The organism is Emticicia sp. SJ17W-69 (assembly GCF_051209875.1).
Taxonomy (GTDB): Bacteria; Bacteroidota; Bacteroidia; order Cytophagales; family Spirosomataceae; genus Emticicia.
The window spans coordinates 1,038,088-1,095,758 of sequence record NZ_JBNTQY010000001.1; the positions used below are offsets into that span (position 1 = coordinate 1,038,088).

Here is a 57,671-nt window from a genome sequence, read left to right on the forward strand (position 1 = left end):
TTACTTTCAGGTTCATTTTTTGTAAAAGCAAATGATTTACCCTTTGGTGACCATTCGTAATTTAGAATTCCCTCTTCTTCTTTTGTAATTGCCTGAGCTTCTCCACCAATCAATTTGATGACAAAAATCTGTGTTTTGTCGCCTCTATCTGCTAAAAATGACAGCCAATTTCCATCAGGAGACCATTTCGGGGCAGTGCTACTGCCTTTCAATGTACGAGTGAGTTGAAATGGTTCTTCACCTTTCAGTGACAGCCATATTTCGGTATCATAGCCATTTTCTTTCCAATCGGTTGAGGTTACTGTAAAAGCAACATTCTCGCCATTGGGCGAAATAACAGGACTACCACATTGCCGAAGCGATAAAAATTGTTCAAAACTGACAGACGCATTTTGTTGGGCAATGACCCAATAGAAACTGGTCAGCGATAGAAGAATAGTAGCAAATATTTTTTTCATAGAGGTTTGATGCGTAAGTGTAAATATTTGTACCAAATTAGGAAATATTTACATCAATCGCCAATCAAATCTAAAACTACTTTTCCTAATATTTCATGGGTTCCTTCAAAAATGGTTAGTGTAATATTTTTAGATTTTTTTTGATAAAGAATTACTCGATTATCAATGGTTTTTACTGGTTTTTTCGCAGGAAAAGTCTGAGTTTTGAGCATTGTTGTAGCATCTTCGGCCGAGACATAGCGAGCATTATCTTCTTCTTCATAATCAATCAAAAGTTTATTGTAAAATTTAATAGACTGAGAAATTGGTACTGAACCTGTATATCCGTCATGAATACCCGCATAAATTTGCAAAATGCTGTTTCTACGTTTTTTGATAGGGGTTTCCCAAAATAAAGGCGAACGGTCTCTTGCTTTTTGGTCATCAAATATGCCGTTTGCACTTGTACATTGAATGATTTCGACAGCATATTTATTTTTTCTTTCTACCGATTCTTCATACCAAGTTGCTAAATCTGAAATAGACGACCATGCCGAAAATGCCCGAATATTATGCCGAGATTTCATATACATGGCCATTGTTGCGTAGCCACCTCCACTATTGCCTACCACATAAATATTCTTTTTATCAACATTAAGGTTTTTCAAAGCCCAATCAATGGCTTCGTCAATATCACTAATGACAAATTCACTACAACAGGCTTTTAAATGATTGTTTACGCCTCTGAAATTTGGCAAAATATAATTCCAGTTTTTAGTATGGGCTTGTTCAGCAAGTATATCTTTCTGAGAATCAACCGTATTACTCCAAGAATGTAATTCAACCACCAAAGGCTTTGGTTTAGAAGCAGTAGATTTATCGTAATAAAAAACTTGTATATTCTTATCTAAAGATGAACGAATACTGTCTTTTTTTAGAAAATTTGGACGTTGGGCAAATGTCAAATTTCCAATAAATAGTAATAGCAAAACAATGTTCTTTTTCATGTATAATATATTGATTACCAATCAATTAATTAGCATTTTTGGGGCTTTTTATAATTTATTAAGGGTTTTTATAATCATCAAGGATTTACAATTCCTGCTTCTGAAACTAATGTTAGTAATGCAAACTGAATCGCTTTGTAGCTTTCTTTATCATCGTACCACCATTCACTGAGGGCATGAGCATTCCCCGACTTACCTCCTCGACCTATGGTAACAGCAGGAATTCCTCTTGAAATAGGAATATTTGAATTAGTAGAACCCCTTGAAACATTTGGAGAAACGCCAAAATAACTGGCGGTTGCCATTGTGCGTTGGATTAGAGGAAGATTTTCATCTAACTCACCTGATGGGCGGTCTCCAATTTTTACAATGTCAACGGTAAGGGCTGGCCCCATTCTTTTCATGGCATTGTGTTCTTGCAATGCCTGTTGAACAGAAGCTTTTAAGATAGAATCAACCTTGTTGAGGTTTCCTGGAAATTCTGAACGCATATCCACTTCCATCCAAGATTCAAAAGCAATAGAGTTGACCGAAGTACCGCCCCCAATTCTTCCTACATTATAGCTGGTGCGAGCTCCACTTCTGGTATATTTATCAGCCGATTTAGTAAAATAATGAATGGCTGAACCCAAAGCGTGTTGTGGGTTGGCTAAGCCAAATGCTCCCCAAGAATGTCCGCCCGGCCCTTTGAATGTAATGCGATAACGGTAAGAACCCAGTCCCATCGTACTTATTCTTCCTATATCGCCACCATCTATCGAAATCCATGAATCTAAGCGAGGACTTTGGTCGCTGAAAAGATGCTTTACTCCTCGTAAATCGCCCAGACCTTCCTCACCTACAGAGCCAATGAATAAAATATCTGATTGTGTTTCTATTTTTGCTTCTTCCATTGCTCGCAAAACAGAAGCTACCATTACTAAAGCCCGTGTATCATCGCCAACACCTGGAGCAAATAGTGTATCGCCTTTTATTTTTACTTTTACATTTGTTTCTAATGGAAACACGGTGTCTAAATGAGCATCAAATCCTACACGACCTTTGCCTTTTTTACCTTTTCTCAAAGCAATGACATTTCCTACTTTATCAATCCATACCGAATCAGCTCCAGCCTCTTTAAGCATTGTAGCGAAGCGAGCAGCTCGTTTTTCTTCCATAAAAGGAGGGGCTGGAATCTCAGTAAGCATAATTAGCTCATCACGATTTCGTTTGTTTTGTGCTAAAATTGATTGAAAAGCTACTTGTATTTGCTTATTTTTGGCTAATTGTTCAATATCTTTGATGTATTGAGGTTCAACTTTGCCACTTTTCCCTGCATCTTCTTCCTGTGCCATTACAAGCGTTGAAATGAAGAGATTGCCAATAAAAAATAAAAGTAAGCTACTGGTAATTGTATTTTTTTTCATACTCGGTTTTAAGGTTTGCTAATTTGATTTTTAATGTTGATTTATTTAATCATTTCCATATCACTGATGAGTCGATACTTGCAATGGATGCTTTGCCTGTTAAAGCCATTGCCAATTCAAATTCATATTTGAGTATTGACAATACTTTTGCTACACCTTCTGCTCCTCCACAAGCTAATCCAAAACAGATGGGTTTGCCTACTAAAACAGCGTTTGCTCCTAAAGCAATGGCTTTTAGAACATCCGTTCCTCTTCGGATGCCACCGTCCATTAATATTGGTACTCTTTTATTTACTTTGGCGGCAATGCGAGGAAGTGCTTCAATAGTAGCTGGCACAGTATCTAAGTTTCTTCCACTATGGTTGGAAACGATGATTCCTGACACACCTGACTGAATTGCTCTTTCGGCATCATCAGGATTTAAAACACCTTTCACTAAAACAGGTATTTTAGCAAATGATTTTAGCCATTCGATGTCTTTCCATGTAAGTGGTGTTTTCTGTGGGCCTAAACTTACCATATAGGGTGCATTGACATTCTCTGGCAATTTGAATTTTACCCTTTGTTGCCGATTACGAGCCCCTGAAACTGGCGTATCAACCGTCACACAAAGGGCACGACAGCCTTGTGATTCAGCTTTTTGAACAACATCTTTGGTAAAAGCTCTATCATCTCTCACATATAATTGAAACCAGAGTGGTTGTGTAGCCACTTTGGCAATTTCTTCAATAGGAGTGGTTGTAAACGAACTCACTACATAGATAGTCGAAGCGGCACTTGCACCACGAGCAGTGGCAAGTTCTCCTTCGGGGTGCATGATTTTATGAAAAGCAGTAGGAGCAATAAGAATCGGAGAAGGTGAGGTATGTCCAAAAAGTGAAACGCTCGTGTCGAGTTTGGTCACATCAGTAAGCACCGTTGGATTGAGTTTAATGGTATCTAAGGCTTGTCTGTTCCATCTGACCGTAAACTCATCGGCCGCTCCACTGGCTACATATTCGTAGGCCATTTTGGTCATTTTCCCCTCAGCCATTTTTTCAAAGTCAAACAGATTTACGATTTCTGATAAATCGATAGGGTCACCTTTCTTTGAATCAATTGGGTCGGTGGTTACTTGGCTTTGTCCTTCCAAGGGTAGCATCGTACCACCTGCCAAAGCAGTGATTGATTTAAGTAAATTTCGCCTTGTTTGTTCCATTTTTTGAATGCTTAAATACATTGTAAACTAAGTTGGTACACTTTTTCTAAGAGTTGGTTGTAGAACATTTTGTAAATTGTTCTGTGTGTCGAAGGGAACAAATAGAAAGTTGTTCTACAACCTGTGCTTAAAATAAATATAATTTTTATTCCCTCTCCCACAGGAGAAGAGATAAAAAACTTATAGAAACTATTCATTGATAGATAAGACACTTTCGGAACATTCAGCAAGCTTGCTGCAAAGTGCAGGAACCTTGCTGAATGCTCCGCAAGCTTGCTGCAAAGTGCAGGAGCCTTGCTGAATGCTCCGCAAGCTTGCTGCAATAGTGCAGGAGCCTTGCTGAATGCTCCGCAAGCTTGCTGCAAAGTGCAGGAGCCTTGCTGAACATTCCGAAACCTTGCTACAAATTGCGAGACCCTTGCGAAACCTCACCCTTCCTTTCCCTCTCCGATGGGAGAGACACGACCACAAAAAATTGTATCAATTTAATTGACAATGTATTAAAGATGTTTTGTAAATATAAGAACAAAATTATAATAACCAAGTGGCTGATAGTCAGCGTTTTAAATTCGTTATGCCAAATTTGTTATTCGTCAATCTAAATTCGTCATTCTACTTACTTCTTCATTTCTTTTTCTCAGGAATAGCTTCCATTAACAAAGAATAGGCTTTGTTTAAGGCAATATCACCTGCTTTTGAACCTTTATAATGTCCAAGGCGAACTACTACCAAATCATGTGAGGGAATAATCGTTACTGATTGCCCACCTGCACCCAGCATCATATAAGCATCTTTGGGAATGGGACGAGCTGCATCTCCATTTATCCAAAACAAACCTCCATAGATAGGACGTCCGTCGGCCACCCAAGGTTCGGCAAGTGTACTAACAAACTTAGTGAAGCCTTCAGGTAAAATTCGTTCACCATTCCAAACGCCATCTTGTAAATACAAATTACCCAACCGAGTCCAATCTCTTCCAGAAGCAAACTCGTAGCCTTGTGTCAAAAAGTTACCAGAAGGGTCTGTTTCCATAATCATTGTGCGAACACCAATTTTATCAAATAAGGCTTGTTGAGGAAAAGTATGATAATTTCTTTTCAACTTTTCTATTCCTAAGCGATTAAGGTAATTTGTCAGAACTGGGTCTGAGTTTCTGTAACGGCCAACAGTATTTGGTAGCCATTGTTGAGGTAAATTGGCTGCATACTCGAATGAATTTCCAGCATCCGTATATAAATATAAATGGTCAGGGTATCCCAAAGCAGGGTCAAAGTCAGGGTCTTGAGGAGCTCTACAATACAAGCCACTGGACATGTGCATAATATCCATGATTCTGATTTTTGCCCGTGCATCGCCTTTGCTTTGCCATTGAGGAATAGGTGCAGGTTGTTCTAAAGTATAAACACCTTGACGAATAAGAATACCTAAAATTGTAGCCGAAAGGCTTTTGCCCATTGACCAACTTTCTAAGGGCGTATCTTTAGTGATGCCCTCGCCGTAACGTTCACCAATGATTCTACCTTTGTAAGTAACCACAAAAGCTGCTGTTTGAGCTTCCGAAGTTTCAAAAGCGGCATTGACTGCTTGCTCAACCTTTACCTTATCAATTTCAGAAGGTATTGGAGTATTTGGCAATACATCGCCCATGGGCCACGGAGTTGTGGCAGCATTAGGTAAATTTCGAGGAACTTTTATGGGTTTATAATAAAGTGAAGTGCGACCTTCGGGTAAAGTTATACAACCTTGGTCGCCCGTATAAATAGCGGTACGAGTAACACCATTAGGAAGAGTAATCGAAACAGTTTTTTTGTCATAATCAATCACAGGTTTGCCTACTTTGGCACGTTCTGCATAAGGACTTGTAAAATAGCCTACATTTTCGGCGGCAAAATCTGGCTTCAGACCTGTGATAAAAACTGCTGAACACATAATTTTGGCAAAGCCCGATGTATGGTGTGAAAGTGCATCACCAGGAGGTGCTTTATAGATTGCTGTTTTTAACTCAAGTTCAGCACCTCGTGCAATCATTTTGCTTCGTGAATCTTGAGCGGTGGTATTCAGGAAATTTAAAAAGAAAACAAGGGCAATTAATCGCTTCATTTTAGTGAGTTTTAGGTCTAAAAATAGGAACAACTTGTTTAATACACTTTTGATAGAATTAATGCGTATGCTCTTTTTCCAGATGTTCTCTCAATAAATCTTTTCCATAATCATTACCATTGGGTGTTCGGACAACGGTGTGAATATGTGCTTTTACAGGGCCAGGGCGTGGTTTCGACCTATCCCAAACTGAAACAGGTATTTGATGGTCAAATTCAATTAAAATAACAGGACTATGGATACGGTAATAAAAAGGACTATCAGGGTTTTCACTTTGTACCCATGTAAAATTGGTTTCGTTCAAATGAGCTTTTACTTCTTCCATTTTTACTTTGGCATGACCATCCTCTATATTGCCTACATATTCAGCGATTAAATCGAGCAAAGCATTTTGTTGCTCATTTGTCAATTCTTTTGCTGAAATGCCTGTGGTAGCAACAATTTCATTGTCTCTAAAGGCTTCGGTACGATTGAAATCATATTCTTTTTTATGCCATAAAGTTGCTTTTTCCTTTTGGTGCAACTCAAGAGAAGCATAAAAACTTGCTCCTTTTTTCTCTTCGATTTCATAGGTACGAAGACCTTTGTTTGCACCTGATTTGATATAAGTTGGCTCAGAACCCATGAATGTGGGTGTCATTACCACTTGGTCGCCCAATACAAAATAGTTGATTATCAAATGATGTCCATCAATTTGCCAACCCCAAGGCTCCGTATCTGAAGGTTTCCCCATGAATGTAAACCAATATTTTTCACCTCCTAATTTTTTATTATCAGGAGCTAATATGGCTAAATAAGCTTCCATACTCATCACATCTTTCGATTTTTTTAAACCTTTGGCACTCAAACCAGCTTCCAGAATACCAAAAGCAAGGGCTTTTTGTGCTTTATTCAATTCTTCTAAACCTACGCCTGTTCTGTCGTATAATTCTATATTATGCCATTTTCTCCACTCATTAGAGGCAATAGGAAAGGTACATTTGTCTCTTTGCTCCTTACTGAGAGCATTAAGAAAGGCTGTTACCGCATTTTGGATGGGTTTGGTGCTTACACCTGTCTTTTTTAGTGGAAATAAATCTTTTACAACCTTTCCATCGGTGGTAATTCCTACATAAGGTTTTGCTAATTCTCTTGCTTCTTCTGGACTGTTGGTTTGAAATACTGGTATGGGCTGTGCTGGTTTTACCTTGCCTTCTATACCATCTAAATAACCCCATTGGTCAATTATTTGTGATTGATTTTTGTCGAGCGTAAATCTATGTAAGATGTCTCTATTATTGGCTGATTGATAACGATAAAGCAGTGTTTTACCGATAGCCGAGTCAGGAAGTGACATTGTTAATTGATAAAACCCCTCAGCCTCAGGTTTTTGCATATAAACAGGGTCTTTTAAAGCACTGTTATAAGTTTCGCCTTGCTTTAATGGTAAAATAGCCCAAAAAATAGCAATAGAATCAGGCTTAGCTATTTCTGGTATTTTTAGTTTGAAGTTAATTTTTATCTCATTATTGGCTCCATGTTTGTTCTCTAAATAATGTTGTTTTAAAATATCTTCGCCAAAATCATTGCCTTTTTCACGCAAAATGGCGTGAATATGGTTACCATCATTCTGAAAACCTACGTTGTCATATTCAATCAAAAAATCTGGGCCATTAATGATGTAGTAATGAGGTTTGTTATTTTCGAGGCTACCAACCCAAGCAAAATATACTTTCTCGATGCCCGATTGCATGATTTTATCAAATAATTGATGGGCTTTTTCGTGTTCAAAATTATGGGTATATTCTTGAATCAGCATTTTGAAAATCGCCTTTTGAGTTTCATCAAATTGCTGAGCTGAAATACCATAATAACTTGTAATCCGTTGATTGGCCTGTGGCGAAGTGATAATATCTTGAGGCACCGTTTGTTTAAGAACAGCTACAGATTTTTGAGCATCAGTAAAAGTATTGATGAGTAAAAAACCATAATCTTCTTCTTTGCTCAAAACCCTTAATCCTGCATATTTTCCAAACTTTACCTCCGAAGGGTCAGTACCAATAAAGTAGGGCGACATAGAAATATTTTTGCCATCAGAAGTAAGGCTTAATGCCATGTGGTGTCCACCAAAATTAAGTCCCCAAGGAGTTTTTGCATCAGGTTTTCCCCAAATAGAAATATAATAATTGCCATAAGCCCATTTGAGGTTTTGCATTTGGGTTAGCATTCTTTGGTCTATTTTTTTTTCGTCAAACATCGTTTGATAAAGTATATTCAAAATATCGTCCAAAGCCATGATACTGGTGGTTTTCAAATACCCTTGCGAGCTAAGCATAGCTGAAAGTACCCGATGAAATGCCAAACGACTTTGGTCAGTAAGTGAGCCATAAGCAATGCCTGGTCGAGGTACCAAGCCCACAGGCAAGTTAGTCCATTTGAAGCGAAGCGGGTCGTTGAAATCATACACTGTCTTCTTTACTTCCTCAGCATTGAGCGTATTGAGAAAGGAATTGGCAGATGCAATAAGTGTTTGATTGGCTTGTGAAAAGGCATTAACAGCCCCAAAAACGCACAGGAAGAGCGTTAGCAGCAGTTTTTTCATGTTTTGAGGGTTTAAGCGATTGAATTAGATGGATAATCGCTTTTCAAATGTAAGAGAGTTTTTTGTATTTTGACAAATTTTTACCAAAATGATTTTAGTAGCAATCAACAGCAGAAAAGGATGAATAAGTTATATGTTTCTATTTTTTGATTAAAAGCAAGTTGAGTTTTTCATTGAATGCTTTTGTGTCATTGCTCAAAACTTGAAAAAAATCATGGTCAAAAGTTTCGACAGTTTTTACGGCGAGTTTAGCCATTTCTACGCCAGCAGGAGTTAATTCAACGGTTTTTGCTCTTGTGTCAGTCGAATGTTCTTGTCTTTGTAATAAGCCTTTTTTCTGTAAAGTTCGAAGCACGGTTGAGGTAGTCATCGGGTCAATTTTTGTGTGGTTTGAAAGTACAATTTGTGTGATGCTTTCGTTGTGTTGCATCAACCACAAAGTACTGGCAAGCAATACAAATTGAGAATGTGTCAAATCATAAACTTCGAGAGCTTTTTTTATTTCTCTTTGCCAAAGATTGGTTACTTGCCAAAGCAAAAATCCCGAACTTTCTTCGGGGGTTTCTACACTAAATGTTTTCTCAGTTGCTTTCATCGGGTTTCATTTTTGAAACGATTAAATTAAAATCCTTCTCCTTTATTTCAAAGAAACCAAAGCGAAAAGGGAAGCCCCATTTTTTCTTATCTTGAATAAATTCGAGGTCATTAATCAATGGCAAGATAGAAGTTTCTTGGCATTTATAAAACTTTATGTCTTTTCGGAAAGGATTAAAGCTCGGAGTCATTTGAAATTGATAAATATCTTCATCTTTTGCTTGTCCAATGGCCGTAAATGCCTGACATTTTGTGTCACTCTCCATTGCCAATTTTGGCGAATAAACAATGAGCCAATCATTCGATTTTATGCGTTTCAGTGGAGCTTCTTTTCCATGACAAACTTGCATAAAACCGCCAGTAACGCCACGCATCGTATGCTCTTTTGAGACAACTGCTATCCAATATTTTTGATTTTCCATCTTATAATTTGCTTGCGTATTTTACTTGTTCAACCATTTCTTGCGGTAAGCCATTAACGATATCTTCGGCAACAATTTTTCTCCATAAAAAACCTAAAATACCTTCAACCGACATTTTTGTTGTGATTTTTAGCCCTTCGGGTGTTTCTTCAAAAGTATGTTCGCCATACATTTTTGCTAAGGGAAATTTGGTAAGGTCAATAAATTTTTGGTTTTCGATGGTTTCGTATAATTCGATTTTTACTTTGCCATTTCCCTTTGGTTTTAGTTCAAAAGCGTTTCCTTGCTCAAACTTTCCTTCCATTTTAGCATAATCAATGCCTTTGTCCCATTTATGCCAGTTGTTTACATCAGAAAATAACTTCCACATTTGTTCTTTAGTTGCCTCTTTTGTTACGATTGTATGCGATTTTGTCCACATGATTTTGGAATTTATTATAAGTAAATTTATTTTATGTACAAATAAAATAAGTGTACTTATAAAATAAAAATAATTTTTGAAAAAAATATTTAAACAAAGAAATTTGAGTGATGATTAATCAATGCCTAAGTCATGGCAGATTTTTTTCTCAGACGTAATTAAATTTAATTCAAGCCCAGCCGTATCAGCAATTAGATGATTCATAATGGATTCCATTTCAATTCTACTTATACCCGCATTTTGAGATAATGTCGAGTAGTTTAGGGATACTATTTTGGGTATAAAATCTCTAACCAACGAAGGGGTAATTGTCGTTCTTAATGGCTCAAGTATTTTTGAAATAGCAATTGTTAGGATGATTCCAAAAATAGGGATTACAAGACTCCATTTTGTGTAATCGAAGAACAGAATCAATATTATTGAAATCAGAAGTCCACCGAGGATTGTTGTAAAGCCAAAATATTCTAAAAATTTGTTCCAAGAGTTATTTAGACTAAGATTCGGAACATCTAATTTAAGGTTTTGAGAAAACTTTAGATAGAATTCCTTTCGATTATCTATTGGAAAAACATCGTTTAGATTAGTAGTAAGAGCAAAATCTTTCTTCTGAAATTTGAAATTGTCAATGACATATTGGCGAATTTTATAAAAAAGTGATTGAGAAATGCACTTTTCTCTATTTCTATGGTCAAGTTTCCCCCACACCGTATTATGAAAATCTCCTACCGTTTCTATTTCTTCAGCTTCAGGGTCTGAAATTGATATATCGAATGTTTTTTCAATTTTTACTAGCAAATCTACACTATCAAGTCCCATAATATTCTGTTAATTTTAGTGGATGTACTTAAAATTATTCCCGCAAATACACCAAAAAAAAGTATAAATGCGGGAATAATTATTTGATTGTTACCAAACAATCTCCATCTTCTGCCCAGCAGTCAGAGAAACAGTTTTTGTCTTATTGCCATAAATCAAAGTAGTTTTTCCACCTTTTTTTGAAGAAATTGTTAGTTTTTTGAGTGCTTTATTGCTCCAATCTAATGAAACTTCAAATCCTCCTCTGGCACAAATACCTTTGACTGAGCCACTTTCCCAAACATCGGGTAGAGCAGGAAGTAATCTTATCTCATTCACATCTGACTGCACCAACATTTCAGCAACGGCTGCTGCTCCACCAAAATTCCCATCAATTTGAAAAGGCGGGTGAGCATCAAAAAGATTTGGGTAAGTGCCACCACCACGAGCATAGTTTGTTTTTACACCATCTGGCTCAACGTAGTGTAACAATTCACGGTACATTTTATAGGCGTGATTGCCGTCCCAAAGTCTTGCCCAAAGGTTAATTCTCCAACCTTTGCTCCAGCCTGTTGTTTCATCGCCTTTTATTTCGAGTGTCTTTCTACAAGCATCGGCCAATGTAGGTGTTTTCAATGGCGTAATATGATTTCCAGGGAAAAGCCCAAACAAATGCGATTGGTGGCGGTGTTTTGGTTCGGCATCTTCCCAATCGTAGTACCATTCTTGTAAATTACCTTTTTTTCCAACTTGATAAGGATAAAGTTTTGCATAAGCAGCCTCTAATTTTGCTCTGAAATCGGCATCAATATTTAATATTTTTGAAGCCTTGATAGTTTTATCAAAACATTCACGAATCATGGCCAAATCGGCACTTCCACCATACATCGTTGCACCTTTGTAGCCATCGGAAGCGATATAAATATTTTCGGGAGAAGTTGATGGAGAGGTAATTAGCTTGCCATTTTTATCTTCTACCAACCATTCCAAGCAAAATTGTGCTGCTCCATGCATAATATCGTAGGCTTCATTTTTCAAGAAACTTTTATCTTGTGTAAACACATAATGCTCCCAAAGGTGCGTACTAAGCCATGCACCTGCCATGTTCCAGTTAGCCCACGAAGGGTCGCCTTCACCAAATGCTCCAACAGGATTACTCATTGCCCAAATATCTGAATTATGGGCAGCAGTCCAACCGTTTACACCGTAGAATGTTTTTGCTGTAATTTTACCAGTTGTGGCGATATTTTTAATGAAACGCATCATTGGAGCGTGCATTTCACTCAAATTGGTATTTTCAGCCAACCAATAATTTTCTTCGGCATTGATATTGGTCGTATAATTACTGCTCCACGGTGGACGCATGTATGGATTCCAAATTCCTTGTAAATTGGCAGGAACACCCAGTGTGCGAGAACTACTAATCAACAAATAACGACCATATTGAAAATACAAAACTTCTAAGTTTTTGTCTTCTTCACCTTTGGCATAGCGTCTTAATCGCTCATCGGTTGGCAAATTTGGTGCGGTAGTTTTTCCCAAATCCAAGCTCACACGTTTAAAAAATTTTTGGTAATCAAGCAAATGTGTTTGTTTGATTTGGGCAAATGTTTTGGCAAATGCCTTTGATAGATTTGTCGCTGCAATTGCTTTATTATCAAGCCCTTGTGTAGCAGGGTTTTTGTCAAAACCATTAAAACTTGTCGCAATCGAAACATAAATCAATGCTTCAGTAGCATTTTTTACGCCTAAAGTACTGTCGGTGCTTACAATAGTTCCGCCTGTATTTTTGATTTTTGCCAAAGTTGTAAATCTTGTTCCTTTGTTTTCATCAAAAATCACTGGATTATTGCTATTTCGATAACTTGGCTCGGCATGAGAAGGAGCATAGCCATTTACTTGAAGAATATTGGTAGCCGTATTGGTCTTATATTTAAGTAAACTATTGAATTTTACATCAAAACTCAAAGCTCCTTTTTGACTGCTGGTTAGTTTGATGACCATAATTTGGTCAGGTTGTGAAACAAAATACTCACGAGTATATTTCACACCATTGACTTCGTAAGTTACTTTCGATATTGCTTCTGAAATATTCAATTCACGGTAATAATTTGTATAATTATCAACGTTTGCTTGATTGATATACATTGTTCCGAGCGGAGCATAGGACTCAGAAAATTTACCTTGCAATTTTTTGTTAAGTTGGTCGGCTAATTTATAATTCTCATTTTTGAGAGCCTCACGAATTGCAGGAAGGTTTTTATAAGCCTGCGGATTCATATTGGCATTTACAGGTTCGCCTGTCCAAAGTGTAGCATCGTTGAGGTAGATTTTGTCAGAATTGACACCACCAAAAACTGTGGCTCCAAGTTTACCATTGCCCAAAACTAAAGTTTCTTCAAAGTATTGAGCAGGTTGTTTGTACCAAAGTGTGTTGGTTGATTGAGCCATTCCTTCATTTATCAAAAGAAACGATAATAGCACAAACAACATGGTTTTTAAGTTGTTTTTATTCATAGAAAGGGATTGAATTTAAGGTAAATATAAGAAAGGATAGTTTAATACTAATCCAACTTTTGACTTTGGGCGTATTTTAATAAATAGCAAACACTGTTTTCACTCAATTTCCTCATGGTCTCACAGGAGATGAAAAGATTAAAATGTTTTCTTTCAGCATTGAATCAGGTTTCAGAATAACAATGATTCAATTGCTTTTTCAATTCTCTTCTGTTTTGTTTCTGCTGTTTTTGCATCTTGAATAGAAATTACCATCGCTTTCTTTTTGCTTGGTGCGAGTTTTTCAAATGCGGCTTTTGCTGAGCTATTTTTATCTAATGCCTTTTCAAAATCTTCAGGCAATGCAACTGTTCGAGGTTCAGTGTCTAATTCAATTGTAATTTCAAGTTCGTCTCCGCCTTTTACGTTGGCATTTTTTCTGTTTTCAGAACTCAGACTAATCAGAAATTTATCTCCCATCTTGGCAACCGCACTTTGATAAGTATAGCCATTCAATGTTACTTTTACCAAAGGCTTTTTACCGCCGCCAAGTTGTTCAAGTATTTCTTCTGTAACTTCAATACCCGTATTATTGCCAAATTGTAAGATTTTAGTTTTGTACTTCATCGTTATGGTTGTTTAATTATTATTTTACGGAAATCAATCGGATAACCTTCATATTGCAATAATATTCTGCCTTCTGAAATCATGGGGTCAATTCCTTCATTGACTAATTTACCATTTAATTCTTGCTTAATTTTACCATTGAATGAGGTAATTACAGCAGTATTCCATTCGCCATAAGGCTTTTCGGCATCAGTGAAGCGTGCTGATGTAACACTTTTACCAGGCTCAGTTCTTTTGCCATTGATGCTCAACGTAACGTCTTGTAGGAAAACAAAATCTCCAGTTGCAGCTTCTTTTATCTGAAATTGTATTCCTTTTGGCCATAAAACATCAGGTGTTTCGGGTGGAATAAGATACATAATTCCACTGTTTTTTTTGTTGCTTTTTCTGCTAAAAGTCGAATCGGTATTCCATCTGAATTCAACAGTTAATTGAAAATTACCGAACGACTTTTCAGACATGAGGTAGGCAATTTTATCACCATATAGCCGTATCATTTTCTTATCAACATGAAAGATTTTGGAGGCATCTTTTTGCTTACCTAATGTTGGTTCGTAAACATACCAACCCCTAAAATCCTTTTGATTAAAAAGTTTAATTTTTGATTGAGCATTGGTGAAATATGGAAAGCTAAAAAAGAGTAATATTGATAGGGTTTTGAAATTCATGCCTATTGTTGTTATCCAAAATTGTGAAACTAATTATTGTTAAACTCTCCAAAATGCCAAAGTATCCCCGAAGGGTCATGCAAGAAACATTCGCTGCCCCAATCCAGCACACGAATTGGTGTGAGTCTTACGCTTTCATATTTTGAATTGAGATCTAAAGTTACTAATTCATTCCAAAATTTTTTCACATCAGCTACTTCCATAAAAATCATAGTATTATCTATCCAATCTTTCACATAAGCATCTTGCAAATAAAAGCCAAATTCACCTGTTTTGAAGTAGGACATATCAGTAGAGATAATGATTTCTTCGAAACCAAGATCACGATAAAAGTTGCGTGAGACCTCATAATTAGTAGCTCCAATAAATGGGCGTATTGATTTTGCCTGGTGTTGCATATTTTTATGTATAAAATGCCGAAAATTGAATAGATGAACAAATATAAGCAACAAGTCTCAAACAACATACAGGTGATTGTTTGCTTAATTTTAAATGAAAAAGTGCTTGATAGTTTAACTAAATAAAAAGTTAAACTATCAAGCACTTAATACTAATTTATTTTTATAAAATTATTAAAATTTCAAAGTAGCAGGCAAATATTTTGCCACTAAATCTTCATAATATGGACGAAGTGCTTTGGCATCGGGTGGCACAGGCACTTTAGAATACAAATCATAAGGATTGAATTTATCTACCCATTTGAACATTTCATAATCATGTTTTGACATCAAATGGCTGTATGCGTCGTCACGGTGTTGAGGGTAAAATGAGTGATAACGAATGGGATAAAGAGCTTCTTCTGGTAAATAATTTTTCATCATTTGGTAAAGATACTCATCGTGTCCCCATGACATTTTTACATTTTCAAGTCCACAATTTGGAGAATAAACGCCGTATTTTGTATTATAGCGTTCATCTTTTGAATCAGGATTTGCTTCAAAAAACTCAGGATAAACGATTTTATCAGAATGTTTGCAACCAACAGGGAAAGTATCACCTACAACCGCCCATTGTGGCTCGCCAAATAAGCAAAGAACTTTGCCTAAATCGTGCATAAAGCCCATCAAAACAAACCAATCTGGATGCCCGTCAGCTCTAATAGCTTCAGAAGTTTGAAGTAAATGTTGGAATTGGTCAAGATTTGTATCAGGATCAGAATCATCAACCAAAGTATTCAAGAAATCAATGGCATCCCAAACAGACATTTCACGTTTGTTAAATTTCAAGAATTCTTTTTCTTTCTCCAGTACAAAGTCGTAAGTTTGATAAGTATGATTTAAACGATAAAATTCTCTTACAGTATTTACACGTGCTGAGTCAGTGTAATTACGATATTCTTCTTTCGTTTTCTTGGTTGTACTATTTTTAGGCTCTGGGTATCTTTCGAGCAAATCATCTTCCCATTCTTCGATGCTTGCTAAAGGCGAAATTTCTTTTTCGGTGAAGTTCATTAGGATATATTTTTTTGAATTATCGAATGTTTTCTTGGAAACTATCAAATACTATGCAATAAAGTAATAAAATCTATAACTTTTTAAATAAAATTTACGCAAACGTTTGAAATCGTTGCAAAAAGGTAATTTGATAAAAAGCGATGATAAAATTTTATTTATCATCGCTTAAATATCTATTAATGAACACTTTATAATGAATAATTACACCGTATCAATTAGATCAATATCCTTGATTTTGTTTTAAATATCCAGGAAGGTTCGATGCTCCATCAATAGCTGTTTGTGGAATCGGGAATACTCTTTTGAGTTTGTCGGTATTGGTTTTTTCTGTCCAAGTTCCTTCATATTTACCAAAACGAATCATATCGCTACGGCGGAGCATTTCCCAGTAAAATTCAAAACCACGCTCTTTGAATAAAATGTCTAATGACATGGTTGTCAATGGAGGAGGAGGAGTTGTACGAGCCGCTCGTACGATATTTACATCAGCCAAAGCACCAGCAGCATCGTTACTTTTACGTAATTTTGCTTCAGCACGCATCATATAAACATCAGCCAAACGCACAATCACGATGTCGGCTTCACCGAAGTTACGACCACTCACCGATTTTTTGCTAAACTCATACTTTTCAACACGGTAGCCTGAGCTATAATCACTTCCTGCAGTTGTAAAATCTACCTTTTCAGTAAAATTAACTGGTACAGTCGGACGGTTACGAGTATCGTTGAAGAGTTTACCAACTTTATATTTGCCATCTGGGCATTTCAAGAAAACACCATTTTTTCTAATCAAACCATATTGCTGACCTCTTAAAATACCACGATTGATATTGAAGTTTTCACCAGCTACACAAGAATCGGCAGGGTTAGTATAGATCGACAAGTTTTGTCTGTGAAATCTTGGGTCAGCAGCAGCAGGGTCTAATGGTGCGTATTGATCAACCCAAGTACGATAAAAATCAGGTGTAATAGCAGGACCATCAGTACCATTGGCATTTGGATAAGCAGGAAGCGGGAATTGGTCGCCTGAAAGCGAGAAATACGCCATACGATTATGTCCGTTCAATTCTGCTCTTTGGTCAACTGCAAAAATTAACTCAGGATTTGTATGATTGTCTGAACCAAAAATTGAGAAATAATCAGGTGATAACTTGAATTGGCCTGAGTTGATAATTTTATCACAATACTCAGTTACTTTATCCATTTCTTCAGGTTTGAAGTTTGGAGTACCATAAACATCACGATAAACGGCAGCATTCAAATACAAACGAGCCAATAAACCCCAAGCAGCACTTTTTGATAAACGACCTGGTCCAACGGTAGCATCTAAATCAGGTTCAACGGCAAGTAATTCGTTTTTGATGTATTGGAATGCTTCTTCACCACGAATGATTTTTGAAGTTTCGCCCACATCTTCTTTTACAAATACTAAACCGAAAAGATCAAGTGTTAGCATTGAATAATAAGCACGCATACCTCTTGCTTCTGCTAAATATACTTTTGCACTTGGGTCGTTGAGTGTAGGTAAAGTATTGATTGCTGTAATAGCTCTCGACATTCCTTGCAAAATAAAATTCCAAGTGTTTCTGATATTTGGATCAGTGCTTTGGTAAGTATGTTGGTGCATGGCAATATAAATACCATTATCACCCCAGTCAGTACCGCCACGGTAAGGCAAAATTGCTTCGTCAGTCGAGATTTCTTGAATAGCAAAATAGTTGGTATGCAAGAAAATATCTGGGAGACGAGCATACACAGGTGCAATGATTCCATCTGCTGCTTGTTTGTCGGTCAATTTTGCGGCCGACAGCGTTTCGTCCAGAATATCTTCTTTCAGGTCGGTGCAGCTTTCTAAAACAGCGAAGCTACACAGTAATAATAACGAATATATTTTCTTTTTCATTTTTTTTTGCTTTATGCCTTATGCTTTACGCTTTAGGCAGTTTTAAAACATTTATTAGCATATTGCTTACGGCTTATAGCTTACAGCAAGTTTTTTAGAATGAAACATTTAGACCAAAAATGATTGATTTGGCTTTTGGATAGCTTAAATAATCAATACCATACGACGAAATACCATTGATAGTACGGTCGGTATTTACTTCTGGGTCATAACCATTGTATTTCGTAATAACGAAAAGGTTTTGGCCAGTTACCGACAAGCGTAGTGTTGGAATATATTTATCAATTCCTAAAGCTCTTGTATTGAAATTATAGCCCAAAGCCAAGTTATTAAGTCTCAAGAATGCACCATCTTTCAAGAATCTTGTTGAAACCGGAGCCGCATTATTAGTAGATTCGTTGGCAAATTGAACAGCTTCTGGTGTTGTATTGATTCCTTTTGAAAGTCTCAATTTATAGAAATTTGAATTGGCAGTATTGTCATAAATCTTGTTTCCTCTTACACCATTGAAATTGGCAATCAAATCGAAGCCTTTATAACCAATATTTCCAAAGAAATTGTATTGCATTGTTGGTAAAGCACTTCCTGCGGCAATACGGTCTTTGTCAGTTACAAGTCCATCACCATCAACATCACGGTAAGTACTTAAACCTTTGTCATCAAATCCAGTAAATTCTTTCAAGAAGAAAGTACCAATCGGTTCGCCACTGATATAGCCATTGATTGTAGCAGAAGTTAAGCCCGAGCCAGAAGCACTTCCCGAAGGAATAACCGAATAAGGTGAGTTTTTCACTACGTTATTGATGAAAGTAACGTTTCCACCAACGCCATAATTCAAGCCACTTTTTGTTTTTTGACGATAAGCTACTTCGATTTCCAAACCTTTGTTGATGATTTTCATATCATGCACATTTGTCCAGAATGTACCTGCTGGTTGTACTGGGTCAGAAGGAATTACTTCTAATAAAATATCATTTGATACCTTATTGAAATAATCAATTGAGCCTGATAATGCACCATTCAAGAAACCAAAATCAAGACCAATATTGCTTTGTGAAGAAACCTCCCATTGTATATCAGGATTAGCTAAACGAGTATATGTGGTTCCTGCTGGGAAAACACTCGTTGAATTAAGCGGGTAACTTGTTGACGCCGAAACAGAAGAAGTAAATAAGGCTTGTGTAATCTTTGAAGGTATTTCTTGATTACCAGTTTGGCCCCAACCTGCTCTTAATTTTAGGTTGCTAATAGGCAATGATTTCATGAATTTTTCTTCCGAAATTCTCCAACCAGCAGCAAATGATGGGAAAATACCATATTTATTATTGGCACCAAATTTAGAAGAACCATCGGCACGAACGGTTGCTGTAAGAAGGTATTTATCTTTGAATTGATAATTTATTCTTGAGAAAAATGACTGTAATTCATTTTTTAAAGCATAACCCGAAGGCTTATTATTGGCCAAAGTCAACTCTTGACCTAAACCTGGATTATAGATTGGTTCAATGTCAGAAATTGGAAACTTATTAATACTTGACGAACGACCTTGCAAGAAAATCTTTTGGTAAGAATGTCCAGCCAATGCTGTAAAGCTATGACTATTCCAATCGTGCGAAAATGTCAAATAGTTTTCGATGAGGCTATTACTATTATTAGTATAGATTGTTTCGAGGCGACCATCTTGCAAAGGAACAGCATTTGGCAAAGACTCTAAGTCACGTACCGAGTTTGAATTATCAATACCGTAGTTCAAACGATAAGTTAAATCTTTCGTGATTTTGAGTGATGGCGAGATATTTCCAATCAAACGATTCGTTTTAGTAATGTCTTTCTCTAATTTCAAACTAACCAAAGGATTGACTAAGTTTGGATAAACAGCAGGGTTTCCATTGGCATCTAATGCAGGATAAGTAGGATTTACCGAAATAGCATTTCCCAACATACTTCCGATTGGTGGGCGAGAGTTATTGGTGAAAGTTGCATTTAAGTTTACATCTACATTTAGGCGATCTTCCCAAAACTTTTGGCTTACGTTAATTCTTCCTGTATAACGATTCAAATCATTGTTTTTCAAGATACCCTCTTGCTTTTGAGCTCCAAACGAAGCATAATAAGTTAATTTACCTGCTCCACCACCCAAAGTCAAATTATGATTTTGCGTATAAGCTGTACGAGTAATTTCTTTTTGCCAATCGGTATTACCTTTCAAATCTTCCAATACACCACCTACACTTGGTACTGCTTTACGATATTCGTCGGCGGTATAAACTGGCAATGCACGAGCAATTTCAGAAATACCAACACTTGCCGAATAGTTGAGTGATGAACTACCTGCTTTACCTTTTTTAGTGGTAATCAAAACCACACCATTGGCTCCACGAGCTCCATAAATAGCCGTTGCAGAAGCGTCTTTCAATACATCAATTGATTCAATATCTTGTGGATTCAAGAAAGTTAATGGATTCATTGCTCCACCAGTTCCTGAATTATCCAACGCCAAACCATCCACAACAAATAAAGGTGTACTTCCTGTACGCACACCACCTGGCCCACGAATTGTGATTCCTTGTGCCGAACCTGGCTCTCCACTTGCTGATGTAACATTTACCCCAGCCACTTTACCTTGTAATAATTGCTCTGGTGAGTTAATGATACCTTTGTTAAATTCTTCACTTTTTACCGATTTTACAGCACCTGTAATATCTGTTTTTTTAGCAGTACCATAACCTACTACTACTACTTCGCTTAGTGTTTTGCTATCTGAACTCAATCGAATACTTAACTGGGTTTGACCACCTACTGCTACTTCTTGAGCAGTATAACCTACATAACTAAATACTAAAATAGATTTGTTATCAGGTACTGCAATTGAAAATTCACCATTTACATCGGTAATCGCTCCTTTGGCAGTACCTTTTACAGTAACACTCACACCAGGCAAACCATCGCCTGTTTCTGCATCAGCTACTTTACCTTTTACTGTAATATCGACAGTACTGATGTTACCCTTTGCGTAGCCTATATCAACACACAAGAGCGTGAAAAATAAAGAGATTACAGCCGTTCCCATAATTTTGGAGAACAATCTGTTTTTTTGTAGTTTTTGATTCATTTTTGTTGACCGGGTTTTGATAATTTTTTGATGAATTAGAGGAAACTTTTTGAATAATTTGGTTCAGGGAATGTAAATTGTCGTTTACTGTTCTGTCATTTAGAAGGTTGGTTAAGTGATTTATTAGTTGTATTAAAGCTATTTAATTATGTATTTAGACTAATATTGAATGTAAACATTAGGGCGCAAAGGTAGGCTTCCAACATTACCATAATGTTAATTCAACATTACCAATATTTAATAAAGTGATGCTTTTTGAGAGATAGATTTTTCATATTGGTGTTATAAGTGAATTAGGGTATAATTTTAGTTTAGAGTGCATTTTACTGATAAAAAATAAGACTTTTCTCATAAAAAATTACGCAAACGTTTGAAATCGTTACGCAAACGTTTGCAATTGCTGAGTAAAAATGATTAGATCAATCAATTTTAGGTATATGAAAGAATACTGAGAAGAAATGTCTATCTAAAAAAAATGCGTGCAGCCTCATAGTCTACACGCATCTAGATAAGATAAACCAATATATGTTTTATTTTTTTCTGCCAAAAATTCTTAATAGGTATAAGAACAAATTGATGAAATCAAGATAGAGTGTTAATGCTCCCATGATAGCTCCTTTGCTTTGTGTTTCGCTATCAGCATTTTCAAGGTGTAATTCTTTGATTTTTTGTGTATCATAAGCTGTCAAACCAACAAAAATAACTACACCAATATAAGAAATGATTAATTGAAACATATCATTTTTCCAAAACATATTCACAACCGTAGCGATAATAATCCCTATCAATGCCATGAAAAGCAGACTTCCCCACGAGGTCAAATCACGTTTGGTAAAATAGCCAAAAGCACTCATCGCCATAAACATTCCTCCCGAAATGAAGAATGTTCCAGCCAAAGAATCGGCGGTATATGCAAGAAAAATGACCGATAGTGTCAGTCCATTCATCAAAGCATAAGCAAAAAATAGCATCATTGCCGTAGTCGATGACATAGTTCGCATGGCTGAAGTAAGCCAAATGACTAAGCCTAATTCGCCAAAAATTAGAGCATAAAAAACTATTTTATTACCAATAATTATTTCAACTAAGTTCAAACTACTGGCAACATACATGGCTGTAAGAGCAGTTACTGCAAGTGCTGCTGCCATCCAGCCAAACACTTTTTGCATAAAACTTGCCTGTGCGGCACGAATTTCGTCTTGTGTAAGAAAGTTGTTCATTGTGATTTTATTATTTTAAGTTTAAGATGGGCAGAAAGATACTATTTTTCAATAGAAACCAAAAATCCTGACCTGTTTTTGTGAATTATTGGAATGGGTTTTCTGGGTATTATTTGCCTTTATTAAATTTTTTTAAAATAAAACGGTTAAATAATTTATTTAGAATTATTTTTTGCATTAACTTCATCATTTCAAACTATTTAACCCCGCAATGTGCCATCACAGCATATTGCACAAACACTATAATTACAAACTATGCAATCTTCTCGTAGAAAATTTATTCAAAATGTCGGTGCAGCTTCAGTTTTATTAGCCACTGAAAGTTTTGCCAAACCTTTTAATATTATCAAAGACTTAAAAAAAATTAGTCCTAATGATAAACTTCGCTTTGCCACCATTGGCTTCGGAATTCAAGGGCATGGCGATACAAGAGCAGCTTTAAGAAACCCTGATGTAGAATTTGTAGGTGCAGCCGACTTATACGATGGCCGCTTGCTTCATGCCAAAGAACTCTATAATAAAGATTTATTTACGACTCGTGATTACCGAGAAATTTTAGATCGTAAAGATGTTGATGCGGTAATCATTTCTACGCCTGACCACTGGCACGACCACATCAGTATTGCGGCTATGAAAGCAGGCAAAAATGTGTATTGCCAAAAACCAATGGTTCAGCACATTGACGAAGGTCATGCGATGATTGATACTTGGAGAAAAACTGGTAAAACTGTACAAGTAGGTAGCCAGCCAAGTAGTGGAGCTGCCTATGCTGAAGCTCGTAGATTGATGGCTACTGGAGCAATTGGTGACCTTAATTTTATTGAAGCAACATACGACCGATACAATGCTTTAGGAGCTTGGACATACTCAATTCCACCCGATGCTTCGCCAAAGACAATTGATTGGGATACTTTTATTGGGGATGCTCCAAAACGTCCATTTGATGCGACTCGTTTTTTCCGTTGGAGAAACTACCGTGATTATGGTACGGGCGTAGCAGGTGATTTATTTGTGCATTTGATTACAGGAATGCACTTTGCTACTGGAGCAATCGGGCCAGAAAGAATTTTTGCTTCGGGCGAATTGAGCTACTGGAAAGATGGCCGTGATGTGCCTGATGTAATGGTAACAGTGTTGGATTATCCTGATACCGACAAACACACCAAGTTTCAGGCTGTATTAAGGGTAAACTTTGCTAATGCTGGAGCTATCAAAAACGTCACTCGAATCGTTGGAACTGAGGGAGAAATTTTATGGAATGCACAAGGTTTGACGCTTACCAAGCGTAAATTACCAAAAGCTCCAGGTTATGGTGCAGGCGAAAGTTATGCAACATTCCCTGATGCGATTCAGCAAGAATATAAGAAAGAATATGATGCTAAATATGCTGAATCTGACCGTGTAGCACCACCAGTACAAGAAATTAAATACGAAACGCCAAAAGAAGACGACCCTCATGCTCAACACTTCAAAAACTTTTTTGATAATGTACGTAAAGGAAGTCAAGAAACTGCCCAAGATCCTGTTTTTGGTTTCCGTGCAGCCGCTCCAGCTTTGGCTTGTAATTTGAGTTATTTTGATAAAAAAATCATCAACTGGGATCCAGTTGCGATGAAAATAAAGAAAAAATAAGCGTTTAACCAATGTTTTAACCACGGACAGTCCGCTGTAGCGGTTTCACTATGTTGAAGCACTGAGTTGCACAGATGTTTTCAAAAACTTTGTGTAACTCTGTGAAAAACTCAGTGAATCTCCGTGGTTTATTGTTTTATTTGCATAAATTTTCAAAACAAACTATTACAATAATGCTTAAAAAAACATCTATACTGCTTTTATTACTCACTCTTTCCTTACAAACTTTTGCGTGGGGGCCAACGGGTCATCGAGTTGTGGGACATATTGCCAGTTCGTACCTTTCATGCAAGGCAAAGAGAAATATTCGTAAAATTTTAGGTACAGAATCAGTTGCCATTTCCAGTAACTGGGCTGATTTTATCAAGTCAGATACTTCTTTCAAATACTTAGATTCGTGGCATTACATCAATATCAAAGCTGGTTTGAATAATACCGAGTTTACCAATTATTTGAACAATGATAAAGGTATAGATGCTTATACTAAACTCAATTTTTTGATTGGAGAATTGAAAAATAAAAATACCAGCCTCGAACAAAAGCGTCTTTATCTACGCTTACTGATACATATTGCGGGTGATATTCACCAACCTATGCACGTGAGTCGTGCCGAAGATTTGGGTGGAAATAGAATTAAGGCATTTTGGTTTGCTGACGCTACAAATCTACATGCTCTTTGGGACGATAAATTGATTGAATACCAAAAACTTAGCTATACCGAATATTCGGCAAATATCAACCATGTGAGCAAAGCTCAACGCCATGAATGGCAAAAACAACCCATGTCTGAATGGTTTTTTGAGTCGTACCAATTGGCTGAAAAACTTTATGCTGGCATCAAGCAACCTGAGCCAAGATTAAGCTATCGCTACAATTTTGATAATGTAGAAATGCTAAATCAACAACTCCTGAAAGGTGGTGTAAGACTGGCAGGTTTGTTGAATGAGGTTTTTAAATAAATTTACTCCTAAGATTTAATAGAAAAGAGCTTTTACTATTTAAATAGTAAAAGCTCTTTTTGTATCAATTTTATTGAGTTGAAAATCAAGAAAAAGTGATAAATTAATTCAAAAAAAATCAAGATCATCATTTCTAATAGAATTCTAATTTTCAGCTTAAAACCCTACTGAAAGCCATTCTAAGCTATATTTTCTAATGTTTTCATCTACAAAATCTACTGGTTGGTAGCCTTTTGGAGTTGAACAATTCTGAACTCTGACTTGTTTAAGTTATATTTGCTAAACAAATAGAAATTTTGAATTGTGAGAAAGAAAATCATTGAGAAAATATATTTTGTGTTATTACTAACTACTATCTTTTCGAGTAGTTATGTGATGTTGCATGATATTGTTTCAAAAGATAAAATTTCTTGTCCTGATGTTGATATTGAATTACTGAATGATTGTGACCTGAGCGATGCCAATGAAACGACGATTGTTTACATCAATAACGATATAAATGAAAGTGCTTTTTTCGCAATTTTTGATAACTTTTCTAATAACAATAACGTTTTCTTATACCTACAAAATACCTACGAAATTTACTTAGGATTGAATACTCCACCACCTAAGTATTTGTAACTACTCCGATTAATATCGCAATTGTTTTGTCAATGAGTTGATTTGCCCAATTTTATTTGGCAAAAATGGAATTTATTGTACGATTTCAATAATGAATTTTGACTTTCAAATAAACATTTGGAAAGTCATATAAAATTCGTATAAATTCAATATATCTTATTGATTATCTACGCTTTACAATTAACCAAAGAATGAAAATGAAACACGCAATATTAGGTATTTGTACGATAATTATCGTATCATCATGTGCCAATGAAAAAAACAGTAAAAAAGAAATTACTGAAAATTACCCAGTAACTTCTCCAATTGTGATTGACACTACTTTAAGTACTGATTATGTAGCAGAAATCAACGCTGTGCAGAATGTAGAAATTAGAGCCAGAGTAAAAGGCTATCTTGATAAAATATATATTGATGAAGGAAAATATGTTAAGCAGGGGCAACTTCTTTTTACAATCAATAACCAAGAATTAAACGAAGAGGTTGTGAAAGCGGGAGCCGTTTTGAGAAGTATTAGCTCCGAACTTAAAGCTGCTGAAATAGACCTTAGTAATGTGAAAAGACTTGTTGAAAAAAACGTTGTTTCTAATACTGAATTGGAAGCAGCTAAAAATAAAGTAGAGATGATGAAAGCAAAGGTCGAAGAAGCAAAGTCTAATGAATCATTTGCTAAAATTCAACTTACCTATACACAAATCAAAGCTCCATTTAATGGAATTGTTAATCGTATTCCAAATAAAATAGGTTCATTAATAGAAGATGGAACACTTTTGACCAATATTTCCAATAATGGTGAAGTGTTTGCCTATTTTGATGTTTCGGAGAAAGAATACTTGAATTATATGACGCATTTTAAAGAAAATGCCCATAATTCAAATAATGTGACTTTGATTTTGGCAAATGGAGAAGAGCATCCATTCAAAGGAAAAATTGAAACGACAGAAGGAGAAATCGACCAAAGTACTGGCAATATTGCCTTTAGAGCCAGATTTGATAATCCTGAAAAAGTTTTGAAACATGGAGCAAGTGGTAAGGTTCGACTATTGAAAAAATACAAAAATGCTTTGATTATTCCTCAAAAAGCTACTTTCGAAATTCAAGACCGAATGTTTGTTTATGTACTTGACAACAAAAATCAAGTGAAAACCCAGGCCATTACATCAAAACATCGAATGCCACATTACTACATTGTTGAATCGGGCTTGAGCGAGGATGACAAAATTATTTATGAGGGAGTTCAGAATATCAAAGACGGAATGACCGTAAAACCACAATTTGTGGAGATGAATGTGATTTCTAAAGAGTTAGCCTACGTCAATACACCCGAATAATTCAAACAATTATGTTTACTAATTTTATCAATAGGCCAGTGCTTTCACTGGTTATATCTTTATTTATTGTGATTTTGGGTGTTTTGGCAATGACAGGACTCCCCATTACACAATATCCCGATATTGCTCCACCTGCCGTTACAGTTACTACAAAATATACAGGGGCAAACTCAGAAGTATGTGCTAAGGCTGTAGTAACTCCGCTCGAAAGAGCCATCAATGGTGTGCCAGGCATGACATACATGACTTCAACTTCGGGCAATGATGGTACAAGTATCATTCAAGTATATTTTGAAGTAGGAACTGACCCCGACGTAGCAGCCGTAAACGTACAGAATCGTGTAACGACTGTTCTTGACGAATTGCCAGAAGAAGTAATTAAAGCTGGAGTTTCGACCGAAAAAGAGGTAAATAGTATGCTGATGTATATCAATCTCATCAGCAATGACCCAACTGTGGATGAAAAGTTTATCTACAACTTTGCTGATATAAATGTTTTGGCCGAGTTAAAACGTATTGACGGCGTTGGTTTTGCCGATATTATGGGTTCTCGTGAGTATGCCATGCGTGTATGGTTGAAACCTGCTCAAATGGATGCCTATCAAATTTCAGCAGAAGATATTATAAAGGCTCTTAAAGAACAAAACGTAGAGGCTGCTCCTGGAAAAATAGGTGAAAGCTCAGGACGAGAGCCGCAATCGATGCAATATGTATTGCGATATACTGGTAAAATGACTCGTAAAGAGCAATATGAAAATGTTGTGATTAAAGCAACGGAAACTGGTGAAATGCTACGTTTGAAAGATGTAGCAGATATTGAGTTTGGCTCACTTGATTATGATGTACTTTCTAAAGAAAATGGCAAACCCTCGGCAGCGATTGTTTTAAAACAACGCCCAGGCTCAAATGCCAGCGAGGTAATTCAAAATATCAAAGACCGTCTTGCTTATCTCAAAGAAACAACATTTCCGCCAGGAATGACCTACACTGTCAGTTATGATGTATCAAGATTTTTGGATGCTTCAATTCATGAAGTAATCCGAACACTCATTGAAGCATTTATTTTGGTGGCAATCGTAGTGTTTTTGTTTTTGCAAGATTTTCGCTCAACGCTTATTCCGGTGTTAGCAGTGCCTGTTTCATTGGTGGGTACATTTGCTTTCATGCAACTATTTGGTTTTTCCATCAACTTACTAACACTTTTTGCCTTAGTATTAGCCATTGGAATTGTGGTCGATAATGCAATTGTGGTCGTGGAGGCTGTTCATGCTAAAATGGAAGAGAAACATCTAAATGCCCGAGAAGCTACAATTGAGTCAATGGACGAAATAAGCGGGGCGATTGTGGCAATCACACTCGTAATGTCGGCAGTATTTGTGCCTGTGGCATTTCTATCGGGGCCAGTTGGGGTATTTTATCGACAGTTTTCTGTCACGATGGCAATCTCCATTGTTATTTCTGGTGTAAATGCTCTTACGCTTACACCAGCTTTGTGTGCGATTATGCTCAAAAACCCACATTTAGAACACCGAAAAGAAACCTTCTTGACTCGTTTTTTTAAGAAATTTAATCAAAGTTATGACCGACTTTCTGACCGATATGGTAGTTTATTAAAACTTATTGCTAATCGTCGTTTGATAACAGTCGTCATTTTGATTGCTTTTTGTGTGGCCACTTGGGGAATGGGTAGTATTTTACCAACCAGTTTTATTCCAACCGAAGACCAAGGGACAATTTATGCCAATGTAACAACGCCAGTAGGAGCAACCCTTGAACGTACTGAAGAGGTGATGAATGAAATTGATAAAATTGCTCAAAAAATCACAGAAGTTGAGTCAATTTCGAGCTTGTCGGGCTTTAGCATGATGACGGATGGAGTAGGGGCTTCATTTGGCATGAGTACGATTAACCTTAAATCATGGGATCAACGTAAAGCGAATGCCAATGATATTATTGAGCAATTGATAGAGAAAACAAAGCATATAAAAGATGCCGAAATCCAATTTTTTCCCCCGCCAGCAGTACCAGGTTTTGGAAATGCCAGTGGTTTTGAGGTAAGACTATTAGATAAAACTGGCTCAGGAAATCTTCAAAAAACAGCAGAAGTTGCCGAAGAATTTATTGTGGCATTGAAAAAACGCCCCGAAATCAAAGATGCTTTTTCGAGCTTTAACCCAAATTTCCCCCAGTATATGATTCATATCGACCAAGATATGGCTGCTAAAAAAGGAATTTCTGTGGATGTTGCCATGAGTAATTTACAATCTTTGATTGGTAGTTTTTATGCCACAAACTTTATCCTTTTTGGTCAAATGTATAAAGTAATGATTCAGGCTGACCCTAAATATAGAGCTTTACCAGATGATATTATGAAGCTACGCATCAAAAACAAAAATGGCGAAATGGTTCCTTATGCAGTCTTCAGTCGCATTGAGCGGGTGTATGGTCCTGAGCAATTGACTCGCTATAATATGTATGTATCAGCGATGCTCAATGGTGAGGCAGCCGAAGGTTATAGTTCTGGCGATGCCGTCAAAGCTGTAGAAGAAGTCGCTAAAACTGCACTTCCTCGTGGATATGCTTACGAATGGTCGGGCATGACTCGTGAAGAAGTACTTTCTGGCAATCAGGTAGTTTATATTTTTGCTATCTGTTTATTGTTTGTTTACCTCTTACTTTCTGCTCAATACGAGAGTTTTCTTTTGCCACTTCCAGTTATCTTGTCATTGCCAATTGGCATCTTTGGTTCTTTGTTTTTCTTGTATTTGTTTGGACTAGAAAACAATATTTATGCTCAAGTAGCAATGGTCATGCTGATTGGCTTGTTAGGTAAAAATGCTATTCTGATTGTAGAATTTGCCGTGCTTCAACAAAAACAAGGGAATTCACTATTGCAAGCAGCCGTTGGTGGTGCTGTTGCACGTTTCAGACCAATCTTGATGACTTCTTTTGCTTTTATTGCGGGTTTGATTCCATTGATGTTGGCTTCAGGTGCTGGAGCTATTGGAAATAAAACGATTGGTACGGCTGCCGCAGGAGGAATGCTTTTTGGGACCGTGTTTGGTGTAATCATCATTCCTGGTTTATATGTCATTTTTGCAGGAATGAACAAAGAAAAATCAAAGGAAAAAACTGAAATTGTTATCGAAGAAGCGTATGTTGAAATATAAAAATATTTATTTGTTTGTCGTTTTGCTTTTGTTGGGTTCGTGTAAAGTAAAGCAAGAAATTCCACAAAATCGGCCACTTTTGATAATGCCGCAGAAGTTTAGTGCGAAGTCAGATTCTTTAGTAAATAATCTGCCCATGATTCAGACATTTTTTTCTGACGCTACTTTAAAGGCTTTAATTGATACGGCATTTAATAATAATTTTGATTTACAAATGACTTTGCAAAAAATCGAAATCGCTCGTGCTGGGGTAAGATTTACGCAAGGACTTGGCAAACCAGATTTGACAGGGAATTTTACCATCGGGCAACGAAAGTTTGGGAAATATACTATTGATGGTGTCGGAAATTTTGATACCAATTTTTCGAATAATATTGATGATAAGCAACAAATTCCTGCCTCGGTCATTCCTGATTTTTATTTGGGTGTTCAGTCTTCTTGGGAAATTGATTTATGGGGAAAACTCAAAAGCCAGAAAGCCTCGGCGGCGGCAAAATTATTAGCCAGTCAATCAGGAAAAAACTTGCTTGTGAGTGAATTAGTTGCCCAAATTGCTTCTGCTTATTACGAATTATTGATTTTAGACAATGAATTAGATTTCTTGGAAGAAAACATCATTTTGCAAGAAAGAGCTTTGGAAATCATCCGAGTATTGAAGCAAGCGGGGCAAGCAAACCAACTTGGTGTTGATTTATTGAATGCTCAATTACTGAGTTCACAGGCCTTAAAAGTAGAGATAAAGCAAGAAATTATTGAAGCAGAAAGTAAAATTAACTTTTTGGTGGGGCGTTATCCGCAGCCTATTGCTCGTCCGAAAGTAGTATGGGCAAATGTGATTCCACCGAAATTAACTGCTGGGATTCCTTCAAGATTACTTGAAAATCGCCCTGATATTAAGCAAGCTGAATATGAACTTGTAGCAACTAACGCTAATTTATTTTCTGCAAAAGCAGCTTTTTACCCCTCATTAAATATTACGGGAGGGCTTGGTTTTCAAGCATTTAAAGCACTTTTATTACTCAATCCAGCTTCATTTGCCATGAATACCTTTGGTGGCTTGATGGCCCCATTAGCCAATCGCCGTCAAATTATCTCTGATTTGATGGCATCCAAAGCTGATCAAAAAATAGCTTATACTAATTATCAAAAAACGATTGTCAATGGTTTTACCGAAGTTTATAATCAATTAAACTTGATTCAAAATACCAACGATATGTATGATCTCAAAGCCCAAGAAGTAGATGTTTTGAGGCAATCAATCAATTCTTCTGCGGAGTTATTTCGTTCGGGGAGAGCTACTTATTTAGAGGTAATCACCGCTCAAAAAAATGCCTTACAGTCACAAATTGAGTTGATTAATCTCAAAAAACGCCAATATGGAGCTGTTATTGGACTTTATAAATCGCTAGGGGGTGGGTGGAGGTAACTCCAAAAACCTGCAAGGTCTTGAAAAAGACCTTGCAGGTTTTTACTCATATCATCAATTTATCAATATTAATTCCTGCAATTCGCATCGCTTCGTATTCGATTTCGACAATATACTCAGTTTCATCTTGACTGAAATATTCATTGTCCCAGCCATTGAAATACAATTGAACCTGTGTTTGTAAATTGCTCACATTAGCAGCCAGTTGATTGATCAAAAAATCAGTAAATCGCTCAACTTCTTTGTGCATTCGCTCTATGGTCGAATTTGAAGATGGGACAAGTTCACGGTCTTCCCAATCATCCAAAATAAATCTTTCTCTGAATTTATATGCTTCTAATTGCTCAATTTTTTCTTGGTTCGACATCTAATTCATCATTTTTATTAATAAACCAAGCCCACAAAATAAGTACAAACTGAATAGGCAAACGAATCAATGCTGCTTGATGACTTCCAATAGCAGGGTTTTCTTTAAAAACATCAAAAATATGGAGTGGTAAAAATACCAACATCAGTAGCAGTATTCCTAAAGTTGCCATCGAACGAAATCTTGGATTAAATACACCAACACCCAAAATAATCTCTACAAGTCCAGCTAAATAATTGATAGCTTTATTGGGTAAAAACTTAGCAATAAAAGGTGCGAATATTTCAGGTTTGATAAAATGATACAATCCAGCCAAAATCATGACTGCTCCAAATAAAAATGCTAAAATTAGTTTAATACTTTTCATTGAATTTGTTTTGTTAAAGTATGCAAAGGTATTAATAATTAATTTCAGATTCATAAATACATAATAAATGCTACAAAAAAGAGCAAATCTACCAAATGCAGATTTGCTCTTTTTATATTGTATTGTCAAAATTATATTACAAATTCATTTTCTTCAATTCATTCACTGCGAAATCGGCAGCACGAGCTGTAAGAGCCATATAAGTTAATGAAGGATTCACACATGAAGCAGAAGTCATGGCAGCACCATCAGTTACAAATACATTGCTCGCCCCCCATACTTGGTTGTTCGCATTCAAAACAGAAGTTTTCTTATCACGACCCATGCGAGCTGTTCCCATTTCGTGGATACCAATACCTGGGTTTGGTGTTGGGTTATTATAAGGATTGATATTTTTAAATCCTGCTGCTTCAAGCATTTCGGCTGCTTCGTTCATCATTGCTACACGCATTTTCAAAGCATTTTCACCCCAAGCTGCGTCAAACTCAACGATTGGTAAGCCCCACTTATCTTTTTTGTCAGATAAAGTAAAGCGGTTATTTGGGTCAGGAACTGTTTCACCAAAACCACCAAGACCCATCGACCAAGGCCCCACTTGAGTCATTGATTCTTTGAAGTCTGCACCAAAGCCATCCATTCCAACGCCACGTCCCCAATTTGAGCGACTTGCACCACCTTGATAACCAAAGCCACGTACAAAATCACGTTTTTTGTCATTACCCCAATTGGCAAAACGAGGAATGTAGAGACCATTGGCACGACGACCGTAATAATACATGTCTTCCATACCTTCAAAAGTTCCCGAAGCACCTACCGATAGATGGTGATCCATGATATTTCTTCCTAATTGGTCAGATTCATTTCCCAAACCATTTGGGTGAGTTTTTGACTTAGATTGCATCATAATCCAAGTCGAATTGATAGCAGAAGCATTCAAGAAGATTATTTTTGCAAAATATTCGTATTCTTCTTTTGTGTTTTGGTCAATTGCTTTTACACCAACAGCTTTACCTTTTTCATCATCAAAAATTACTTGGTGAACAATCTTATCAGTTGTCAAAGTCAAATTTCCAGTTTTATTTGCTGCTGGCAAAGTACCTGATTGTGTGCTGAAATAAGCTCCATAAGGGCAACCACGCATACAAGCATTGCGGTATTGACAAGAAGAACGTCCTAAATCCGTTTGGATTTTTGTTGGTGCTGTCAAGTGAGCAGTACGACCAATAGTAACAGCACGGCCACCAAATTTTTTGCCAATGGTTGATTTGAACTCTTTTTCAACGCAGTTCATTTCCATACCTGGTTGGAAATTACCATCAGGCAAAACATCCAGACCTTCTTTTGTTCCACTTACACCAATGAAACTTTCAACATAGCTATACCACGGGGCTAAATCTTTGTAACGAATAGGCCAGTCAACACCGTGTCCATCTTCAAGATTTGCAGTGAAATCTTTTTCGTTCCAGCGGTAGCTCTGACGACCCCACATCAATGAGCGTCCGCCTACATGGTATCCACGCATCCAGTCGAAACCACGTTTTTCTAAATATGGGTTCTCCTTATCATTTTCAAACATCTTACGGTGTTCTTCATTAGCAGTATAGCCCGTGCGAACATTAGCCCAATATTCTTCTCTTGCCATATTGTCAACCCTTCCACGATGTGGAAAATCCCAAGGGTTTTTCATGGCATTTTCGTATCCTTCCACGTGCTTAATATCACGTCCACGCTCAATCATTAACACCTTTAAGCCTTTCTCACATAATTCTTTGGCAGCCCAGCCACCAGATATTCCTGACCCAACAACGATAGCGTCGTAAGTCATTTTTTCTTTTTCTTTACCTTGAATATTCATCAGATTGAATAGATTATTTTTTAAGTATTTTTTTCTTTGAGGAATTAGATAATAGGATTTAGGTATTAGATTTTTCTTTTCTATTTAGCTAATTTCTATTAATTAACTCCCAAACATTTAAAGATTTAGGTATTAGACTTTAGTTTTCTAAATCCTATTTTCTAAATCCTAACTCCTTAAGATAATGCCCAAGCTTTTTGCCCTGGAGTCATTTTTACACAACCTTCATATTTACCAGGTACTGCCAAATAAGCCAATGACTGTGTTGCTCCCACTTCAGATGTGAAATAGCCCAAAAGAGTCAATTCTTTGATTATTTTGAAGAAAGGAGTAGGCGGAGCTTCTTTTTTTCCTTTGGTATCTTTAGTTAAACCAGTTTCTGCATCTACAATTTTTGCTTCTTCATTCTTTTTTGCTTCTTCATTCGACATAGCTTCAAAAGATTTCAACAATGCGGTTTGTTGTGCAGGAGTGCTTTCTAAGAATTTTTTACCACCATTGGCTTTTTTAGATGCTTCTTCCAGTGCATCAAGTCCTTTGATAACATGTTCTTGTTGAGCTGCACTATAACAGTCTTTCAACATCATTTCAATAAATGGACCTACACCCGCATCTTTTGCACCAGGAGTTGACGTTTTCGGAATAATAATTTCGGCTATTTCTGAAACCAAACTTTTATAGTCGGTCGAAAACCCGAAAGAAGTAGCTGCTTCTGTGGCAGTATTTGACTTGCAGCCTTCCAGCATTGCAATCATTGTTGGGGCAGACAAAGCACCTCCCATCAGGAAGGCAACTCTTTGCACGGCATCTCTTCTATTCAATGTTTAATATACTTTATAGGATTGTTAATAAAATTAAGTGGTGAATTTACGAAAGAATTTTTTGTCTACGCAAGTTAAAATGAATGAAAATTCTGCTTACAGTACAGTATTGGCAAAATTTTTGCATTAGATTTTATTAGACGCCGAATCTTCTATTTTCTAAAATCTTTTTTTTTTAATATTTTCAGTTTATTGTCATAGTATTAAAAATTAAAATTTTCTTCTAAAAATATAGACTTAAAGCGTGTTGTTCCTAATTAAGTGGCTTTTTTTGATAGAAAAATATATTTTTTTATTCGTATTAAAATTTTTATTTCTAAAAAAAGTTATACATTTGTGCCATTAAATGTATAGCCAGTCAATAATAAAAAAATTATCTGATAAAGCCTCATTCAGATAGTTATTCACACCTAAAAACTCCCCTTCTGAGGCTGGGGGTTTAATTACATGAAAATAGCAGTAGTAGGAACAGGATACGTTGGACTCGTAACTGGTACATGTTTTGCCGAAACAGGCAATCAAGTGACGTGTATCGATATTGATGAGCGTAAAATTGAGAAACTCCGTAAGGGGAAACTCACTATTTACGAACCAGGCTTAGATATAATTTTTGACCGTAACACCAAAGAAGGTCGTTTAAGGTTTACAACTAATCTTGCCGAAGGAATTAAAGAAGCACAAGTGATATTTTTGGCTCTGCCCACACCTCCAGGAGAAGATGGCTCGGCAGACTTGAAATACATATTAGGTGTAGCCACTGACTTAGGCCCATTATTAGAAAGTTATACAGTTATTATTGATAAGAGCACTGTACCCGTTGGCACAGCTCAAAAAGTGCACGAGAGAATAGCAAAAAATGCAAAGGTTGATTTTGATGTTGTTTCAAACCCTGAGTTTTTGCGTGAAGGTGTAGCGGTTGAAGATTTCATGAAGCCAGACCGTGTTGTGATTGGTACAACTTCTGAAAATGCTAAAAAAGTAATGGAAAAACTATACGCTCCATTGGTGCGTCAAGGCAATCCTATTATCTTTATGGACGAACGTTCTGCCGAAATGACAAAATATGCAGCGAACGCATTTTTAGCCATGAAAATTACTTTTATGAATGAAATTGCCAATCTTTGCGAAAAAGCAGGTGCCAATGTTGACGATATTCGCCGTGGTATTGGTACTGATAGTCGTATTGGAAAGCGTTTCTTGTTTGCTGGTATTGGTTATGGTGGAAGTTGTTTTCCTAAAGATGTACAAGCTTTAGAAAAAACTGCTACTGAGTTTGATTATGATTTCAAAATCTTGAAATCTGTAATGAAAGTCAATGAAAAACAAAAAACCAAAATGATACCGCATTTAAAGGCTCATTTTGATGGTGATTTGAAAGGAAAGACAATAGCACTTTGGGGCTTGGCTTTTAAACCATATACAGATGATATTCGTGAAGCACCAGCTTTATATAATATCAAAGAACTCAGAAAAGCAGGAGCGAAAGTGGTAGTATATGATCCAGAAGCTATGGAAAATGTTCGTGGTGTTGTTGGAAAAAAAGTAAAATATGCTAAAACGCCTTATGAAGCAATTGATGGAGCTGATGCCTTGATGATTATGACTGAATGGCCAGAATTCCGTACACCAGATTTTAATAAAATGGATGCTGCATTAAAAAATAAAGTTATCTTTGATGGTCGTAATTTATACGAGCTAAAAGATATGCGAGAATTAGGATACACGTACTTTAGTGTAGGTAGAGATACGGTAAAATAAAAAATAGGCGAATGAATATTTTAATCATTCTATAATTCAATCATTTACTCATTGGTTTTATGAAAAGAGTATTAATAACAGGTGGTGCGGGTTTTTTAGGATCACATCTCTGTGATAGATTTATCAAAGAAGGGTATTATGTAATTGCGATGGATAATCTCATCACAGGTGATTTACGTAATATTGAACATTTATTCAAACACCCAAATTTTGAATTTTATCACCATGATGTGAGTAAATTTATTCACGTTCCAGGCGAATTAGATTATATTTTGCATTTTGCTTCGCCAGCAAGTCCGATTGATTATTTAAAAATTCCGATTCAAACCCTTAAAGTTGGTTCGCTCGGTATTCATAATTGTTTGGGTTTGGCCCGTGTAAAAAAAGCAAGAGTAATCATTGCTTCTACTTCTGAAGTGTATGGTGACCCTTTGGTTCATCCGCAAACTGAAGAGTATTGGGGACATGTAAATCCAGTAGGGCCACGTGGTGTTTATGATGAAGCCAAACGTTTCCAAGAGGCGATGACAATGGCCTATCATACTTATCATGGCTTAGAAACTCGCATCGTACGAATTTTTAATACTTATGGCCCACGCATGCGACTCAATGACGGACGTGTATTACCTGCATTTATTGGTCAAGCACTTCGTGGAGAAGATTTGACGATTTTTGGGGATGGTACGCAAACACGCTCATTTTGTTATGTTGATGATTTAGTAGAGGGTATTTATCGCCTTTTATTATCGGATTATGCTTATCCAGTAAATATTGGTAATCCGTCGGAAATTACAATGAATGAATTTGCTGAAGAAATCATCAAATTAACGGGTACTGACCAGAAAGTTGTTCATAAACCATTGCCAAAAGATGATCCAAAGCAACGTCAACCAGATATTACAAAAGCAAAAGAGATATTAGGTTGGGAGCCAAAAGTAAATCGTGCTGAAGGTTTGAAGATTACTTATGAATATTTCAAAAATTTGCCAAGAGAAAGACTTTTTGACGAAGTTGCTCACAGAGACTTTAATAAGAAATAATACCAGAAACAATATTAAATCCTGTAAGGTTTGAAAAAACCTTGCAGGATTTTTTTTATTGATTCGAATGACACTATAAGTGCATTATCATATCAAAATTATCAATACCATTTTTTTCAAAACTACCGATTTTTTCAAAACTATTTTTTAGATAATAATTGATAGCTGTCTCATTAGTAGCTTGAACACCACCCCAAAGAAAAATTCTTCGTAAACTTTGTTTTTGTAATTCGATTTTAAGGAAATCAAACATCATTTTTCCTAAACCTTTGCTTTGCCAAGCATCAGCAACCGAAGGAGCAAAGGTACAATCTGTTTGCGGATAGAGTTGTATTCCATTTTCTTCGAATCTTTTTTTATCTTTTAAAACATAACCCAATTTGATGATCGAATAGGCGATGATGGCTTGGGTTTCAATGTCAGTTATGATATATCCAATATTGTTGTTTTCAGGTAAATAAAACTGTTCAATCGCTACTAAATCAAATCGATGAGGAGCAAATCTACTACGAGTGGCCAAACTAAGATTACTCAGATATATCAGCAACTTATCAAAATCTTTAGCAAGAAGTTGACTTATTTGCAGCTTTTTTTCGGTCATTTCTAGTATAAATTAATTTGATTTGCTCAATTTAAATGCTGTTCCCTTGAAATCTATTACCTTTACAAACGTTTTTATTTGTAAAACTGTTTTCTATAAAAAAATAAATTAAATATAGATAAATGAAATTAGACCGCATAGAAGATGCAATTGAAGCTATTCGTAATGGAGAAATAATTATCGTTGTAGATGATGAAGACCGTGAAAACGAAGGAGATTTTATATGTGCTGCCGAAAAAACTACACCTGAAATGGTTAATTTCATGGTGAAAGAAGGAAGAGGCTTGATGTGTACACCGCTTACAAGAAAACGATGTGAAGAATTAGAATTGGATATGATGGTGGGCAAAAATACCGCTCAACATGAAACTGCATTCACAATATCAGTTGATTTACTCGGAAATGGTTGTACTACTGGCATTTCAGCAAGTGACCGTGCGAAGACAATCCAAGCTTTAGTTAATCCAAATACAAAACCTGAAGATTTGGGTCGTCCAGGACATATTTTTCCACTGAGAGCTGCCGAGGGAGGTGTTTTACGCCGCTCAGGGCATACAGAAGCCGCCATTGATTTGGCCGTTTTGGCAGGTTTGAAGCCCGCAGGTGTACTTATTGAGATTCTGAATGAAGATGGCACGATGGCTCGTTTGCCACAACTTTTTGAAATTGCTAAGAAATTTAATCTTAAATTAGTAAGTATTAAAGATTTAATCGAATATCGCTTAGCTAAAGAGAGTCTGATAAAAAGAGAAATCGGTGTAGATATGCCTACTGAATGGGGGCATTTTGATATGGTTGCTTTTCGACAATTAGATAATGACCAATTGCACTTGGCTCTTATCAAAGGTACTTGGGAAGCTGATGAAACTGTGATGGTACGAGTACATTCATCTTGTGTGACGGGTGATATTTTTGGTTCTTGTCGTTGTGACTGTGGGCCTCAATTACATGCTGCAATGGAGATGGTTCAGAAGGCCGATAAGGGAGTCGTATTATATATGAATCAAGAGGGAAGGGGAATAGGACTGCTAAATAAGCTCAAAGCATACAAATTGCAAGAGATGGGAAGAGATACTGTAGAGGCAAATCTTGAATTAGGTTTCAAGATGGATGAACGAGATTATGGGGTAGGGGCTCAAATTTTGCGTAATTTGGGTATTCGTAAAATAAAGCTCATTTCTAATAACCCAAAAAAGAGAGCAGGCTTGACGGGGTATGGTTTGGAAATACTTGACTCAATTCCAATTGAAATCTTGCCCAATCCTTACAATGAAAAATATTTACAGACCAAAAGAGATAAAATGGGTCATGAGATTTTAGGTTCATAAAAATATTAGGCACGCATAACAATTTTTTAATGAACCAAAATAGAATTTTACCAATATTTTTCATTAAAAAACTTATAAAATGTTGTAAGTCAGGCACTTATCCAAATAAAAAGGGTAGGTGCTTGTTTTTTTTAGAGAAAAATTTTATGACCTTTGTGAAGGAAAATTAAAAACCACTAAATGATTTTTACTTCAAACATTTCTAACTCCAAAAAAAACATGATGCGAAAATTTACTTTTATGCAGAAGGCTTTTAGCTTTCTTGCAGTAATGCTTTTTGCTTTTCAAAGCTTTGCACAAGTTACGACCTCGTCAATCAGCGGTTTAGTTTCTGATGCGAAAGGCGAAGGTCTGCCTGGTGCAACGGTTGTTGCTGTTCACGTACCGTCAGGTACAAAATATGGTACTGTATCAAACACTTCTGGTCGTTATGTACTTCCTTCAGTACGTGTAGGTGGCCCTTATAAAATTACTATTTCATTTGTTGGCTTTAAAGAGGCTATCAAAGAAGGAGTAATCACAAGTTTGGGTACTTCGGCTAACGTTGATGTTAAATTAGATGAGGAAGGCACATTCCTTGATGAAATCAAAGTTGTGTCTAATCGTAGCGACATTATTAGCTCTGGACGTACTGGTCCTTCTACGACACTTAGCCGTGAAAGCATCAATCGCCTTCCAACTTTGACTCGTAACTTAAATGACCTAACAAAATATAATGCTTATAGCAATGGCCGTTCATTTGGTGGACAAGATAGCCGTTTCAATAACTTTACAATTGATGGTTCGGTTTTTAATAACGGTTTTGGTTTAGGTAATCAAGCACAAGCTGGTGGCCGTACAGGTACTTCTGCTATCTCTTTAGATGCGATCGAAGAGGTTCAAATCAACATTGCTCCATTTGATATTCGTCAATCGGGTTTTGCAGGTGCAGGTATCAACGCTGTAACTCGTTCTGGAACAAATGATTTCTCGGGTTCAGTTTATGGTTTTACTAAAAATCAAAACTTAATTGGTAAGAAAGCTGCTGGTTTGGCTATTCCTGCTACAACTTTTAAAGAAAGTTCGTATGGTTTCCGTTTAGGTGGGCCAATCATCAAAGATAAATTATTTTTCTTTGTAAATGCTGAAGGTGTGAAAGGAGCTCGTCCAGCTTTGGATTGGGTAGCAAACCGCTCAGGTGCAGTTGGTAACGTATCCCGTACAACAGCTGCTGACTTGGAAGATTTGAGTTCGTTTATGAAAACAAACTTCAATTTCGACCTTGGTGCAATTGATGGCTATAACAATGAAGTGAATAGTAAGAAGTTTTTGACTCGTATTGACTATAACATTAATGATAACCATAAATTATCAGTTCGTTATTCTCACCATGATTCAGAATCAGATGCGATTATCAGTAATAGTAATAGTTCGAATACAGCTGGTAATGGTAATCGTAATAACTTATCAACAGCTATTTCGCCACAAAATACTGGTTATAAAATCAAAGATAACACACGCTCATTTGTTGCTGAGTTAAACTCAACTTTCAAAGGTAAATATGCTAACAATTTGATTGCTACTTATAACAAACAAATTGAAGACCGTGCTTATCGTACTCAAGTATTCCCATCAATTGATATCTTGAAAGATGGTTCTACTTATACTTCGATTGGTTTCGACCCATTTACACCTGATAACAAGTTGAACTATTCAACTTTGAACTTTACTGATAACTTTACGATTTTTGCAAATAAGCATACTTTCACTTTAGGAGCTGCTTACGAACATTTTACGTCGAACAACTTATTCTTCTATGGTTCGAATGGTGTTTATACTTTCAACTCAATTGCTGATTTCAAAACTGCAGCTTTGGCTTATTTGGCTAATCCAAATTTGACAGAATCACCAGTGGCAATGAACAGATTTAACTACCGTTATACTTTGTTACCAGCAGGTGAAAAACCTTGGCAAACATTGAAACTTGGAACAACAAGTTTGTATGCTCAAGATGATTATCAAGCGACAAAAAACTTAAAAATTACAGCAGGTTTCAGAGGAGATTATGTAGCGGTTGCTCAAACTGCTGGAGATTATGCTAATAAAATTGTTTCGGCTTTGACATTCAAAGATCCAGATGGTAAAGATTATAAAGTAAATACTGAAAACTTACCAAAAGCAAGATTATATATTTCTCCTCGTATTGGCTTTAACTACGATGTAGCTGGTAAGAAAACTACTCAGATTCGTGGTGGTACTGGTCTTTTCTTATCAAGAATCCCTTATGTTTTGATTTCAAATCAATTGGGTAACAATGGTGTAAACATTGGTTTAGTAAATGTTACAAATACAAAAGCTTATCCTTTCACGCTTGACCCAACTCGTTATACACCTGCTACAACAGATTTATCAAAAATCACTGGTTATAATGTTAATGCTTCTGACGAAAACTTGAAGTTTCCACAAATTTGGAAAACTAACTTAGCAATTGATCAAAAATTACCATTCTTGGGTATTATTGCAACTGCCGAGTTAATCTATAACCAAAACCGCAATGCACTACGTTATATTGACGTAAACTTGAAAGGTGCAAGTGGTGACTTTGTGGGCACTGATACTCGTGACCGTTACCCAGCATCTGGTTTAACAGGAACTGCAGCTAATACAGCACGTTATATCAATGGTGCAATCAATAGTGCATATATCTTGACAAATACTAATTTAGGTAGCTCATACTCTTTAACTTTTAAATTAGAGAAACCAGTAACAAAAGGATTCGGTGCAATGTTTGGTTATACTTATGCAAAAGCTAAAGATTTAGCTTCGGTAGGTAGTACAGTAAATGCAAATATCCCTGCTTTGGGTGGTGTAAATTACAACACTTTGGGTTACTCGGATAATGACTTGCGTCACCGTTTTGTAGGTTATGTGAGTTATCGTAAAGAATATGGTGGTAAATTTGGTGGTGCTACAATGTTTACTTTGGGTGGTACTTCTCAGAGTGGTGGTAAAATCTCTTATACATATTCTAATGACATGAACGGTGATGGCCAAATCAACGACTTGATTTATGTACCAAAAAGTGCATCTGAATTGACCTTCTCAGCATTGACTACTGCAGGAAAAACATTCACACCTGCCGATCAAGCAGCAGCTTTGGATAACTTTATTAATGGTAATCCTTATCTTTCTACTCGTCGAGGACAATATGCAGAACGTAATGCAGGATTTTTCCCATGGTTAACTCGTTTTGACTTCTCAGTTGAGCAAGATTTTTATATAAAAACTGGTAAAGCTGGAAAGAAAAATATTATTCGTGTAAGAGGTGATATCTATAACTTTAGCAACATGATTAATAACAAATGGGGTGTAGGTAATACAGCTACTTCATTTAGCCCATTGGTATTAGCGAGTGTTGCAACTACTGGTGCAAATGCTGGCGTACCTGTTTATCGTTTAAATACGCAAGTATTGTCAACTGTTGGTGCTGATGGAAAAACAACTACGGATACAATCTTACTTCGTGATTCATTCGTGAAGTCAAAAACTGTTGATGATGTATTCCAAGTTCAACTCGGACTTCGTTATATCTTTAACTAATTGATATTTAGTTTAATACAAAAAAGCCCCACTTCTTTCGAAGTGGGGCTTTTTGTTTTGTATCAGACAAAAAATAAAAATCTTATTTATACAAATCAGACAAAACTTTCACCACTTTATCAACTTCTTCGGCAGTATTATATTTTCCAAATGAAAAACGTACATTCCCACGTTCAGGCTGAACATTTAATGCCCCTAATACATGAGAGCCTACATCAGAACCACTGGTGCAGGCACTTCCACCCGAGCAAGAGATTTGAGCAATATCAAGGTTAAACAATAACATATCATTATCTTCACTTGGAGGAAGGCTAACATTCAAGACAGTATAGAGGCTTCGTTCCAAATTTGCTGAATCTCCATTGAAACGCACATCAGGAATGGCTGCTTGAAGTTTTTCAATCATGCGTTGCTTTAAACCTTCGATGTGTGCTTTATGGACATCCATTTCTTTATAAGCAATCTCAAGGGCTTTTGCCAAACCAACGATTCCATAAACATTTTCTGTACCGCCACGCATGTTTCGCTCTTGTGAGCCTCCATGAATAAATGGATGAATTTTGTTATTGGCATTGATATATAAAAAACCAACACCTTTCGGCCCGTGAAATTTATGAGCTGCCCCTACCAAAAAATCAATTTTTAGTTGTTGTACATCATGCTTATAATGCCCCATTGTTTGGACAGTATCGGAGTGAAAAATAGCATCATACTTTTTACACAAATCACCTACTTTTTCTAAATCAATCAAATTGCCAATTTCGTTATTGCCGTGCATCAACGATACTAAACTACGTGGTTTGGTGCTTAATAATTCTTCTAAATGAACTAAATCAATATGTCCTTTTTCATCAAGATTGACATAACTCAATTCTATTGTGCCTTGTTTCGCCAAATATTCAAGTGTATGCAATACCGCATGATGTTCAGTAGGAGAAGTGATGGCATGTTTTAAGTCGTAAGTATCAATGCTGCCTGTAATAGCTGTATTGTCAGCTTCTGTTCCACCAGAGGTAAAGAATATTTCTGAAGGAGAAGCATTAATGAGTGTCGCAACGGTTTTACGAGCCTTTTCGATTGCCGAACGCACTTGTCGCCCATGTGAGTGGATAGAAGACGGATTCCCGAAATTTTCGGTCATTAATGGCAACATTACTTGTAAAACTTCGTCATCAAGGCGAGTAGTGGCAGCATTATCTAAATAAATTTTAGGCATTTGGTAAAAAGTGTTTGTTGAGCTAAGCAATAAGTTTTACAAAAATAATATTTGGTTTTTAATTATACAACCTATTGTTTTAATAGACTAAGGCAAATTTTATTTGGTTTTTAGGATGTAGGAGTTAGGATTTAGGTATTAGGGGGTAAGGAGTAGGACTTAGGTTCTATAAATTAGATTGAAAAGTTAGGAGAAATATAGTTTAAACACCCTTACCTCCTAATAACTAAATCCTAACCCCTAAAGCTCCACACTTACATTTCTTTTAAAAGCAGCACCAAAATCAATCATTGACTCTGTTTTAAGAATGCCAGCAATGTGGTCAATTTTATCATAAAGTACACTTCTCATGTGTTCATTTGATTTAGCGACGATGCGTATATAAAGTGTATATTGTCCAGTAATATAATAACATTCCGTCACTTCTGGAATCTTACGTAATTCTTCAATAATTACTTTTGAGTCAGAATCTTCTTTCAGAACTAAGCCTGTAAATGCACTCCATTCGTAGCCAAGTTTACGCTCATCTAAAATGATTCCTGCACCTTTCAAAATGCCAATTTTTTTTAGACGAGTTACTCGCTGATGAACCATCGTATTTGAAATATTTAGGTTTTTAGCAATTTCAGAATATGGTTTTCTACCATCTTTTTCAAGTTGTATTAAAATCTTTTTATCGAATTCATCTAAAATATCTTCATTAATCATAAGTTAAAATGACTTAATATGTGTATAATTAAATTTTTATTAAATATAAAATATGAAATAAAAGTAAATATAACTTATTTATAAAATATATTAAGTCATTTTAACATATTTGAATATTATTTTTAAAACCAAAGAAATTTCAATGATAAAATATCTATTTATCATTGAAATATGAATAATCAACCATTTACAATTATGCTAACGGATATTTCACTAAGCGAACAGCTAATCGAATTAGAAGAACGCTACGGAGCTCATAATTATCACCCAATTGCAGCAGTGCTTGATAGGGGAGAGGGGGTGTATGTCTGGGATGTTGACGGAAAACGATACTATGATTTTCTGTCGGCTTATTCTGCCGTAAATCAAGGTCATTGTCACCCTCGTATTATCAATGCTTTGATAGAACAATCGCAAAAACTAACGCTTACTTCAAGAGCATTTTATAGTTCTATTTTGGGTCGTTATGAAGAGTATATTACAAAATATTTTGGTTATGACCGAGTTTTGCCCATGAATACAGGTGTAGAAGCAGTAGAAACTGCTTTGAAACTTTGCCGCAAATGGGGATACCAAGTCAAAGGAATTCCTGAAAATAAAGCCAAAATCATTTTTGCTGGAGGGAATTTTCATGGACGCACACTTTCTGTGATTTCAGCTTCAACAGACCCAACAGCTCGCCGTGATTTCGGTCCATTTATTTCAGGTTTTGAGGTTGTACCTTACAATGATATTGAGGCATTAGAAGAAGCATTGATTAACGACCCTTATATTGCAGGTTTTATCTTTGAACCGATTCAAGGAGAGGCGGGCGTGGTTGTACCTGATGATAATTATTTACCCGAAGCCTATCGTTTGTGTAAAGCGAGTAACGTACTTTTCATTGCTGATGAAATTCAAACAGGTATCGCTCGTACAGGGAAAATGTTGGCAACGGATCATTACGATGTACGACCTGACATTGTTATTTTAGGAAAAGCTCTTTCGGGAGGTGTTTTGCCAGTGTCGGCTGTCTTAGCCGATGATGAAATCATGCTTACTTTAAAACCTGGTGAACATGGTTCTACATATGGAGGAAACCCATTGGCTTGTGCCGTAGCAATGGAAGCTTTACAAGTAGTAAAAGATGAGAATTTGGCTGCAAATGCTGACTGTTTAGGGAAATTATTCCGCTACGAAATGAACAAATTGGTTGAGGAAACAAATATTGTAACAGCGGTTCGTGGTAAGGGTTTACTCAATGCGATTGTGATTGACTCACACGAAGATTCTAATTTGGCTTGGGATATTTGTATGAAATTTAAAGATAATGGCTTATTGGCAAAACCAACTCACGGCAACAAAATTCGCCTTGCACCGCCATTGGTGATGACAGAATCTCAAATGTGGGATTGCGTTGAAATCATTAATGATACGATCAAAAGTTTCTAAGCTATTTTGTAAGATTATATTTTAAAAGCCCCTATCTTGGGGCTTTTTTGTTTAAAGCAATTTATTCTGTCCTAAAATAAGTTCAAAATAGTACACATAGTAAAATGCAAAGAAGCCAACCCGAATAAATGAGATGGCTTCTTTGTATTTTACTATATTGAGCTTATTGAATTAATTCATTTGTAAAATTTTGATTTCAGTGCGACGGTTTTGAGCGTGTTGTTCTTCTGTACATTCTACACCATCAACACAACCATTGACTGGCATTGATTCGCCATAACCAGCAAACTCAACACGGCTGCGGCTAATGCCACGTTTGAATAAATATCCAGCAGATATTTTGGCACGGCCTTCAGACACTTTTTGATTAAAATCTGCTTCCGAACGGCTATCTGTGTGAGCTCTTAGTTCGATACGCATTTTTGGATATTTACGCATCATGGTTACTAATTTGTCTAATTCTGCACGAGCATCAGATCGCAAATTACATTTTCCGTAGTCGAAATAAATATTATCAACCTGAACGATGTCACCTGTGCCAAACATAAATACATCTGCCGTTACAGGACCTTTCTTACAATTCAATTTACGAATACGCTTACCTTTAGAACCAAGATTATCTTTTGAGCCTTCAACAGTATAATCGCAACCTTCAGCTACAGTAAATTGATAATTCCCAGTGGCGTCGGTATAAGCAGTTTGTGTTGAGCCATCGCACTCACTTCGCAAGGTAACTAAAACACCATCAACGGCTTGCTTAGTACCTTGTGACATCACACGTCCACGAATGATACATGTATTGCCAGTAGCTGTACCAGAAGTACCACTTGTACCTGTACCTTGTTTTCCTTGTGTGGTGGCTTCACCAGCGTTGCTTGGTTGTCCGGTAGTTTGCCCACTTGCATTCTGTGCCAATGCCGTTGAATCAACCACAGGCTTAGGCCTACTCATGGGAATTTCTAAGCGAGAAGCTTCATTATCACAATCTTTGGTAGAAAAACTAACCGTATTAGCACTATATCCATCACGAGTAGCACGGAAAGCAAACTCTACATCTTGATCAAGACCTTCTAATTTTACACTTCCATCCGCATCACTCATTTTTTCTTTGATATTACCATCTTTGTCTTCATAAACAATTTTAGTATTATCTAAAGGCATTTTTGTTTCGGCGTCATATACTGCAATGATTAGATCACAACCTTCTTTGAGTTCACATTCTCGATCAAATTTATAAATGTCATCATCTGCACCGCCACGCTTACGGTTGGAACTAAAATAGCCCGCTTTGCGTAAACCGTCAGTAACAATGCCAAAGTCATCTTTGCTTGAATTGATTGGTGAGCCAAGATTGATGATACGTCCTTTTGAAGTTGTTCCATCCATCTGAGTAAAGAAAATATCTAAATCTCCTAAACCTGCTTGTCCATCTGATGAAAAATACAAATTACCTTTATCATCTACAAATGGGAACATTTCATTACCTTTAGAATTTACCGTTTTGCCCAAATTGATTGGTGCTGACCAGTTATTGCCATCTAAGCGTGAAACATAAATATCAGTTCCACCAAAGCCACCAGGCATATCTGATGCAAAGAAAAGTAATTTTTCATCTGGAGAAAGTGCAGGATGTCCAGTAGAATAATCATCGCTATTAAAGGGTAATTCTTTGATATTTTTCCAACCATCTTTGGCTGCATCTCCCATATATAATTTTAATTTGTTGATGCCATCTGAACTGCGACGAACTTTACCATTATTAAAATTATTACGAGTAAAAATCACTTTTGAACCATCTTTGAAAAAAGCAGCTGGGCCTTCATGGTATTTTGAGTTGATAGAGCCTCCAAATCTTTCAGATTCAGTAACGGGGCGGTCACCATAGCCCATGCCTGCCATTACACTCGTTCCTCCATACGTACCGATTGTACGAGTATCATTGGCTGTAGGGGCAGTGTATTCATCAGATCCAACAACACCTCCGCCTCCACCTCTTCTACGAGGAGCTTTTATATCACCCGAACCAGTTCCTAAACCTGCTGCTTGTCCGCCTATAGCAGATATATCGTCAAGAAAAAATAGGTCAAGAAAAGGAGTTTCATTCCAATTAAATACACGACGCACACCAACCGTATTATGACGATTTGAAACGAAAACTAATCCATTCTTGAAATAAGAAGGACTAAAATCCGCAGCATTTGTATTAATTGAGAGATAATCTACTTTGTAGCAGTTGGCATTTTTTGATAGTACACTCACATCATTATACAGTTTTGAAAAACCTTTTCCACGAGGGTCGTCTTCCACTTTACGTGTATATTTGTCGTACATTTCTTGTGCTTCACGGTATTTGCCATTACTGGCAAGAACTTGGGCATATTTAAGACATACGCCTATGTTTTCACCTGATAAATCAGTATTTGTACCGAAAATCTCGCTGTAAACACGTTCAGCATTTTGTGTATCTTTAATCTTGGTATAACTGTCTCCCAACTTAATTTTGGCAGCTAGTTTCTGTTGATCGGTCAACCCTTTTTTCTTCAAAGCCGCTTCAAAAGCGTCAATGGCTTTTACGTAACTAAGACTCTCATAGTGATGCTCAGCAGTTTTTAGTAAAGCTTCTTGGGCTTTTACGCTACCACAGAACAAGGCTGCTACAACCAAAGCTCCGATTATTTTTTTCCTGACAATCATTGTTGTTGAATTTAAAATTCACTCTTATTAAAAAATTATGTGCGTAAGAACACACAACCGCTATTTCTTAGTGGCTGAAATTCTTATATTTATAATTTATACAACCTTCATACCAATCTCGGCGAACATCAAGACGGTACTTAGGGTTTTCCTCAAATTTGCTTAGAAATATCTTGGCGTAAGAATCTTGTTTTTTCCAAAACCAAATTCATAGCGAAGCATTGCCTCATGCGTTGGAATACCAAAGAATCGACTGGTGCCAGTTTTAGATTTGTCATTTAGCTTATTCGTTGTAAAATCATAAGCATAACCCATTTTCAACTGAGGAGTCAATTGTAATTCTATCATACCAATTGCTGCATCAAACGGATCAACTTGGCTGAAGTTTTGGAATTGTGATATTCTTCCAGAAACACCGAAGGAGATTTTATCTTTTATCCAAAAGTTGATATTGCCATCTACGCCAAGTGGTGAACCTGCGGTATATCGTAGCATGGTTGAAGGTTTGATTTTGAAATTACCTTTACCAACCACAAATCCCATCATTACAAAATAGTGGCGACGGGTTTTGCCATCACCAGCTTTTCTGAGACTATCGCTTCCCAAGTTATAGTTTGTGATAGAGTTTTGCATAATTTGTGGGCAAGAAACGCCTATATACCCACGGTCATTGCTGAGGTAGATACCTCCACCTACATTTGGCAAAATGCGATTGATGTCGAAATTACCACCAAAAACAGGGTCATTCCCAACATTTTGAGCATCTGATAAGGCCCAACGAAGATTCATTGCACCACCTTGCACACCAAAAGCAAGTGTAGAACGTGGCCCTACCTTTACACGGTAAGAATAGGTCAGATAAAGTCCTGTATTTTTGGCAAGACCGAGACCATCATAGGATGCTTGCAGCCCAAGACCCATTTTTTCATTCTTGATAGGCATATCCATCGAGAATGTATAAGTCGTTGGTGCTCCAGGAACACCCATCCATTGATAGCGTCCGAGGGCGGTTAAGCTCAATACATCACGGCTTCCAGCATAAGCGGGATTAATAGCCATTGTATTGAACATGTACTGGGAGAACATCGCTTCTTGTTGAGCGAAGGTTTGGTAGCTGCTTACTAATGCTCCAACGAGCAAAAGCGTGGCAAGCCTGTTTTTCAGGTTTGTAAAGTTCTTCATTTTTACCCAATTAAATAGTACGGATAATGTTGGTTGTAAAGGTTCTCTTCATTAGATTGATGAACCTTATAAGCCTTTTTATACTCAATAGCAAACAAAGTTACATTAAAGTTTTAAAATATCAATTTTTTTATGCTTGACAAAACTTAAGGTTTTGAAAATATCTCAAATGATTATACTTTCGAGATATTTTCATTTATTTTTCTATCTTACAAGGGTTAAGAATCCAATTTTTGGTTTATCGCCCCACAGACCCTCTGCTTTGACATAATAGTAGTAAGTGCCATCAGGAACTCCAGCTCCTTTGCTTCCTACTAATATACCGTTTGTGGCAACGCCATTCCATCCTTCTTCTTTGCCAAAGTCAGTATTCTGATAAATCAATTGTCCCCAACGATTATAGATATAGATTTCGGCCAACCTATCAGTTTTATTAACACCTGTTATGACGAACATATCACCAGTTCCGTCACCATTTGGAGAGAAACCATCTGGGATTATTGCTAACGAATCAAGCACTGTTGTTTTTCCTTTGATAGTTATGATAGTTGGTTCATTGTTATTGCCTGGATTTTTATCGCCATCGGGGTCGGGATTTAGACCAGCATAAGATTTATCTTTCACATTGGTCGTACTATCTTTTGCTGTACCAGTAATCGTATTAGCATAGATAGCGTCTCCTTGTTTTGTACTCAGTAATCTAAGTTTAAATATTAGTGTATCACTCGTTCCTACTGCTAACGAACTACTATCTGCAATCAGCATGGTTGTGACAGTTCTACCATTGAAAGTGCTATCTATTTTTAGCTTACTGTTTTTATTCAAGGTTGGCTTGCCAACCAACACAAACTCTGCACTATCGGCAAATACTTGTCCAAGACTATCGCTTAATTGCACATTTGTTAATTTGTGAGTACTAAAGTTTTTGACAATAACAGTATAAGTCAAATTATATGTATCATCAGCGTTCTTAACAGAGTCAAGAGTTGCTGCTTTTGCAATACCTAAAGTTGTTGAGAAAACTGTTGGCTCAATAGTGCCAAGTTTAACAGGCGTTGGGAGCCAGTTATTTCTTGGATCACCATCATTATTCTTTTGGGCTTCACCACCTGCACTGAAATCTGGGTCACTACCATTGGTGGATAAATCGTCAGTTGATTTATTACTTGGATATTTACCAATAGCCAATGCTTGGTTTTCGAAGTTAACTTTATTCGATGTTGTAGTCAATCGAGTAAATAATGTTACAGATCTTTCAGAATCGACGGCTAATGTACTTAGTGAATCAACCAATAGATTGATTAAACTTCCACGACCTGTGTAGCTTTTGTTGACTGTGAAACCTGTGTCTGCTTTTACATTTACTGAATCAATTTTTACACTATCACCGAAGGCAACACTCAAGTTATCTTGTATTTGTACACCAGTGAATACTACTTTACCATAGTTTTTGACTTTGAAAGTGAAAGTTACATCATAGGTGTTGGTTGTACCATTTACTAACTTAGGTTCGCTTGCACTCTTCGAGATACCAATAATGGCTTCTGGTAAATTATTGAAATTTATTACTGTTGGGGCATTCCCATCTGCATTTGGGTTAATACCTGCGTTTGAAGCATCGCTGATAATCTTACCACTTGGAGTTTTTGCTGTTACAATTACGGTATTTCTAAATGGCCCTTTATTGCCGTTTAGTTTTACATTAATTATCCATGAAATTGTATCAATCTTATTGGGTGCGATTTGACTATCACTCAGCAACATACATGTATTGTTAACGCCATCATAGTCATTATCGGTTTTCAATTGACTTCCAACACTTAGCGTAGGTTTTTTTACAATCGTTGCTATTGCGGGTAAATTGAAAGTTTTGGATAATGTATCGCATATTTGTATGTTAGAAAGATTCAAATTACCACAATTTTTAATGATAGCATTATAAGTGATATTGTAGCTGCCGTCAGCTTGTTTTAATGTATCTTTCACATACAATGCAATACCAATGCAAGGGATTTCAATTGAGTTTCCTGCGTCAGAACCAAGTACCAAGTTGGTTGGATTACTACCAGGAGCATCAGGGTTAAGACCTGCATTTGATAAATCAGTAACATTTTCTTTCGTACCATTTGTAAGCGTACCAGAGCCACTTGCTACGGCTGTATTGGCGAATAATTTTACTGTATCTGGCTGTACATTTACTGTAAATTTCAGCGTATCTGTTTTACCAACGGCAATTGTACTTCCTGTCAATGTTAGGCGTGTATCAGTTGAACCATTAAAAGCATTGTTGATAGCTAATTGGCTACCCGTATTTTTAGTAGGTACACCTACAGCTGTAAACGTAGCTGGTGCTTTGAAAACTTTGCTTAATGTGTCTCTTACAATTACGTCATTCAATACCAACGAACCATTGTTTTTTACAAGTAATTGATAAGTAACATCATAAGAACCATTTGCGTGCTTAGTTGTATCTAAAACGATTTTTGCTAAACCAATACTTGGTGATTTATAAAGTTTCACAACTGTAGGCTCGGCACTTGCTTTATCTACAAACTTACCGTTGTTTGATACATCAGATACATCTTGTGGAATGCCGAAAGCGGTGTTTCCTATTGCTTCAGCAATGGCATTGGTTGTAAATGGCCCTTCCTTGCCATTTGGCACAATATTAATTACAAATTTTACCGTATCAATGATTCCTGGTTCTACAACACTCCCTTCTGGAATTGTCAAACTCAAGTCTGTTGAGCCATTGAAACTATCATTGGTTATTAATTTACTTCCTACACCTGCAGTTGGTTTTTGAACAATAGTGTAAGTTGTTGGTGCTGGAAACATCGTTGCCAAATTTTCCGAAATTTTTACACCTTCAAGTTTTACATTACCACATGCCTCAATTAATGCTCGGAATGTGATATTGTAACTGCCATTTGCTTGACGTGTTGTATCAGCAGAAAGAGCCAATCCTACACACGTTTCTTGACAAGTTTTACACTCGACTGTCCATTGACTAATATTATTGCTTGTTATTGGGTCTATCTGGTCAAGTTTAGTAATCTTGGCGATATTGATAATCTTACCTGCTTTGGTTGTCTTAGATTCGTAAGTGTATGTTTTAGTTGCACCACCAGCCAAACTACCTATGACACTCAACAAGGAGTCTTTGCCAAAAGCTGTAAAGCCTGGAGTTGATGAGGTAATTTCAAGACCTTTTGGTAATACATTTACGATATGTACATTCGTTGCGGTTTTGCTACTATTGTTTTTAACTTTTATCGTATAAGTTACAGGATCACCAACTTTTAATTCGACTCTTGAGCCTATAATTTCGATGCTCAACTCAGTTTGTGTTGTATCAGAAGGATTATCAGGTGTACATTGATCAATCATTACCATGATCGGAGCTCCTGAGCTATAACAACCAATTGTACTTTTTTCAAAAACATAATAAGTACCTGCTCCTACAGCAGTTGTATTGGCAAGACCTGGTGAATCTGACTTATTTCCAGTATGGAATTCAAATACTCCTCCTTGTGTTTGGGGTGCACTCTTGACCGCAGTACTTAGATTAACAACAGTTGCTGGACAAGTATTTTTTGCCATTGCTGTGACTGTTGGTGCTGCAATCGCATTGCCCAGTACCACTACAACTTCATTCGAACTAAGTGACGCACATCCTTCTTGACTTAATAATTTAACAGAATAACGCCCTGGAGTTTTTACAGTGATACTCTTGGTAGTTGCACCGTTGCTCCATTTATAAATCCCTGCTTCATTTACTGTTAATACTACCGAATCTCCAAAACAAATATTTGGTGATTTGTTGGATACTATGCTTGGTGTAGTTGTAACTCCTTTTAAAATAATTTTGAATGTATCTTTTGCTGCAACACATGGGCCATTATCATCTGGGTCATTGGTCGTAAGTATGAATGAAATATTACCTTTGATTAAGTCTTCTTTTGTATAATAGTATTTTGTACTCAAACTTAGAGCATTTTCAAATGTGCCTGTACCATCGGTAGTAGTCCATTTGGCACTACTAGCAGAACCTCCAATTTGACCTTTTAAAGTAAAGAAATCTTCACTCATGCAAACTGTGCTATCTTTTCCTGCTTTGACAGTTGCAGGATTATTTACACATGATGGATTGACTGGTACACAAGTAGTAATATTTACATTGATTTTACCAGCATCGCTATAACATCCATTCCCAGCTTTTTCAAAAACATAGTATGTTCCAGTACCAACCGCCGAAGCATTTGATACCGCTGGAGAGCCTGGTGTTGTTCCAGTACGGAAAACAAACACGCCTCCTTGTGATGAAACTTTACTTGTAACACCTGTTGTCAAATCAACAGTTGTAAATGGACATGTATTTATGAGATCTTTGACTGTTGGTTTTGTTAGGCCAGAACCCGTTACTTGTACGGTAATAATATTCGACTTTTCACTTTGACACTTGCCACCATCACAGATAGCCCAGTAGCTGGTAAGTATTGTTGGTGAAACGGTTATGACTGCACCAACCTGACCATCTGACCATTTCACTGTTCCTGCACAACCAGCAGCTTCAATTTGTGTGCTTGTGCCACTACAAACTTGTGTATTCTTACAATTGATTATAGGAGCAAGTGGATTTCCAACATTAATAGTTGCTGCAGCTGATGGAGCTGATTCGCATGAACCTACTTTACAAATTGCAGTGTAAACTGTTGTGACAGTAGGGTGAATGCTGATTGATGTAGTTGTTTGACCACTTGACCAAACAACTGTCCCAGCACAACCCAGAGCATTAAGAGTCAATGTATCACCTTGGCATATTCTTGAGGCAGAACATGAAATGATTGGAGACTCAGCTTTCGATATTACATTAACTGTTACTTTATCTGATTGCTCGCTGGTACATCCTCCTTGAGGCAATTTACATACAGCAGTATAGTTGGTTGTATTAGCAGGATTTACTGTGATAGGAGAACCTGTCAAACCATTTGACCAAACAGTTGTACCTGTACAACCTACGGCTGTAAGTACTACAGCATCACCAGCACAAATAGTTGTTTTATCACTACTAATGCTTGGTTTATTTGGTTTACCCACCGTTACAGTTATTTCATTTGATTTACTACTTTCACAAGCACCTGCTTTACAAGTAGCTGAGAAAGTAGTAGTTGTAGCTACATTTATTGTAAAACTACTCCCTGTTTGGCCATTCGACCAAACTAATGTTCCTGTACATCCTGTAGCAGAAAGCGTTACGTTTCCAGGTTCACAAATGGCAGTAATTGATGCCGAAAGAGTTGGTGCAGTTCCTCCTCCACTTAGAATCGTAATTACATTTGATTTAGCACTTTCGCCACATCCATTTGTACAAATAGCCGAATAAGTACCAGTTCCAACTGCAATTGTTAAACCTACTCCACCAGTACTCCATTTTACTGACCCAACGCAATCAGAAGCAGTAAGTGTAGCTATTTCATTACCACAAACATTTTCTTTGTTTGACTTAATTGTTGGAGCACTTGGCTGTTGACCACCAACAGTAATTATTTTTGACGCTGAACCTTCACATCCATCTACCAAACATTTCACATTATAGGTGGTAGTCAAAGTTGGTGTCACTGTGATTGCCGCTGTCGTTGCACCTGTATTCCATAATACTGTTCCTGCACAATTACTCGCAGTGAGTGTAACTGACCCTCCGCCACAAAGTGTTTCATTGGTTGCATAAATGCTTGGTTCAGGTGTTATGATTGTAATTGCACCATGTAATGATGGTTCACTTGTGCAACCATTGATTGTACAAGTGGCATTGTAGGTTGTACTTACAGTTGGAGTGAAGATAATTGTTGAGCCAGTTGCACCTGTATTCCAAGTTACAACACCTTCACACCCGTGAGCTGTAAATGTAAGGGATTCACCTAAACATATTCTTTCTTTCCCACAAGTCACAATTGGTGTTGCTGGTTTTGGTGTAACTGTGATGGTATTAGTGCCTTTATTACTACAATCTTCTACCAAACAAGTTACTTCGTAAGTTTTTGTTTCTGTTGGTGTAACTGTAATGGTTGAACCAGTTGCTCCAGTTGACCATGTTAAAGTTCCAGTACAATTACTTACTTTCATTGTTACAGTTTCACCTATGCAAATACCATTTTTGCTCGCTGTTATACTTGGTGTCGGAACAGTTGTATTTGTTAGAATTATCGAATTTGAAGTACCACTATCACCACAACTATTGCTACAAATAGCAGAATAAGTCCCTGTCGCTACTGAAATTGTTGAACCTGTTGCTCCTGTACTCCATTTGATAGTTCCTATGCAACCAGATGCTGTTAAATTAGCTGTATTATTTCCACAAAGCGTTTTTGTTGTAGTTGTAATCACTGGTACAGCTGGTATCGTTCCAACTGTAATAATGATTTCGCTTGATTTCGCACTCTCTCCACAACTATTGTTACAAGTTGCTGTATAATTGCCAGTCCCTGCTGAAATTGTTGAACTTGTTGCTCCTGTATTCCATTTTATTGTTCCATTTTCACATCCATTGGCTGTTAATATTGCCTTATCATTACCACAAAGTGTCGATTGATTTGTAGAGATTATAGGAGCAACAGGTGCTGTACCTCCTCCTATAGTAATCGTTTTTGAAGTAGATTTTTCACAGTCTTCAATGATGCATTTGACTGTATAAGTAGTAACAATGGTTGGAGTTGCTGTAATAGCAAATGTCGTTGCACCTGTATTCCATAATACCGTTCCAGTACAATTAGCTGCTGTCAGTGTTACCGTTCCTCCACTACATACAGATTCTGATGTTGCTGTAATTGTTGGTGGGGTTTGATTAATCACTTCAATTGTAGAAGATTTCGATGGTTCGCTTGTACATCCATTAACAGTACATATTGCACTATAAGATGTAGTAACTGTTGGCGTTACAATCATTGTTGAACCTGTTGCACCTGAACTCCAAGTTACCGAGCCTTCACAACCATGGGCTGTAAAAGTTAACGATTCACCTGCACATATTCTTTCTTTTCCACATGTTACTATTGGAGCAGTTGGTTTTGGTGTGACTGTGATTGACTTTGTAGCTTTTCCTACACATTCACCTGTTCCACATTTAACGTCATAAGTTGTAGTA

The 57,671-nt window shown here is 36.7% G+C and carries 39 protein-coding genes (2 of these 39 only partly in view); 11 read left to right on the forward strand and 28 right to left on the reverse strand.

Annotation, left to right across the window (positions count from 1 at the left end; all coding sequences use genetic code 11):
* From ACQUQZ_RS04510 to ACQUQZ_RS04595, 18 genes are all read right to left on the reverse strand, one after another.
* On the reverse strand, window positions 1-458 hold the 5' end (the start) of the coding sequence (locus tag ACQUQZ_RS04510; protein ID WP_435353561.1) for a S9 family peptidase. 1,597 nt of this gene lie to the left of the window's left edge; only the first 458 of its 2,055 coding nucleotides appear in the window; it begins with the start codon at window positions 456-458; its stop codon lies off the left edge, out of view.
* 53 nt (window positions 459-511) lie between these two features.
* Entirely contained in the window at window positions 512-1,444 is a 933-nt protein-coding gene (locus ACQUQZ_RS04515; RefSeq protein ID WP_435353562.1) for an alpha/beta hydrolase family protein, read from the reverse strand.
* A 77-nt stretch (window positions 1,445-1,521) separates the two neighbouring features.
* Complete coding sequence (locus tag ACQUQZ_RS04520; protein WP_435357637.1) at window positions 1,522-2,778, reverse strand: M20/M25/M40 family metallo-hydrolase; 1,257 nt, start codon at window positions 2,776-2,778, stop codon at window positions 1,522-1,524.
* Window positions 2,779-2,899: 121 nt separating this feature from the next.
* Window positions 2,900-4,048, reverse strand: a complete 1,149-nt coding sequence (locus ACQUQZ_RS04525; protein WP_435353563.1) for an alpha-hydroxy acid oxidase — start codon at window positions 4,046-4,048, stop codon at window positions 2,900-2,902.
* A gap of 624 nt (window positions 4,049-4,672) precedes the next feature.
* Entirely contained in the window at window positions 4,673-6,148 is a 1,476-nt protein-coding gene (locus tag ACQUQZ_RS04530; RefSeq protein ID WP_435353564.1) for a serine hydrolase domain-containing protein, read from the reverse strand.
* A 58-nt stretch (window positions 6,149-6,206) separates the two neighbouring features.
* Window positions 6,207-8,729 carry a DUF3500 domain-containing protein gene (locus ACQUQZ_RS04535; protein WP_435353565.1) on the reverse strand — a complete coding sequence of 841 codons (2,523 nt, stop codon included), beginning with the start codon at window positions 8,727-8,729 and terminating at the stop codon, window positions 6,207-6,209.
* 139 nt (window positions 8,730-8,868) lie between these two features.
* Window positions 8,869-9,324, reverse strand: coding sequence for a MarR family winged helix-turn-helix transcriptional regulator (locus tag ACQUQZ_RS04540; protein WP_435353566.1), 456 nt, complete (start codon window positions 9,322-9,324; stop codon window positions 8,869-8,871).
* A complete protein-coding gene (locus ACQUQZ_RS04545; RefSeq protein ID WP_435353567.1) occupies window positions 9,311-9,745 on the reverse strand; it encodes an EVE domain-containing protein in 435 nt (144 codons plus the stop codon). Before ACQUQZ_RS04545 ends, ACQUQZ_RS04540 begins: the two co-directional genes overlap by 14 nt.
* Before the next feature lies 1 nt (window position 9,746).
* Window positions 9,747-10,166: an SRPBCC family protein gene (locus ACQUQZ_RS04550; protein ID WP_435353568.1), complete on the reverse strand. Its 420-nt coding sequence runs from the start codon at window positions 10,164-10,166 to the stop codon at window positions 9,747-9,749.
* Window positions 10,167-10,280: 114 nt separating this feature from the next.
* The gene (locus ACQUQZ_RS04555; RefSeq protein ID WP_435353569.1) at window positions 10,281-10,982 is read right to left on the reverse strand and encodes a hypothetical protein; all 702 of its coding nucleotides are present in this window, start codon (window positions 10,980-10,982) and stop codon (window positions 10,281-10,283) included.
* A 90-nt stretch (window positions 10,983-11,072) separates the two neighbouring features.
* Window positions 11,073-13,478 (reverse strand): glycoside hydrolase family 95 protein, encoded by a 2,406-nt coding sequence (locus tag ACQUQZ_RS04560; protein WP_435353570.1) that lies wholly within the window; start codon window positions 13,476-13,478, stop codon window positions 11,073-11,075.
* A gap of 171 nt (window positions 13,479-13,649) precedes the next feature.
* Entirely contained in the window at window positions 13,650-14,084 is a 435-nt protein-coding gene (locus ACQUQZ_RS04565) for a YdeI/OmpD-associated family protein (protein WP_435353571.1), read from the reverse strand.
* 2 nt (window positions 14,085-14,086) lie between these two features.
* The gene (locus ACQUQZ_RS04570) at window positions 14,087-14,752 is read right to left on the reverse strand and encodes a 3-keto-disaccharide hydrolase (RefSeq protein ID WP_435353572.1); all 666 of its coding nucleotides are present in this window, start codon (window positions 14,750-14,752) and stop codon (window positions 14,087-14,089) included.
* A 29-nt stretch (window positions 14,753-14,781) separates the two neighbouring features.
* On the reverse strand, window positions 14,782-15,150 hold the full coding sequence (locus tag ACQUQZ_RS04575) for a glyoxalase (RefSeq protein ID WP_435353573.1): 369 nt from the start codon (window positions 15,148-15,150) through the stop codon (window positions 14,782-14,784).
* A 174-nt stretch (window positions 15,151-15,324) separates the two neighbouring features.
* Complete coding sequence (locus ACQUQZ_RS04580) at window positions 15,325-16,203, reverse strand: inositol oxygenase family protein (protein WP_435353574.1); 879 nt, start codon at window positions 16,201-16,203, stop codon at window positions 15,325-15,327.
* A 223-nt stretch (window positions 16,204-16,426) separates the two neighbouring features.
* Window positions 16,427-18,109: a RagB/SusD family nutrient uptake outer membrane protein gene (locus ACQUQZ_RS04585; protein WP_435353575.1), complete on the reverse strand. Its 1,683-nt coding sequence runs from the start codon at window positions 18,107-18,109 to the stop codon at window positions 16,427-16,429.
* A 94-nt stretch (window positions 18,110-18,203) separates the two neighbouring features.
* Window positions 18,204-21,179: a SusC/RagA family TonB-linked outer membrane protein gene (locus ACQUQZ_RS04590; RefSeq protein WP_435353576.1), complete on the reverse strand. Its 2,976-nt coding sequence runs from the start codon at window positions 21,177-21,179 to the stop codon at window positions 18,204-18,206.
* A gap of 572 nt (window positions 21,180-21,751) precedes the next feature.
* The gene (locus tag ACQUQZ_RS04595; RefSeq protein WP_435353577.1) at window positions 21,752-22,441 is read right to left on the reverse strand and encodes a Bax inhibitor-1/YccA family protein; all 690 of its coding nucleotides are present in this window, start codon (window positions 22,439-22,441) and stop codon (window positions 21,752-21,754) included.
* Between the two features lie 255 nt (window positions 22,442-22,696).
* On the opposite strand from ACQUQZ_RS04595, the gene ACQUQZ_RS04600 reads away from it, so the two are divergent.
* From ACQUQZ_RS04600 to ACQUQZ_RS04625, 6 genes are all read left to right on the forward strand, one after another.
* Window positions 22,697-24,073: a Gfo/Idh/MocA family protein gene (locus ACQUQZ_RS04600; protein ID WP_435353578.1), complete on the forward strand. Its 1,377-nt coding sequence runs from the start codon at window positions 22,697-22,699 to the stop codon at window positions 24,071-24,073.
* A gap of 173 nt (window positions 24,074-24,246) precedes the next feature.
* The gene (locus ACQUQZ_RS04605; protein WP_435353579.1) at window positions 24,247-25,032 is read left to right on the forward strand and encodes a S1/P1 nuclease; all 786 of its coding nucleotides are present in this window, start codon (window positions 24,247-24,249) and stop codon (window positions 25,030-25,032) included.
* Between the two features lie 303 nt (window positions 25,033-25,335).
* A complete protein-coding gene (locus ACQUQZ_RS04610; RefSeq protein WP_435353580.1) occupies window positions 25,336-25,653 on the forward strand; it encodes a hypothetical protein in 318 nt (105 codons plus the stop codon).
* Between the two features lie 197 nt (window positions 25,654-25,850).
* Window positions 25,851-26,984 (forward strand): efflux RND transporter periplasmic adaptor subunit, encoded by a 1,134-nt coding sequence (locus tag ACQUQZ_RS04615; protein WP_435353581.1) that lies wholly within the window; start codon window positions 25,851-25,853, stop codon window positions 26,982-26,984.
* A gap of 11 nt (window positions 26,985-26,995) precedes the next feature.
* Window positions 26,996-30,154 (forward strand): efflux RND transporter permease subunit, encoded by a 3,159-nt coding sequence (locus ACQUQZ_RS04620; RefSeq protein WP_435353582.1) that lies wholly within the window; start codon window positions 26,996-26,998, stop codon window positions 30,152-30,154.
* The gene (locus ACQUQZ_RS04625; protein ID WP_435353583.1) at window positions 30,141-31,580 is read left to right on the forward strand and encodes a TolC family protein; all 1,440 of its coding nucleotides are present in this window, start codon (window positions 30,141-30,143) and stop codon (window positions 31,578-31,580) included. The genes ACQUQZ_RS04620 and ACQUQZ_RS04625 overlap by 14 nt, the downstream gene beginning before the upstream one ends.
* A gap of 46 nt (window positions 31,581-31,626) precedes the next feature.
* On the opposite strand, the gene ACQUQZ_RS04630 is transcribed toward ACQUQZ_RS04625, so the two are convergent.
* The 4 genes from ACQUQZ_RS04630 to ACQUQZ_RS04645 all read right to left on the reverse strand — a co-directional run bounded on the left by ACQUQZ_RS04630 (window position 31,627) and on the right by ACQUQZ_RS04645 (window position 34,990).
* A complete protein-coding gene (locus ACQUQZ_RS04630; RefSeq protein ID WP_435353584.1) occupies window positions 31,627-31,947 on the reverse strand; it encodes a hypothetical protein in 321 nt (106 codons plus the stop codon).
* The gene (locus ACQUQZ_RS04635; RefSeq protein ID WP_435353585.1) at window positions 31,925-32,314 is read right to left on the reverse strand and encodes a DoxX family protein; all 390 of its coding nucleotides are present in this window, start codon (window positions 32,312-32,314) and stop codon (window positions 31,925-31,927) included. Before ACQUQZ_RS04635 ends, ACQUQZ_RS04630 begins: the two co-directional genes overlap by 23 nt.
* Window positions 32,315-32,450: 136 nt before the next feature.
* On the reverse strand, window positions 32,451-34,169 hold the full coding sequence (locus ACQUQZ_RS04640) for a GMC oxidoreductase (RefSeq protein WP_435353586.1): 1,719 nt from the start codon (window positions 34,167-34,169) through the stop codon (window positions 32,451-32,453).
* 176 nt (window positions 34,170-34,345) lie between these two features.
* Window positions 34,346-34,990, reverse strand: coding sequence for a gluconate 2-dehydrogenase subunit 3 family protein (locus tag ACQUQZ_RS04645; protein ID WP_435353587.1), 645 nt, complete (start codon window positions 34,988-34,990; stop codon window positions 34,346-34,348).
* Between the two features lie 447 nt (window positions 34,991-35,437).
* Between ACQUQZ_RS04645 and ACQUQZ_RS04650 the strand changes: the two genes are divergently transcribed.
* Together ACQUQZ_RS04650 and ACQUQZ_RS04655 are read left to right on the forward strand one after the other, a co-directional pair.
* Complete coding sequence (locus ACQUQZ_RS04650) at window positions 35,438-36,748, forward strand: UDP-glucose dehydrogenase family protein (protein WP_435353588.1); 1,311 nt, start codon at window positions 35,438-35,440, stop codon at window positions 36,746-36,748.
* Window positions 36,749-36,807: 59 nt separating this feature from the next.
* On the forward strand, window positions 36,808-37,788 hold the full coding sequence (locus ACQUQZ_RS04655; protein ID WP_435353589.1) for a UDP-glucuronic acid decarboxylase family protein: 981 nt from the start codon (window positions 36,808-36,810) through the stop codon (window positions 37,786-37,788).
* A gap of 73 nt (window positions 37,789-37,861) precedes the next feature.
* On the opposite strand, the gene ACQUQZ_RS04660 is transcribed toward ACQUQZ_RS04655, so the two are convergent.
* A complete protein-coding gene (locus tag ACQUQZ_RS04660) occupies window positions 37,862-38,389 on the reverse strand; it encodes a GNAT family N-acetyltransferase (protein ID WP_435353590.1) in 528 nt (175 codons plus the stop codon).
* A gap of 122 nt (window positions 38,390-38,511) precedes the next feature.
* Here ACQUQZ_RS04660 and ACQUQZ_RS04665 point away from each other — a divergent pair, with 122 nt between their 5' ends.
* Entirely contained in the window at window positions 38,512-39,717 is a 1,206-nt protein-coding gene (locus ACQUQZ_RS04665) for a bifunctional 3,4-dihydroxy-2-butanone-4-phosphate synthase/GTP cyclohydrolase II (protein ID WP_435353591.1), read from the forward strand.
* Between the two features lie 219 nt (window positions 39,718-39,936).
* Window positions 39,937-43,296, forward strand: coding sequence for a TonB-dependent receptor (locus ACQUQZ_RS04670; RefSeq protein WP_435353592.1), 3,360 nt, complete (start codon window positions 39,937-39,939; stop codon window positions 43,294-43,296).
* Window positions 43,297-43,378: 82 nt separating this feature from the next.
* On the opposite strand, the gene ACQUQZ_RS04675 is transcribed toward ACQUQZ_RS04670, so the two are convergent.
* Together ACQUQZ_RS04675 and ACQUQZ_RS04680 are read right to left on the reverse strand one after the other, a co-directional pair.
* On the reverse strand, window positions 43,379-44,512 hold the full coding sequence (locus tag ACQUQZ_RS04675; protein WP_435353593.1) for a cysteine desulfurase family protein: 1,134 nt from the start codon (window positions 44,510-44,512) through the stop codon (window positions 43,379-43,381).
* A gap of 240 nt (window positions 44,513-44,752) precedes the next feature.
* Window positions 44,753-45,220, reverse strand: coding sequence for an Lrp/AsnC family transcriptional regulator (locus tag ACQUQZ_RS04680; protein WP_435353594.1), 468 nt, complete (start codon window positions 45,218-45,220; stop codon window positions 44,753-44,755).
* Window positions 45,221-45,415: 195 nt separating this feature from the next.
* Here ACQUQZ_RS04680 and rocD point away from each other — a divergent pair, with 195 nt between their 5' ends.
* On the forward strand, window positions 45,416-46,651 hold the full coding sequence (rocD, locus tag ACQUQZ_RS04685) for an ornithine--oxo-acid transaminase (RefSeq protein WP_435357638.1): 1,236 nt from the start codon (window positions 45,416-45,418) through the stop codon (window positions 46,649-46,651).
* 171 nt (window positions 46,652-46,822) lie between these two features.
* Here the strand turns inward: rocD and ACQUQZ_RS04690 are convergent, their stop codons facing one another.
* The 3 genes from ACQUQZ_RS04690 to ACQUQZ_RS04700 all read right to left on the reverse strand — a co-directional run.
* A complete protein-coding gene (locus tag ACQUQZ_RS04690; RefSeq protein ID WP_435353595.1) occupies window positions 46,823-49,345 on the reverse strand; it encodes an OmpA family protein in 2,523 nt (840 codons plus the stop codon).
* A 162-nt stretch (window positions 49,346-49,507) separates the two neighbouring features.
* Window positions 49,508-50,527 (reverse strand): PorP/SprF family type IX secretion system membrane protein, encoded by a 1,020-nt coding sequence (locus ACQUQZ_RS04695; RefSeq protein WP_435353596.1) that lies wholly within the window; start codon window positions 50,525-50,527, stop codon window positions 49,508-49,510.
* 204 nt (window positions 50,528-50,731) lie between these two features.
* A protein-coding gene (locus ACQUQZ_RS04700) for an SdrD B-like domain-containing protein (RefSeq protein ID WP_435353597.1) crosses the window boundary here: on the reverse strand, window positions 50,732-57,671 show its 3' portion. Its footprint extends 3,161 nt past the window's final position; only the last 6,940 of its 10,101 coding nucleotides appear in the window; the start codon falls outside the window, past its right edge; it ends in the stop codon at window positions 50,732-50,734.

What these genes read in the sequence shown, in the direction of transcription:
- ACQUQZ_RS04515 (WP_435353562.1), bottom strand. Translation starts at nt 1,444, where the DNA reads ATGAAAAAGAACATTGTTTTGCTATTACTATTTATTGGAAATTTGACA.
- ACQUQZ_RS04520 (WP_435357637.1), bottom strand. Translation starts at nt 2,778, where the DNA reads ATGGCACAGGAAGAAGATGCAGGGAAAAGTGGCAAAGTTGAACCTCAA.
- ACQUQZ_RS04525 (WP_435353563.1), bottom strand. Translation starts at nt 4,048, where the DNA reads ATGGAACAAACAAGGCGAAATTTACTTAAATCAATCACTGCTTTGGCA.
- ACQUQZ_RS04530 (WP_435353564.1), bottom strand. Translation starts at nt 6,148, where the DNA reads ATGAAGCGATTAATTGCCCTTGTTTTCTTTTTAAATTTCCTGAATACC.
- ACQUQZ_RS04535 (WP_435353565.1), bottom strand. Translation starts at nt 8,729, where the DNA reads ATGAAAAAACTGCTGCTAACGCTCTTCCTGTGCGTTTTTGGGGCTGTT.
- ACQUQZ_RS04540 (WP_435353566.1), bottom strand. Translation starts at nt 9,324, where the DNA reads ATGAAAGCAACTGAGAAAACATTTAGTGTAGAAACCCCCGAAGAAAGT.
- ACQUQZ_RS04545 (WP_435353567.1), bottom strand. Translation starts at nt 9,745, where the DNA reads ATGGAAAATCAAAAATATTGGATAGCAGTTGTCTCAAAAGAGCATACG.
- ACQUQZ_RS04550 (WP_435353568.1), bottom strand. Translation starts at nt 10,166, where the DNA reads ATGTGGACAAAATCGCATACAATCGTAACAAAAGAGGCAACTAAAGAA.
- ACQUQZ_RS04555 (WP_435353569.1), bottom strand. Translation starts at nt 10,982, where the DNA reads ATGGGACTTGATAGTGTAGATTTGCTAGTAAAAATTGAAAAAACATTC.
- ACQUQZ_RS04560 (WP_435353570.1), bottom strand. Translation starts at nt 13,478, where the DNA reads ATGAATAAAAACAACTTAAAAACCATGTTGTTTGTGCTATTATCGTTT.
- ACQUQZ_RS04565 (WP_435353571.1), bottom strand. Translation starts at nt 14,084, where the DNA reads ATGAAGTACAAAACTAAAATCTTACAATTTGGCAATAATACGGGTATT.
- ACQUQZ_RS04570 (WP_435353572.1), bottom strand. Translation starts at nt 14,752, where the DNA reads ATGAATTTCAAAACCCTATCAATATTACTCTTTTTTAGCTTTCCATAT.
- ACQUQZ_RS04575 (WP_435353573.1), bottom strand. Translation starts at nt 15,150, where the DNA reads ATGCAACACCAGGCAAAATCAATACGCCCATTTATTGGAGCTACTAAT.
- ACQUQZ_RS04580 (WP_435353574.1), bottom strand. Translation starts at nt 16,203, where the DNA reads ATGAACTTCACCGAAAAAGAAATTTCGCCTTTAGCAAGCATCGAAGAA.
- ACQUQZ_RS04585 (WP_435353575.1), bottom strand. Translation starts at nt 18,109, where the DNA reads ATGAAAAAGAAAATATATTCGTTATTATTACTGTGTAGCTTCGCTGTT.
- ACQUQZ_RS04590 (WP_435353576.1), bottom strand. Translation starts at nt 21,179, where the DNA reads ATGGGAACGGCTGTAATCTCTTTATTTTTCACGCTCTTGTGTGTTGAT.
- ACQUQZ_RS04595 (WP_435353577.1), bottom strand. Translation starts at nt 22,441, where the DNA reads ATGAACAACTTTCTTACACAAGACGAAATTCGTGCCGCACAGGCAAGT.
- ACQUQZ_RS04600 (WP_435353578.1), top strand. Translation starts at nt 22,697, where the DNA reads ATGCAATCTTCTCGTAGAAAATTTATTCAAAATGTCGGTGCAGCTTCA.
- ACQUQZ_RS04605 (WP_435353579.1), top strand. Translation starts at nt 24,247, where the DNA reads ATGCTTAAAAAAACATCTATACTGCTTTTATTACTCACTCTTTCCTTA.
- ACQUQZ_RS04615 (WP_435353581.1), top strand. Translation starts at nt 25,851, where the DNA reads ATGAAACACGCAATATTAGGTATTTGTACGATAATTATCGTATCATCA.
- ACQUQZ_RS04620 (WP_435353582.1), top strand. Translation starts at nt 26,996, where the DNA reads ATGTTTACTAATTTTATCAATAGGCCAGTGCTTTCACTGGTTATATCT.
- ACQUQZ_RS04625 (WP_435353583.1), top strand. Translation starts at nt 30,141, where the DNA reads ATGTTGAAATATAAAAATATTTATTTGTTTGTCGTTTTGCTTTTGTTG.
- ACQUQZ_RS04630 (WP_435353584.1), bottom strand. Translation starts at nt 31,947, where the DNA reads ATGTCGAACCAAGAAAAAATTGAGCAATTAGAAGCATATAAATTCAGA.
- ACQUQZ_RS04635 (WP_435353585.1), bottom strand. Translation starts at nt 32,314, where the DNA reads ATGAAAAGTATTAAACTAATTTTAGCATTTTTATTTGGAGCAGTCATG.
- ACQUQZ_RS04640 (WP_435353586.1), bottom strand. Translation starts at nt 34,169, where the DNA reads ATGAATATTCAAGGTAAAGAAAAAGAAAAAATGACTTACGACGCTATC.
- ACQUQZ_RS04650 (WP_435353588.1), top strand. Translation starts at nt 35,438, where the DNA reads ATGAAAATAGCAGTAGTAGGAACAGGATACGTTGGACTCGTAACTGGT.
- ACQUQZ_RS04655 (WP_435353589.1), top strand. Translation starts at nt 36,808, where the DNA reads ATGAAAAGAGTATTAATAACAGGTGGTGCGGGTTTTTTAGGATCACAT.
- ACQUQZ_RS04660 (WP_435353590.1), bottom strand. Translation starts at nt 38,389, where the DNA reads ATGACCGAAAAAAAGCTGCAAATAAGTCAACTTCTTGCTAAAGATTTT.
- ACQUQZ_RS04665 (WP_435353591.1), top strand. Translation starts at nt 38,512, where the DNA reads ATGAAATTAGACCGCATAGAAGATGCAATTGAAGCTATTCGTAATGGA.
- ACQUQZ_RS04670 (WP_435353592.1), top strand. Translation starts at nt 39,937, where the DNA reads ATGATGCGAAAATTTACTTTTATGCAGAAGGCTTTTAGCTTTCTTGCA.
- ACQUQZ_RS04675 (WP_435353593.1), bottom strand. Translation starts at nt 44,512, where the DNA reads ATGCCTAAAATTTATTTAGATAATGCTGCCACTACTCGCCTTGATGAC.
- ACQUQZ_RS04680 (WP_435353594.1), bottom strand. Translation starts at nt 45,220, where the DNA reads ATGATTAATGAAGATATTTTAGATGAATTCGATAAAAAGATTTTAATA.
- rocD (WP_435357638.1), top strand. Translation starts at nt 45,416, where the DNA reads ATGCTAACGGATATTTCACTAAGCGAACAGCTAATCGAATTAGAAGAA.
- ACQUQZ_RS04690 (WP_435353595.1), bottom strand. Translation starts at nt 49,345, where the DNA reads ATGATTGTCAGGAAAAAAATAATCGGAGCTTTGGTTGTAGCAGCCTTG.
- ACQUQZ_RS04695 (WP_435353596.1), bottom strand. Translation starts at nt 50,527, where the DNA reads ATGAAGAACTTTACAAACCTGAAAAACAGGCTTGCCACGCTTTTGCTC.